The organism is Janthinobacterium sp. GW822-FHT07H11 (assembly GCF_058798615.1).
The window spans coordinates 5,860,747-5,918,417 of record NZ_CM179507.1; the positions used below are offsets into that span (position 1 = coordinate 5,860,747).

At 65.0% G+C, this 57,671-nt stretch carries 45 protein-coding genes and 1 pseudogene (2 of these 46 only partly in view); 19 read left to right on the top strand and 27 right to left on the bottom strand.

The window, feature by feature from the left end; all coding sequences use genetic code 11:
* Window positions 1–1,241 carry the 5' portion of a copper-containing nitrite reductase gene (nirK, locus tag AC3RCJ_RS25890; RefSeq protein WP_492957128.1) on the bottom strand. Its footprint begins 244 nt before the window's first position, so 1,241 of the gene's 1,485 nt are visible here — the first part of the coding sequence; its start codon is at window positions 1,239–1,241; its stop codon lies beyond the left edge, outside the window.
* Window positions 1,242–1,392: 151 nt separating this feature from the next.
* Here nirK and norR point away from each other — a divergent pair, with 151 nt between their 5' ends.
* Complete coding sequence (gene norR / locus AC3RCJ_RS25895; protein WP_492957129.1) at window positions 1,393–2,955, top strand: nitric oxide reductase transcriptional regulator NorR; 1,563 nt, start codon at window positions 1,393–1,395, stop codon at window positions 2,953–2,955.
* A 14-nt stretch (window positions 2,956–2,969) separates the two neighbouring features.
* Here the strand turns inward: norR and AC3RCJ_RS25900 are convergent, their stop codons facing one another.
* Entirely contained in the window at window positions 2,970–3,311 is a 342-nt protein-coding gene (locus AC3RCJ_RS25900) for a c-type cytochrome (protein WP_492957130.1), read from the bottom strand.
* Between the two features lie 11 nt (window positions 3,312–3,322).
* On the bottom strand, window positions 3,323–3,652 hold the full coding sequence (locus AC3RCJ_RS25905; protein WP_492957287.1) for a c-type cytochrome: 330 nt from the start codon (window positions 3,650–3,652) through the stop codon (window positions 3,323–3,325).
* A 219-nt stretch (window positions 3,653–3,871) separates the two neighbouring features.
* On the opposite strand from AC3RCJ_RS25905, the gene AC3RCJ_RS25910 reads away from it, so the two are divergent.
* The 8 genes and pseudogenes from AC3RCJ_RS25910 (at window position 3,872) to AC3RCJ_RS25945 (ending at window position 13,320) form a co-directional block, all read left to right on the top strand.
* Complete coding sequence (locus tag AC3RCJ_RS25910) at window positions 3,872–4,741, top strand: AAA family ATPase (RefSeq protein WP_492957131.1); 870 nt, start codon at window positions 3,872–3,874, stop codon at window positions 4,739–4,741.
* Between the two features lie 9 nt (window positions 4,742–4,750).
* Window positions 4,751–5,389, top strand: a complete 639-nt coding sequence (locus AC3RCJ_RS25915) for a GNAT family N-acetyltransferase (RefSeq protein WP_492957132.1) — start codon at window positions 4,751–4,753, stop codon at window positions 5,387–5,389.
* The gene (locus AC3RCJ_RS25920) at window positions 5,383–6,552 is read left to right on the top strand and encodes a vWA domain-containing protein (RefSeq protein ID WP_492957133.1); all 1,170 of its coding nucleotides are present in this window, start codon (window positions 5,383–5,385) and stop codon (window positions 6,550–6,552) included. The genes AC3RCJ_RS25915 and AC3RCJ_RS25920 overlap by 7 nt, the downstream gene beginning before the upstream one ends.
* 312 nt (window positions 6,553–6,864) lie before the next feature.
* Window positions 6,865–8,052, top strand: coding sequence for a cation:proton antiporter (locus tag AC3RCJ_RS25925; RefSeq protein ID WP_492957134.1), 1,188 nt, complete (start codon window positions 6,865–6,867; stop codon window positions 8,050–8,052).
* Window positions 8,053–9,183 carry a YbdK family carboxylate-amine ligase gene (locus AC3RCJ_RS25930; RefSeq protein ID WP_492957135.1) on the top strand — a complete coding sequence of 377 codons (1,131 nt, stop codon included), beginning with the start codon at window positions 8,053–8,055 and terminating at the stop codon, window positions 9,181–9,183. It begins immediately after the preceding gene.
* Window positions 9,184–9,437: 254 nt separating this feature from the next.
* Window positions 9,438–9,920: pseudogene (locus AC3RCJ_RS25935) on the top strand (sigma-70 family RNA polymerase sigma factor); the annotation flags it as partial.
* A gap of 54 nt (window positions 9,921–9,974) precedes the next feature.
* Window positions 9,975–10,754 carry a FecR family protein gene (locus AC3RCJ_RS25940; RefSeq protein WP_492957288.1) on the top strand — a complete coding sequence of 260 codons (780 nt, stop codon included), beginning with the start codon at window positions 9,975–9,977 and terminating at the stop codon, window positions 10,752–10,754.
* Between the two features lie 94 nt (window positions 10,755–10,848).
* A complete protein-coding gene (locus AC3RCJ_RS25945; RefSeq protein WP_492957136.1) occupies window positions 10,849–13,320 on the top strand; it encodes a TonB-dependent siderophore receptor in 2,472 nt (823 codons plus the stop codon).
* Here the strand turns inward: AC3RCJ_RS25945 and AC3RCJ_RS25950 are convergent, their stop codons facing one another.
* Both AC3RCJ_RS25950 and AC3RCJ_RS25955 read right to left on the bottom strand, forming a co-directional pair.
* Window positions 13,321–14,397: an alginate lyase family protein gene (locus AC3RCJ_RS25950; protein WP_492957137.1), complete on the bottom strand. Its 1,077-nt coding sequence runs from the start codon at window positions 14,395–14,397 to the stop codon at window positions 13,321–13,323. It lies immediately after the preceding gene.
* Window positions 14,397–15,398, bottom strand: a complete 1,002-nt coding sequence (locus AC3RCJ_RS25955; protein ID WP_492957138.1) for a gamma-glutamyl-gamma-aminobutyrate hydrolase family protein — start codon at window positions 15,396–15,398, stop codon at window positions 14,397–14,399. The genes AC3RCJ_RS25950 and AC3RCJ_RS25955 overlap by 1 nt, the downstream gene beginning before the upstream one ends.
* A gap of 220 nt (window positions 15,399–15,618) precedes the next feature.
* Here AC3RCJ_RS25955 and AC3RCJ_RS25960 point away from each other — a divergent pair, with 220 nt between their 5' ends.
* Genes AC3RCJ_RS25960 through AC3RCJ_RS25970 form a run of 3 tightly spaced genes read left to right on the top strand, consistent with a single transcriptional unit; the run spans window position 15,619 to window position 17,484 of the window.
* The gene (locus AC3RCJ_RS25960) at window positions 15,619–15,927 is read left to right on the top strand and encodes a hypothetical protein (protein ID WP_492957139.1); all 309 of its coding nucleotides are present in this window, start codon (window positions 15,619–15,621) and stop codon (window positions 15,925–15,927) included.
* Window positions 15,924–16,955 (top strand): 4-hydroxy-tetrahydrodipicolinate synthase, encoded by a 1,032-nt coding sequence (gene dapA / locus AC3RCJ_RS25965; protein WP_492957140.1) that lies wholly within the window; start codon window positions 15,924–15,926, stop codon window positions 16,953–16,955. The genes AC3RCJ_RS25960 and dapA overlap by 4 nt, the downstream gene beginning before the upstream one ends.
* On the top strand, window positions 16,933–17,484 hold the full coding sequence (locus AC3RCJ_RS25970) for a division plane positioning ATPase MipZ (protein WP_492957141.1): 552 nt from the start codon (window positions 16,933–16,935) through the stop codon (window positions 17,482–17,484). Before dapA ends, AC3RCJ_RS25970 begins: the two co-directional genes overlap by 23 nt.
* 132 nt (window positions 17,485–17,616) lie before the next feature.
* On the opposite strand, the gene AC3RCJ_RS25975 is transcribed toward AC3RCJ_RS25970, so the two are convergent.
* The 7 genes from AC3RCJ_RS25975 to kdpF form a co-directional block, all read right to left on the bottom strand.
* On the bottom strand, window positions 17,617–18,366 hold the full coding sequence (locus tag AC3RCJ_RS25975) for a TorF family putative porin (RefSeq protein ID WP_492957142.1): 750 nt from the start codon (window positions 18,364–18,366) through the stop codon (window positions 17,617–17,619).
* 132 nt (window positions 18,367–18,498) lie between these two features.
* Window positions 18,499–19,197: a two-component system response regulator KdpE gene (gene kdpE, locus AC3RCJ_RS25980; RefSeq protein ID WP_492957143.1), complete on the bottom strand. Its 699-nt coding sequence runs from the start codon at window positions 19,195–19,197 to the stop codon at window positions 18,499–18,501.
* Window positions 19,194–21,947 carry a DUF4118 domain-containing protein gene (locus AC3RCJ_RS25985; RefSeq protein ID WP_492957144.1) on the bottom strand — a complete coding sequence of 918 codons (2,754 nt, stop codon included), beginning with the start codon at window positions 21,945–21,947 and terminating at the stop codon, window positions 19,194–19,196. The genes kdpE and AC3RCJ_RS25985 overlap by 4 nt, the downstream gene beginning before the upstream one ends.
* Before the next feature lie 215 nt (window positions 21,948–22,162).
* The gene (gene kdpC / locus AC3RCJ_RS25990; RefSeq protein WP_492957145.1) at window positions 22,163–22,738 is read right to left on the bottom strand and encodes a potassium-transporting ATPase subunit KdpC; all 576 of its coding nucleotides are present in this window, start codon (window positions 22,736–22,738) and stop codon (window positions 22,163–22,165) included.
* 10 nt (window positions 22,739–22,748) lie between these two features.
* Window positions 22,749–24,827, bottom strand: a complete 2,079-nt coding sequence (kdpB, locus tag AC3RCJ_RS25995) for a potassium-transporting ATPase subunit KdpB (protein ID WP_492957146.1) — start codon at window positions 24,825–24,827, stop codon at window positions 22,749–22,751.
* Window positions 24,828–24,836: 9 nt separating this feature from the next.
* Window positions 24,837–26,642, bottom strand: a complete 1,806-nt coding sequence (gene kdpA, locus AC3RCJ_RS26000; RefSeq protein ID WP_492957147.1) for a potassium-transporting ATPase subunit KdpA — start codon at window positions 26,640–26,642, stop codon at window positions 24,837–24,839.
* On the bottom strand, window positions 26,642–26,731 hold the full coding sequence (kdpF, locus tag AC3RCJ_RS26005) for a K(+)-transporting ATPase subunit F (protein ID WP_300751126.1): 90 nt from the start codon (window positions 26,729–26,731) through the stop codon (window positions 26,642–26,644). The genes kdpA and kdpF overlap by 1 nt, the downstream gene beginning before the upstream one ends.
* A gap of 463 nt (window positions 26,732–27,194) precedes the next feature.
* On the opposite strand from kdpF, the gene AC3RCJ_RS26010 reads away from it, so the two are divergent.
* The 5 genes from AC3RCJ_RS26010 (at window position 27,195) to AC3RCJ_RS26030 (ending at window position 35,522) form a co-directional block, all read left to right on the top strand.
* Window positions 27,195–29,192 carry a DNA topoisomerase IV subunit B gene (locus AC3RCJ_RS26010; RefSeq protein ID WP_492957148.1) on the top strand — a complete coding sequence of 666 codons (1,998 nt, stop codon included), beginning with the start codon at window positions 27,195–27,197 and terminating at the stop codon, window positions 29,190–29,192.
* Window positions 29,192–30,901 carry a molecular chaperone HscC gene (locus AC3RCJ_RS26015; RefSeq protein WP_492957149.1) on the top strand — a complete coding sequence of 570 codons (1,710 nt, stop codon included), beginning with the start codon at window positions 29,192–29,194 and terminating at the stop codon, window positions 30,899–30,901. Before AC3RCJ_RS26010 ends, AC3RCJ_RS26015 begins: the two co-directional genes overlap by 1 nt.
* A 12-nt stretch (window positions 30,902–30,913) precedes the next feature.
* On the top strand, window positions 30,914–32,725 hold the full coding sequence (locus AC3RCJ_RS26020) for a hypothetical protein (protein WP_492957150.1): 1,812 nt from the start codon (window positions 30,914–30,916) through the stop codon (window positions 32,723–32,725).
* 48 nt (window positions 32,726–32,773) lie between these two features.
* Entirely contained in the window at window positions 32,774–35,128 is a 2,355-nt protein-coding gene (gene parC / locus AC3RCJ_RS26025; protein ID WP_492957151.1) for a DNA topoisomerase IV subunit A, read from the top strand.
* A 208-nt stretch (window positions 35,129–35,336) separates the two neighbouring features.
* Entirely contained in the window at window positions 35,337–35,522 is a 186-nt protein-coding gene (locus tag AC3RCJ_RS26030; RefSeq protein WP_492957152.1) for a helix-turn-helix domain-containing protein, read from the top strand.
* A gap of 84 nt (window positions 35,523–35,606) precedes the next feature.
* Here the strand turns inward: AC3RCJ_RS26030 and AC3RCJ_RS26035 are convergent, their stop codons facing one another.
* The 13 genes from AC3RCJ_RS26035 to AC3RCJ_RS26095 form a co-directional block, all read right to left on the bottom strand.
* The gene (locus tag AC3RCJ_RS26035) at window positions 35,607–35,957 is read right to left on the bottom strand and encodes a hypothetical protein (protein WP_492957153.1); all 351 of its coding nucleotides are present in this window, start codon (window positions 35,955–35,957) and stop codon (window positions 35,607–35,609) included.
* Window positions 35,958–35,971: 14 nt separating this feature from the next.
* Window positions 35,972–38,335, bottom strand: coding sequence for a DUF8189 domain-containing protein (locus AC3RCJ_RS26040; protein ID WP_492957154.1), 2,364 nt, complete (start codon window positions 38,333–38,335; stop codon window positions 35,972–35,974).
* A 178-nt stretch (window positions 38,336–38,513) separates the two neighbouring features.
* Entirely contained in the window at window positions 38,514–38,990 is a 477-nt protein-coding gene (locus AC3RCJ_RS26045) for a hypothetical protein (RefSeq protein ID WP_492957155.1), read from the bottom strand.
* A 207-nt stretch (window positions 38,991–39,197) separates the two neighbouring features.
* Window positions 39,198–40,415, bottom strand: a complete 1,218-nt coding sequence (locus AC3RCJ_RS26050) for an acetate/propionate family kinase (RefSeq protein ID WP_492957156.1) — start codon at window positions 40,413–40,415, stop codon at window positions 39,198–39,200.
* Window positions 40,412–41,827 (bottom strand): bifunctional enoyl-CoA hydratase/phosphate acetyltransferase, encoded by a 1,416-nt coding sequence (locus AC3RCJ_RS26055; protein WP_492957157.1) that lies wholly within the window; start codon window positions 41,825–41,827, stop codon window positions 40,412–40,414. Before AC3RCJ_RS26055 ends, AC3RCJ_RS26050 begins: the two co-directional genes overlap by 4 nt.
* Before the next feature lie 9 nt (window positions 41,828–41,836).
* Window positions 41,837–44,113 carry a DUF3141 domain-containing protein gene (locus AC3RCJ_RS26060; protein ID WP_492957158.1) on the bottom strand — a complete coding sequence of 759 codons (2,277 nt, stop codon included), beginning with the start codon at window positions 44,111–44,113 and terminating at the stop codon, window positions 41,837–41,839.
* Window positions 44,114–44,161: 48 nt separating this feature from the next.
* Entirely contained in the window at window positions 44,162–45,286 is a 1,125-nt protein-coding gene (locus AC3RCJ_RS26065; RefSeq protein WP_492957289.1) for an ABC transporter permease, read from the bottom strand.
* 13 nt (window positions 45,287–45,299) lie between these two features.
* A complete protein-coding gene (gene rbbA, locus AC3RCJ_RS26070; protein WP_492957159.1) occupies window positions 45,300–48,041 on the bottom strand; it encodes a ribosome-associated ATPase/putative transporter RbbA in 2,742 nt (913 codons plus the stop codon).
* Window positions 48,042–48,043: 2 nt separating this feature from the next.
* The gene (locus tag AC3RCJ_RS26075) at window positions 48,044–49,117 is read right to left on the bottom strand and encodes an HlyD family secretion protein (RefSeq protein ID WP_492957160.1); all 1,074 of its coding nucleotides are present in this window, start codon (window positions 49,115–49,117) and stop codon (window positions 48,044–48,046) included.
* Between the two features lie 18 nt (window positions 49,118–49,135).
* Window positions 49,136–50,584, bottom strand: coding sequence for an efflux transporter outer membrane subunit (locus tag AC3RCJ_RS26080; protein ID WP_492957161.1), 1,449 nt, complete (start codon window positions 50,582–50,584; stop codon window positions 49,136–49,138).
* A 10-nt stretch (window positions 50,585–50,594) separates the two neighbouring features.
* Window positions 50,595–51,395, bottom strand: a complete 801-nt coding sequence (gene fabI / locus AC3RCJ_RS26085; RefSeq protein WP_492957162.1) for an enoyl-ACP reductase FabI — start codon at window positions 51,393–51,395, stop codon at window positions 50,595–50,597.
* Window positions 51,392–51,577 (bottom strand): hypothetical protein, encoded by a 186-nt coding sequence (locus tag AC3RCJ_RS26090; protein WP_492957163.1) that lies wholly within the window; start codon window positions 51,575–51,577, stop codon window positions 51,392–51,394. The genes fabI and AC3RCJ_RS26090 overlap by 4 nt, the downstream gene beginning before the upstream one ends.
* A gap of 452 nt (window positions 51,578–52,029) precedes the next feature.
* On the bottom strand, window positions 52,030–53,457 hold the full coding sequence (locus AC3RCJ_RS26095; protein ID WP_492957164.1) for an IgA Peptidase M64: 1,428 nt from the start codon (window positions 53,455–53,457) through the stop codon (window positions 52,030–52,032).
* A 208-nt stretch (window positions 53,458–53,665) separates the two neighbouring features.
* Between AC3RCJ_RS26095 and AC3RCJ_RS26100 the strand changes: the two genes are divergently transcribed.
* Together AC3RCJ_RS26100 and AC3RCJ_RS26105 are read left to right on the top strand one after the other, a co-directional pair.
* Window positions 53,666–54,268 carry a TetR/AcrR family transcriptional regulator gene (locus AC3RCJ_RS26100; RefSeq protein ID WP_492957165.1) on the top strand — a complete coding sequence of 201 codons (603 nt, stop codon included), beginning with the start codon at window positions 53,666–53,668 and terminating at the stop codon, window positions 54,266–54,268.
* Window positions 54,269–54,276: 8 nt separating this feature from the next.
* Window positions 54,277–55,491 carry a DUF418 domain-containing protein gene (locus tag AC3RCJ_RS26105; protein WP_492957166.1) on the top strand — a complete coding sequence of 405 codons (1,215 nt, stop codon included), beginning with the start codon at window positions 54,277–54,279 and terminating at the stop codon, window positions 55,489–55,491.
* On the opposite strand, the gene AC3RCJ_RS26110 is transcribed toward AC3RCJ_RS26105, so the two are convergent.
* Entirely contained in the window at window positions 55,482–56,735 is a 1,254-nt protein-coding gene (locus tag AC3RCJ_RS26110) for a cyanophycinase (RefSeq protein ID WP_492957167.1), read from the bottom strand. The genes AC3RCJ_RS26105 and AC3RCJ_RS26110 overlap by 10 nt on opposite strands.
* Window positions 56,736–56,883: 148 nt before the next feature.
* Window positions 56,884–57,671, bottom strand: partial view of a TonB-dependent receptor gene (locus AC3RCJ_RS26115; protein WP_492957168.1) — the final stretch only. Its footprint extends 1,990 nt past the window's final position; the window shows 788 of its 2,778 coding nt (coding positions 1,991–2,778); its start codon lies off the right edge, out of view — the gene reads right to left on this strand; its stop codon occupies window positions 56,884–56,886.

Genomic DNA, 57,671 nt, shown 5'->3' on the forward strand with positions numbered 1-57,671 from the left:
TGGAACGATGAAATCTTGTTCGGGCCGCCCACGCCAAAATAGATGCGCACGGTCTCGCCCACTTTCGCCTGCAATTTATGCGTCTTGCTCAGGGCGCCCACTTCGCCGTTGAAGACGTAGTAGTCAGGCAGCTCATTGGCCATTTTTTCCAGGTTCGCTTCCTGGTGCACGGGGGCGCCGTGCGGACGGCCCGTGTACATCTCGCCCTGCATGACGTAGTACTCGCGGTCCACTTTCGACAGGCCGCCTTCCGGTTCGACCAGGATCATGCCGTACATGCCGGCCGCGATATGCTGCGGCACCAGCGGCGTGGCGCAGTGGTAGACATACAGCCCGGGATTGAGCGCCTTGAAGGCGATGGTTTTTTCCTGCCCCGGTGCGACCTGGGTATGCTGGCCGCCGCCATGGCCGCCCGTCACCGCATGCAGGTCGATCGAGTGGATCATCTTGCTGTCCTTCGCATTGAACAGGGTCAGCTCGACCGTGTCGCCCACGCGGGCGCGCAGCATGGGGCCGGGCACCTGGCGGTTGAAAGTCCAGTAGGTGAAGGTGGTGCCGTCATCGAGCTTGCCGGGCAGTTCCACCGTCTCCATGCGGTACTTCAGCGTCTTCGGCGCGCGTGCGCCGACGGCCGCCGGCACCGAGGCCGGATTGGCCGCCACGCTGACGGCGGACGGATCGGGGCCGCGCATCGGGGCCGGCGCCGGCGTGTACAGGGCCAGCGCAGCCTGGCTCGATTCATTGGCCGCGCTGTCGGCAGCGGGCGCGCCCGTGTCGGCCAGCGCCGGGCCGCTCACCTGCAGACGGCCTTCCATGCCGATCTGGCGATGGCCGGGAATCGAACAATAATAGGTGAACGTGCCGGCCCGCGGTACCTGAAAGCGCACCGTGGTCTGGCCGCTGCTGGCGCTGAACTTGGCCGAGGCCACCTTCAGTTCGGGCAGCACCAGGTCATGCTCGGCGCCCTCGCCGCTTTTCAGCACGATCTCGACCGTGTCGCCGGCATTCGCCGCCAGCGTCGGGTTTACCTGCCCCTGCTCGTCGACGAAGACCATCTTGCCGTCGACGATATTGGTATGCAGCGCATAGCGCCTGGTGGCAGCCGGCGTGGCGGCCGCCTTGCCGGCCGGCGCGGCGGCCATCGGCATCGCATGGGGGGCGGCCTGCGCCTGCACGGACAGTGGCATGGCCAGGACACAGATGGCGGCGGCGATGGCGCCGAGCGGAGGAATCGTTTTCATGGAGCTTTCCTTGGTCTTGTATGCCGGTTCGGCACTACTAGCAAGGCAATCGGCATGCCAGGAGAAAACTTGTTTTAAATCAATGATTTGAAAAATACAGGGTATTTATGACCCACTTTTCATATGGTCCGTTGTACCCTGCATGGTATCCATGACCACGAACCACACCCATCTCTTGCTGCTCACCGACCTGGTCGCCGACCTGCCCGTGGCCGTGCGCCTGCAGCGGCTGGTGGGCTGCCTGCGCGCGCATTTCGGCTGCGAAGCCGTGGCCCTGCTCAAGCTCGATGGCGAGCATTTGCGCCCCGTGGCCATGGATGGCCTGGTCAACGACGCGCTGGGGCGGCGCTTCGCCGTGGCCGACCATCCGCGCCTGTCCGCCATCCTGCAGCGGCGCGGCGTGCTGTGCTTCCATCACGACAGCGTGATGCCCGATCCCTATGACGGCCTGGTGGCCGAACATCCGGGCGAGCCGATGCCCGTGCACGACTGCATGGGCATGGCGCTGGACCTGGAGGGCGAGCGCTGGGGCGTGGTCACGCTCGACGCCATGCAAGTGGGTGCCTTCGATGCGCGGGCGCAGCGCGACCTGGGTGAACTGGCCTGCGCCATCGAGGCGGCCGTGCGCGTCACCCGCCTGGAAGCGGAGATACGCGCACTGCGCCTGTCAAGCGGCGCCGTGCAGGAAAATACGCAGGCGCGACGCGAAGAGAGCGATTTCGTGGGACAGAGCACTGCCATCACGCAATTGCTGCACGAGTTGCAGGTCGTGGCCGATTCCGAACTGCCCGTGCTGCTGCTGGGGGAAACGGGCGTGGGCAAGGAGCTGTGCGCGCACCGGCTGCACCGGCTGTCGCGCCGCGCCGGCAAGCCGCTGGTCCACGTCAATTGCGCGGCCTTGCCGGAATCGCTGGCCGAAAGCGAACTGTTCGGTCACGTGCGCGGCGCGTTTTCCGGCGCCGTCAGCGACCGGCCCGGCCGTTTCGAGGCGGCCGAGGGCGGCACCCTGTTCCTCGATGAAGTGGGGGAATTGCCGCTGTCGATACAGGCCAAGCTGCTGCGCACCTTGCAGAATGGCGAAATCCAGCGCCTGGGCGCGGACCGGCCGCGCCGCGTCAATGTGCGCGTGATCGCCGCCACCAACCGCAGCCTGCGCGAGCATGTGCGCGACGGCACGTTCCGGGCCGACCTGTACCACCGCCTGTCCGTGTATCCGGTGCCGATTCCGCCGCTGCGCGAGCGGGGCAATGACGTGCTGCTGCTGGCCGGGCGCTTCCTGGAACTGAACCGCGCGCGCCTGGGCCTGCGCAGCCTGCGCCTGTCGGCCGCAGCGGAAGACGCGCTGCGCCATTACCGCTGGCCCGGCAATGTGCGCGAACTGGAACACGTGATCAGCCGGGCCGCGCTGAAAGCCGTGATCCGCGGCGCGAACCGCAAGGACATCGTGACGCTGGAAACGGATATGCTCGACCTCGATGCGCTGGACCTGCCCGCTGGCGCCGGGGACGGCGCGCGCCTGCCTGCCGAGACGCCAGGTGCCACGGCCGCCATTGGCCACGCCACCATGCAGCAGATCGTGGAAACAAGCCAGCGCCAGGCGATCCGCCAGGCGCTGGCCCTGCATCAGGACAACTGGGCTGCCGCCGCGCGGCAACTGGGGCTGGACGCCAGCAACCTGCACAAGCTGGCGCGCCGGGTGGGACTGAAAGCCTGACGCGGTAATACAGCTCAGCGGTGAATGACCAGGGTGGTGGGCAGGCTGTGCAAATAGGCCGCCAGGTCCTTGATGTCCTGGTTGCTCAGCGGCTTGACCTGGCCCGTCATGATGGCATTGTTGCGGCCGTTGGCGGCGTCGCCGCGCTTGTACGCGGTCAAGGCGTGCTCCAGGTAATCCTTGTGCTGGCCGGCCAGCTTCGGATACGAAGGGTCGATGGGCGAGCCGTAATCCTTGCCGTGGCAGGTGGCGCAGCTGTATTTTTCGGCCAGCGCCTTGCCCGTGTTGATATTGCCGGCGGCGAGGGCGGAAAACGAAACGGTGGCGCAAGCGAGGGCGGCGAGTAGTTTTTTCATCGGGCTGGTCCTCAGTTCGGCTTGGCTTGTTGCGCATAATACGCGGCGACATCGGCGATGTCCTGGTCCGACAGGCTGGCGGCAATGCCCTTCATGCTGGGATGCTTGCGATCGCCCTTCTGATATGCCTTGAGCGCATTTTCGATATATTTTGCCGACTGTCCGCCTATCATCGGCACCTGGAACACTTCGGGGAAGGTCGCCTTGTAGCCAGGAATGCCGTGGCAACCGATACACATTTCCACCTTGGCAGTGGCTGCCTTGGCGTTTCCTACAATGTCAGCCGCTGTGACGGCATTTGCTATGCCGGCAAGCACGAGAAGTGCAAATATTTTTTTCATAGTGGCAAAGTGAACAGAGGTAATCGGAGAAACGCCAAAGCTGGTTTTTTTGACCTTAAATGTTGACAATTAAACTGTTAATGGCCGATTCTAACCAAGATATTCTTGCAAGTCCACCTACAAAGCCCGCATTGTAGGCCGGCGTGCACAGAGCGCCTGCGTGGCAGTGTGGCATAGTTCTGTTTATACTCACTCTTTCATTTCTTTGGCAGACCGCTCATGCAAGCAAAGCACTCCCAGCAAGGCCACCGCTTCGAAGGTTCCGACAGCTATGTCGCCACCGCCGACCTGAAACTGGCCGTGAATGCGGCGCTGACCCTGCAACGCCCGCTGCTGATCAAGGGCGAGCCGGGCACGGGCAAGACCATGCTGGCCGAGGAAGTGGCGGCCGCGCTGAACATGCCGCTGATGCAATGGCATATCAAATCGACCACCAAGGCCCAGCAGGGCTTGTACGAATACGACGCCGTGTCGCGCCTGCGCGACTCGCAGCTGGGCGACGAGCGCGTGCGCGACATCCAGAACTACATCGTCAAGGGCGTGCTGTGGCAGGCGTTCACGGCGCCCGAGCCGGTGGTGCTGCTGATCGATGAAATCGACAAGGCCGACATCGAATTTCCGAACGACCTGCTGCGCGAACTCGACCGCATGGAATTCTATGTCTACGAGACGCGCGAAATGGTCACGGCGCGCCACCGCCCGCTCGTCATCATCACCTCGAACAACGAGAAGGAATTGCCGGACGCCTTTTTGCGCCGCTGCTTCTTCCATTACATCAAATTCCCGGACAAGGACACGATGGAGCAGATCGTCGCCGTCCACTACCCGCACCTGAAGCAGGAATTGCTGGCGCAGGCGCTGCAAACCTTCTATGAGGTGCGCGACGTGCCGGGCCTGAAGAAAAAGCCGTCGACGTCGGAATTTCTCGACTGGCTCAAGCTCCTGCTGGCCGAAGACATCCCGCTTGACGCGCTGCGCAGCAAGGACAACAAGGCCGTCGTGCCGCCGCTGCATGGCGCGCTGCTGAAAAACGAGCAGGACGTGCACCTGTTCGAGCGCCTGATGTTCATGTCGCGCACCAACCGCTAAGGAGCGCCGGTGAACGACATCAGCACCGACATCGTCCTCGTTCCGCTGGAACTGCACGGCGTGCGCCTCGAGGCGCTGGCGCCGCACCACGCCCCCGGCCTGCGCGCGGCGGCCATGGATGGCGAACTGTGGAATCTGCGCGTCACCTCCGTGCCCGAACCGGACCAGGTCGACCAGTACATCTTCAAGGCCATCGAGATGCGCCCGTCGCGCTTCGCCTTTGCCGTCATCGACGCGGCCAGCGGCGAGGTGCTCGGCACCACCAGCTACCACGACGTGGTGCCCGAGATCAAACGCCTGGAAATCGGCTACACCTGGTACGCGCAGCGCTGCCAGCGCAGCCACGTCAACACCACCTGCAAGTTGCTGCTGCTGGCGCATGCCTTCAACACGCTCGGCTGCGCGCTGGTGGGTTTTCGCACCGATAATTTCAACCATGCCTCGCAGGCGGCCATCGAACGCCTGGGCGCGAAAAAAGATGGCGTGCTGCGCCACCATGGGCTGCGCCGCGACGGCACCGTACGCGACACGGTCATGTACAGCATCACGCGCGGCGAGTGGCCGGAAATTGACGCCCACCTGCGCTACAAGCTGGCGCAGCGCCCCATCGCCGCCCTGCCCCGCGCGGGAGAGCGGGCGCCATGCTGATCGATTTCTTCTTCACGCTCAAGGATGCGAAGATTCCCGTCTCCATCAAGGAGTTTCTGACGCTGCTCGAGGCGCTGCAAAAGAACGTCATCGACGCCTCGATGGACGATTTCTACTATCTGGCGCGTTTGACCCTGGTCAAGGATGAAGCCCATTTCGACAAGTTCGACCGCGCCTTTGCCCAGTACTTCAAGGGCGTCAGCGCGGCCTTCGAGACGAATGCGGCGATTCCCCTCGACTGGCTGCTGAAACGCATGCAGCGCGAGCTGTCCGAGGAACAGAAGGCGCAGCTGGAAAAATTCGGCTACGACAAGCTGATGGACCGCCTGAGCGAGCTGCTGAAGGAGCAGAAGGAGCGCCACGAAGGCGGCAGCAAGTGGATAGGCACGGGCGGTACTTCACCGTTCGGCAATGGCGGCACGAACCCGGAAGGCATCCGCATCGGCGGCAAGGGCGGCAACCGCACGGCCGTCAAGGTATGGGAGGCGCGCAGCTACCAGGATTACGACGGCGAGCGCGAACTGGGCACGCGCAACATCAAGGTGGCCTTGCGCCGCCTGCGCAAGTTCGCGCGCGAAGGCGCGGAAGACGAACTGGCGCTCGACGCCACCATCGCCGCCACGGCCAACAACGCGGGCTACCTCGATATCAGGATGCGGCCCGAGCGCAAGAACCGCATCAAGGTGCTGATGCTGTTCGACGTGGGCGGCAGCATGGACGACCATATCGAGCGCACGGAAGAACTGTTTTCGGCGGCGAAGACGGAATTCAAGAACATGGAATTCTTTTACTTCCACAACTGCGTCTACGACACCCTGTGGAAGAACAACCGGCGCCGCAATGCCGAGCGTTTTCCCACCTGGGACGTGCTGCGCAAATACCCGCCCGATACCAAGCTCATTTTCGTCGGCGACGCCACCATGAGCCCCTATGAAATCCTGCAGCCGGGCGGCAGCGTCGAATACAACAACGAGGAAGCTGGCGCCGTCTGGCTGGCGCGCTTCACGGCCGCCTTCCCGAAATTCATCTGGCTCAATCCCGAAGCGGAAGGATTGTGGCAGTACCGCCAGTCGATCGGCGTGATGCGACAACTGATGAACAACCGCATGTTCCCGCTGTCGATCGACGGGCTGGAACGGGGCATGCGTCTGCTCAGTAAATAAAGACGCGCGACAAAAAGTCCATGGCGGCATGCGGCCGCCATGTCGTACACTGCGGTACAAAACTACCGTGCGGAGCTTCTCCGCTGCGGGCGGGTACCATACGCTGATACCAGCCCCGCCCCACCCTGCTGCATCCCGTGCGCGGCCGCCATGACCGTGACACTGTTCGATTGCGCACATCGTGCTCGCCTTCTGCTCCGGTAGAATCGGCGCATCGCTCTGCGCAAACTATGCACCATCGCTGCACCATGTCATTGCCGCGCCAGCTCCCATGCTGCCGGCCGGTGCCAGCGCTATTTCAAAGGAATGAGCATGCAAAGTCTCCTCTCGATCGCCGCCGACCTGTCCTGGCCCTTCGCCATTACCCTGGCCTGGGTCGTCGGCGAATTCGGCCACCGCTGGACGGGCCTGCCGCGCATCAGCTTTTATGGCGTGATCGGCTTCATCCTGGCGCAGACCCAGGTAGGCGTGTTGCCGCAGACGGACGCCGGCCCCATGCTGGTGCTGGCTGACGTGGCCTTCGGCCTGATCCTGTTCGAGGTCGGCTACCGCATCAACCTGCGCTGGCTGAAGAACAACCCGTGGATCGCCGTCACGGGCCTGGTCGAATCGCTGTTCACGTTTGCCGTCGTGTATTTCATCGGCATCGAATTCGGCACCACTTCGATGACGGCGCTGCTGCTGGCATCGCTGGCCATGTCCACCTCGCCGGCCACCATCATGCGCGTGATTAACGAGGAACGCAGCTCGGGCCAGGTCACGGAGCGCATCGTCCACCTCACCGCCCTCAATTGCGTGCTGGCCGTCTTCACCTTCAACATCATCATCGGCTTCTGGATGTTCCAGAGTTCCACCGACCTGATCGAGGCGACCAGCAGCAGCGCCGCCGTGCTGGCCGCCTCCGTGGCCGCCGGCACCGTCTTCGGCATCGTCGTGCCGGCCATGCTGCGCCGCCTGGGCAACATGGCGCAGGATGCCACGGTGGCGTTCGCGCTGTCGGTGATGCTGCTTGTCGCCCTGACCTATACCACCAGCCTGTCGCCGCTGCTGGCGACCCTGACGTTCGGCCTGGTGGCACGCCATCGCCGCGTCGCCTTCAGCCAGGCGCAGCGCAATTTCGGCGCGCTGGGCGAACTGCTGACGGTGCTGCTGTTCGTGTATGCCGCCTCGACACTGGAATGGGCCAGCGTGACGGCCGGCGCGGCCCTGGCCCTGGCCGTCGTCGGCGGGCGCCTGCTGACGAAAGTCGTCGGCGTGGCCGCGTTTTCGCACGTCAGCGGCATTTCCTGGCGCAAGGGCGTGCTCACGGGCGTAGCGCTCACGCCCGTTTCCGTCTTCATCATCCTGCTGCTCGAACATGCGCGCCAGCACGGCGTGAACTTCGGCGACGAATTGAATGCCCTGGCCGCCGTTACCCTGGGCCTGGAACTGGTCGGCCCGGTGCTGGTGCAGCGCGTGCTGATGCTGGCAAAAGAAACCCACGAAATCAAGGAGCGCTAAATGCCGCTGGAACCCTTTGGCCAATCAGCCGCGCTGACCTTCGGCGTCGAACTCGAACTGCAATTGGTGAACCTGTCGGATTACGACCTGACTGCCGCCAGCCCCGACCTGCTGCATCTGCTGGGCAAGAAGCCGTTTCCCGGTAACGTCACGCCGGAAATCACCGAGAGCATGATCGAGATTAATTCGAGCGTGCACACCCACCATGCGCCGCTGCTGGCGCAGTTGCAGGAAATCCGCGATACCCTCGTGACGGCGGGCGACAAGCTCAATATCGGCATCGCCGGCGGCGGCACCCACCCGTTCCAGCAATGGTCGTCGCAAAAGATCTTTTCCAAGCCCCGCTTCCAGGAGATTTCGGAACTGTACGGCTACCTGGCCAAGCAGTTCACCATCTTCGGCCAGCACGTGCATATCGGCTGCGCCTCGGGCGACGACGCCATGTTCCTGCTGCATTCGCTGAACCGCTATATCCCCCACTTCATCGCCCTGTCGGCCTCCTCGCCCTACGTGCAGGGCCGCGACACCCTGTTCGATTCTGCCCGTCTGAACTCCGTATTCGCCTTCCCCATGAGCGGGCGCGCGCCGTTCACCCTCAGCTGGGACCAGTTCTCCAACGAGTATTTCGCCAAGATGGAAAACACCGGCATCATCAAGAGCATGAAGGATTTTTACTGGGACATCCGGCCCAAGCCGGAATTCGGCACCATCGAACTGCGCGTGTGCGACACGCCGCTGACGGTGGAACGGGCCGCCGCGCTGGCCGCCTACCTGCAAGCCCTGTGCCGTTATCTGCTCGAACGGCGCGAAACCCCGCCGGTGGAAGACGATTACCTCGTATATAACTACAACCGCTTCCAGGCCTGCCGCTTCGGCCTCGATGGCGCCATCACGCATCCGAAAACCTACGAGACGATGTCGCTGCGCGAAGACATCATGACCACCCTGCGCAAGATGGAACCGCACGCGGAGGCGCTGGGCAGCACGCCAGCCCTGAAACACCTGTCGGACGTGGCCAAGCAGTGGAGCGATGCGCAATACCTGCGCAAGCAGCACAGCCTGCAGGGCAGCGCCGAGGGCATGGTCGATTCGGCGATCCGCTGCTTCCGTGGCGAGCCGATGAACTATTGACGCTGCACAGCATGAAAACGTAGGTCGGATTAGCGGCGTAGCCGCGTAATCCGACAACATCGTTAGCGCCGGTGGTGGCGTCGGATTACGCGCTTGCGCGCCTCGGCGGCCCCGCTAATCCGACCTATGCCGCTGCCGTAGCAAGGCGCCAAAAAACCACACCGCGCCATCCCGTCATTTACAGCCACCTCCCCCGCTTGTTACAATAAGTGAGAATGATTCTTATTATTGTTTAAAAATGCAAAGGGAACGCGATGCCGCTGGCAGAGCCGCTACAACGCCAGGACATCGCGACACTGTATGCCGACCACCACGGCTGGCTGCAAGGCTGGCTGCGCAAAAAGCTGGGCAGCACGGCCTGCGCGGCCGATGTGGCGCAGGACACCTTCATGCGCCTGCTCGACCGCGAGGACGCCGTCGCCGCGCGCGAGCCGCGCGCCTTTCTTGCCACTGTGGCGCAGCGCGTGCTGTTCAACCATTACCGCCGCCAGAAACTCGAACAAGCTTACCTGGACGTGCTGGCGCAGCTGCCGCCCCGGCATGCGCCGTCGCCCGAGGAACGCGCGCTGCTGCTGGCCACCGTGTTTGAACTGGACCGCATGCTCGACGGCTTGCCGCCGCCCGTCAAACGGGCTTTCCTGCTGCGCCAGCTCGACGAACTGCCGCAGGAAGACATCGCGCGCCAGCTCGGCATCTCGCTGGCGACAGTCAAACGTCATCTGCAGCGGGCCGGCAGCGCCACGCAAGCGTGGCAGCAGCTGCAAAGGCAGCATGAACACCTGCCGCCCGCCATGCACGCGACCCTGCTGCGCGCCTGCGTGCAGGCGAATGCGCCGCGCCGCCATGCCGTCAAGACGCTGGCCCTGCTGCTGTCCTGCGGCGCCTCGCTGTATGCATTCGAGCGCCGCGGCCCATGGCGCAGCTGGACGGCCGACTACCGCACGGGCATCAACCAGCGTCGCGTCGTGACCCTCGATGACGGCACGCAGCTCACGCTCAACACCAGCAGCGCCGTGAATATCGTTTACGACGGCGCGCAGCGTCGCATCGACCTGCTGGCCGGTGAAATCTTCATCGCCACCGCCAAGGATGCAGTACAACGCCCGTTCTTCGTCGACACGCCGCGTGGCAAGCTGCAGGCGCTGGGCACGCGTTTCACCGTGCGCCTGCACGAACGATACGCCAGCGCCGGCGTGCTCGAAGGCGCCGTCGCCGTGCTGGCCGATGATGGCGCACAGCGCCTGGTACTGCGTCCCGGCGAAGGCGCGCATTTCGACAGCACGAGCTGCTACCGCCAGGCGCTGGCGCCGTATGGCGGCGCCTGGCTGAATGGCATGCTGGTGGCGCGCGCCATGCGCCTGGCCGATTTCCTCGCCGAGCTGTCGCGCTACAGCGACCATCCGCTGGCCTGCGCGCCGGCCATCGCCGGCTTGCGCGTCTCCGGCTCCTACCCGCTGGCCGACATCGGTGCCATCGTCGACGCCGTCTGCGCCAGCCTGCAATTGCGGCGCAATACCGTCACGCGCTTCTGGGGCCGGCAAGTCGTCAGGATCGAACTGGCGCAGCGCTAAGAATATTTTCTGCAAAGTGAGCTGTTTCAGCGTGCTCGCGTGACTTGGTAGACAGGTAGTCTCCATCTTGCGCATCCACGAAAGGTTTTATTCCATGCACCACGCTTCGCGTTCCCTCCTTACCCGCACCGTTTTGGCTTGCGCCCTGGCGCAGATCGGCATGACCCTGGCCCTGCCGGCGCTGGCCCAGGCACAAAGCCGGCAAGTGCGCGTCTATGCCATCCCGGCCGGCACGCTCGGCGACGTGTTGACCCGCTTCGGCAGCGACAGCGCCATTTTATTGTCGTTCTCCGGCGAGGCCACGCAAGGCTTGCGCAGCGCCGGCCTGCAAGGCAGCTATGGCGTGCAAGACGGTTTCCGCGTGCTGCTGGCCGGCAGCGGCCTGCAAGCCGTGCCGCAGCCGAATGGCGGCTACCTGCTGCAGAAGATCCCCGCCAGCGCGACTACTCCGACGGCGGACAGCCGCGGCGTGGCCGTCATGAGCGGCGTCACCGTGGTGGCGGCGGCAGAGCGCAGCGCCGCCACCAGCGGCACGGCAAGTTATACCGGCGGCCCCGCCAGCGGCGCCACGGGCCTGGCCCTGACGCAGCGCGAAACGCCGCAGTCGCTGACCATCGTCACGCGCCAGCAGATGGATGACCAGAACAGCAATGCCGTCTCCGACGTCATGAAGAACGTCAATGGCGTGAGCGTGCAAAACTATGACAGCGACCGCTGGAGCTTCCAGGCGCGCGGCTTTGCCGTCACCAATTTCCAGTACGACGGTGTGTCGGCCATCTATGACGGCGTCTACGACTGGGGCACGACCAACAGCGACATGGCCATCTACGACCGCATCGAAGTGCTGAAAGGCGCGACGGGCCTGATGAGCGGTTCGGGCGACCCGTCCGCCACCGTCAACATGGTGCGCAAGCGCCCCACCGCCAGCTTCGAAGGCTCGGCGACCTTGGGTGCGGGATCGTGGGACAACTACCGCGGCGAAGCCGATGTCTCCGGCCCCCTGAACGACAGCCGCACGGTGCGCGGCCGCCTGGTGGCCGCCTACCAGGACAAGCACTCCTACCTGGACCGCTACACGCAGCAGAAATCCGTCGCCTACGGCATCATCGAGGCGGACCTGACACCCGTCACCCTGCTGACGGCCGGCTTCACGTACCAGGACTACAAGCCGCGCGGCTCGACCTGGACGGGCTTCCCCGTGCTGCTGGCCGACGGCACGCGCACGGATTTCCCCACCGCGTGGAACCCGGCCACGGACTGGAGCCGCCGCGACATGCAGAACACCACGCTGTTCACCTCTGTCGAGCATAGTTTCACCAACGAGTGGAAGGTGAAACTGAGCGCCAACCAGCTGCGCAGCAAGCATGACAGCGTGCTCGGTTCGGCCAGCGGCGGCAATCCCGATCCCGTCACGGGCGAAGGCGCCTACTTCTTCATGGGCAAATACAAGGGCGACCGCCGCCAGAGCACCGTCAACGTGGACGCCAGCGGGCCGTTTACCGCCTTCGGCCGCCGGCACGAAGCCATGCTCGGCTACTCCCATTCCAGCGCAAAGCAGGATGGTCCCGTCTACGAATCGGTCTACCCACCCGTCGAAGGCAGCTACTTCGACTGGCGCGGCCGGTATGCGGAACCCGCATTTACCCGCCTGGGCAACGACAACGACAGCACGCGCCAGAGCGGCCTGTATGGCGCCGTGCGCCTGCATCCGGCCGACGCACTGTCCGTCATCGTCGGCGCGCGCGTGAGCAACTACAAGCAGGAGCAGGACCGCAGCTTCTTCGACCCCAAGACTGCGCGCATCACCTCGCGCATCGAGGAAAGCAACGTCATCACGCCATACGCGGGCGTCGTGTATGACCTCGACAAGACGTATTCCCTCTTCGGCAGCTATACCAGCATCTTCGCTCCGCAAAGCAACCGCGACGTGAACCGCAACTTTCTGTCGCCCGTGCGCGGCAAGGGTGTTGAAGCGGGCGTGAAGGCCGAATACCTCGATGGCAAGGTCAATGCCAGCGCGTCCCTGTTCCAGATCCGCCAGAGCAATGTGGCCAGCTCCGTGGGTGAAGTCAACGGCGAGGAAGCGTATCAAGCCATCGACGGCGTCACCAGCCGCGGCGTGGAAATGGAAGTGACGGGCGAAGTGATGCAGGATGTGAAGCTGAGCGCCGGCTATACCTACACCCACGTGCGCGACGCGGATGGCAAGGACGTGTTTTCCACCATGCTGCAAACCACGCAGCCAGCCCACCTGGTACGCGTGCAAGGCAGCTGGCGCCTGCCGGCCAGCCTGGACAAACTGACCGTCGGTGGCGGCATCAACTGGCAAAGCAGCTACTACGGCAATATCTGGAATCCCGCCATCGAGGATTATTCACGCATCAAGCAGGGCGGCTACGCGCTGGTCAACCTGATGGCGCGCTACGAGATCAGCAAGAACGTCACGGCCAGCCTCAACGTGAACAACCTGCTGGACAAGAAATACTTCACGGGACTGGGCCTGTTCCAGACGGGCTTTTACGGCGAACCGCGCAATGTGATGTTCACCGTGCGCACGAAGTTCTAACTAACTGCCATACAGCGCCAGCGCCCAGGCTGGCGGGCGCAATTCCAGCGCCAGGGGCAGGTAAGCGGGATCGAAGCGCGCCGCCAGCAAGTACACATTGGCGGCGCCCTTCGGCTCCCAGTTCCCCGTAAAGCCCTTTTCACTGGCGGCCACGCGCTTGCGGTCGAAGGGCACGGCGCTTTTCGCGAATTCCTCGTGCGTCTTTTGGCCCTGCGCATATGGCGCCAGCCAGGCCAGCGCCTCGGCCAGGCGCCGCGCTTGCGGCGCGCCATACCAGTCGTCGCCATGCGCCTGCGCCATCAGGGCCGTCGTCAGCAGCGGCTCCAGGCTGTAGGTGGCGTAATGCAGGGCATCGCGCTGCTCGAAGTCGAAGGGCACGCCGCCGGCGCCGATATTGCGCGGCACGTGCGCCAGGAAGCGTTCCTTCGCCCGCGCGACCAGCAGGGCGTCGCCCGTGACGTACGCGGCGGCCGTGCCGATCTTGATGCGGTGGCTGTGCCAGTTGTTGCGCGCCGTGGATGGGCCGCCCACCTTGACGGGATCGCTCAGATACCCGTGCGACAGGGTGCGGCAAAACGCCTGCACCTGTTCGCGCTCGACGCCGCTCAAGCGTTCCTGTACCAGGTCAAAGCCCATCAGCAGGCTGGCCAGCTCCGTCTCGTCGACGGGGCTGAACGATGGCTGATAGGTGCCGCTCCAGGCCAGCAGCAGCTGGCGCGCGCTGTCGAAATGTACGGTGTCGTCAGACAGACGCCACGCCAGCGCCTGCAAGCGCGCCTGGCGCCAGTCTGCCTGCGCCTGCTGGCTGGTCTCGCGCCCGCCCTCTCCCTTCAGCAAGCCGCCCGTGCGCACCTGTGCCATCAGGTGCACGGGCCGCGCAGCGTCCTTGCGCGCCGCCTTGAGCACCTGTTCCGCGACGGCCGGCGCCACCCGCGCCTTGAGCGTGCGGGCGCGCGCGGCGGATGTCAGCGCAAACGGCAGCGCGTCATTGCCGGCGCGCGGCGCCGCGCGCAAGCCCGCCAGCGGCAGCGCCAGCAGGCCGGCCAGCACGACACGCCGGCGCATCGGGTGCGCCATCAAAAGCGCGTCTCCCGCGCCGCGCGCAAAAAGTTATCGAGGATGGGCGTGCAATCGAGCAGTTCGACACCGCCCGCCGAATGGAATTCCGGGTGCCACTGCAAGCCCATGACGAAGCGGGCACGCTGGTAGCGGATGGCTTCGACGATATTATCCCCTTGCGAATAGGCTTCCACGGTGACGTCGCGCCCCAGGTCCTTGACCGACTGGTGGTGGATGGAATTGACGAGCGCCTCGCCCGTCTTCGGAAACATGCCCGCCAAAGACGAACCTTTCGGGAAGACGATGGTGTGGCGGTGGCGGTCGTACAGGTCGTTGACGTGGGAAGTGGCGCCCTCCACATCCGAGGCGATGTCCTGGTACAGGGTGCCGCCAAAGCCCACGTTGATCAGTTGGCAGCCACGGCAAATACCCAGCACGGGTTTGCCCGCGTCGACGAATTCGTGCAACAGTTCGAGTTCGTACAGGTCGCGCGCGCGGTCGCCGTTCCATTCGGGCCGCGTGGCCGCCTCGGAATACGTCTGCGGCGAGACGTCGGCGCCGCCCTGCAGCACCAGGCCGTCCAGGTGGCGCGCATAGTGGCGCAGGGTGATATTGCTCGGGTGTAGCTGGCCACTGGTATTGACGGTCGGGATCATGAACACCAGTACATCGCGCGACATGACCCACTGCGCAATCGACTCTTCCAGGTATTGCAGGTTCTTGCTGCGCAGGCCAGTGGCGCCCGGCTCCGGGTGGAAAATGCGCGCCGAGATGCCGATGCGCAGGGTACGGCGCATGAAATCGCGGCTGGCCTTGTCGCGCATGGAACGGTAGCGCGACGAGATCACCCGCCAGGCCAGCGCCAGCGGCGTGTCGTTATCCTTCAGGTAGCGGGGGGCGGCGTCGCGCGCGCGGTGCTCCTCATCGGGTGCCCGGCGGCCCACCCGGTCGGGCCTTGACGGCGCTGGCGCCGCGGCATCGGTGGATGGGGGCTGCTGGGGATCTTTTTCGTCTGACATGGCAAGGCTGACTGAAAGCGGAGACGTTTTCAATATAAACCCCAGCCTCCCAAAGCACGATTCAATTTTGTAACAAAAGCACATGTGCGGCGCATCCACGCAACACGCCGGCAGTAACACTGCATACAGTCCGTTTACGCTGGCAGCCCCGCTTTTTAGAGAATCTTTACGCCCCCGCTGCTAATCTTGAACGTACCTCAACCACCGCTGCAAAGCCACCATGGAACCCCATTCACGCCTGCAAACGCATCAAGCGCATCAAGCACTGCCCCACCGCCATCCCCGCCGGCCCACTTTCCTCATGCATATCACGGTCGACAAGTCCTGCCTGGCCGAGCTGCGCCAGCTGGTCGTCAAGACCTGCGGCGGCATGCTGTCATTCATGCGCGTCGAGGCGGTCGACCATGCCGAACGCATGAAGGTATGGCTGTGCGTGACGGAGCCAGCCCTGCGCCTGACCATGGATGCCGTCATGCGCCTGCTGCCGGCCGCCGAATTTGGCCGTATCAGCCAGGGGAAATCGCTATGAACCAGTACGCGTGCGACCAGGCGATGTCTTCATCGCGCATCACCACCCACTTCCAGGGCATCTGGGTGCCGATGGTCACGCCATTCCGTGATGGCGAAATCGATTTCGACGCCGCCCAGCAGCTCGCATGCGAACTGGCCACCAGCGGCATCGACGGCCTGGTGGTGTGCGGCACCACGGGCGAAGCGGCCATGCTGAGTGCCACGGAACAGACCATGTTGCTCGACAGCGTGCTCGAAGCCGTCGGCCCCCGCTTCCCCGTCGTGATGGGTATCGGCGGCAGCGATACGCGCGGCGTCGTCGCCGCCGTGCAGCGCTATAACGACCACCCGCTGGCTGGCCTGCTGATTTCCGCGCCCGCCTATGTGCGCCCCTCGCAGGACGGCATCGCGCGCCATTTCCAGGCCATCGCCGCCGCCACCGACCAGTCCATCGTGCTGTACAACGTGCCGGCGCGCACCGGCGTCAATATCGAGCCGCAGACAGCCGCCCTGCTGGCGCGCGACTCGCACTTCGTCGCCATCAAGGAGGCGGGCGGCAAGCTGCAGCAGCTGGGCGAGTTGCTGCTCGAGACGCGCCTGGACGTGCTGTGCGGCGACGATGCGCTGCTGCTGGCCAGCCTCACCATGGGTGGCCACGGCGCCATGTCGGCCGCCGCCCAGGTCCGCCCCGACCTGTACGCGCAATTGTTCGACCTCGTCAAATCAGGGCGCCACGGTGCCGCCAGCGCCCTGTTCAAGACCATGCTGCCCGTCATCCGGCTGCTGTTTGCCGAACCGAACCCGGGCCCCGTCAAGGCGGCCCTGGCCATGCAGGGCAAGGTGCGCGACGAACTGCGCCTGCCGCTGACAGCCATGTCGCCCGCCGGCCAGGCCGCCCTGGCCGCGGCACTGGAGCTGCTGATGGAGCTGCCCCGGTGGACGCCCGGCGACAAGGAGGAAGCTCGCGCCGGCTGCTTGCTGCAGCTGGTCTCCGCCACCAACATCATGCCAGCCGTGCGCCAAGATGATCATCGCCATCACGGATGAACGCGGGGGCCTGGAGAAATCCATCGTGGCCGGTCGGCTGGCCGCCTCGCGCGCGCTGGCCGGACGCAAGGTATTGCTGCTTGATGCAGACCCGCGCCAGGGAGCGCTGGCGCAGGCCAGGAACATGCGCGACGGTGCCCTGCACGACAGCGTGCAGCGCCCGCGCCTGATGGCGCGCGCCATCAGCGCCAAGGGCTTGCAGCCGGAACTGGAACACCTGGTGCACTGCTACCACGACATCGTCATCGACAGCGAAGGCCGCGATTCCATGGGCAGCCGCTCGGCCCTGATCGCCGCGCGTGTACTGGTGGTGCCGCTCGACGGCATCGTGGACGGCGCCGCGCAGGCGGGCCTGGCGCGCCGCATCGCGCATGCGCGCAGCTTCAATCCGGGGCTGCGCGTGCTGCTGGTCGCGGAGACGCAAGCCGCCGCCGCCCATGCGCTGGCCACGCAGATTCCGGCTGCCCGCGTGGTTGGCCTGGGACAGCTGTATTGTGCCGTCTTCGACAACCATCACCGCGCGGCATAACTCTCGACAGCAGGGGGCAGACCCGTCGGGAAGCGCCCCCCCCAATGGGACGCGCCCTGATGACGCAGTGACTGCCCCCGCTCTCGGCACGTAAAAAAAGGCGGCGCATGCGCCGCCTCTCCTCCCTGTCAATTAAAACGTCTTGCTGAGCGTCAGCTGCAGCGCCGTCTTGCCCATGAACTTGCCGTTCACGGGAGAAGCGTAGGCCGACTTGTCCGCGTTCGTGCCGATCACGGCCAGCGCCCCCGAAACAAAGCCGAAATCGCGCGTCACGCCCACTTTCCAGTCCGTGTAGCTGGCCGCGTCATTGTTTTTCACCTTCTGGTGGCCCGCATGCAGGTTGCCGGTCCAGCCGTGCGTCAGGTCGATATTCGCGCCGATGTCCAGGTAGCCGCTATTCTTGCTGTTGACGATGCCGAACAGGTTCGAGACGGCGTGCGAATACTTGATATAGGCAGGGCCATACGACAGCTGGCCGTAGACTTCCTGCGTGTCGGCATTGGCCAGGCCGGCGACGTGCTTCAAGCCGTTGTCAGCGTACACATACGCCAGCACGCCGACGTCATAGCCGACATCGGTCGTCAGCTGGCCGCGCTTGCCCGCATACAGGTCCACTTCCACGTCGCCGCTGCCGCCCGCATCCTTGGTCCACTTGATGGTGGAAGCCCAGGCGCCCGCATACAGGCCGGTCGGATTGTTGACGTAGTCGACGCCGCCCTGCAGCGCGGGTTTCAAGCGCGTCTGCGAAATGCCGCGGTAGCGGTAGTCGGACACGCCGGCCACATTGAAACTGACTTCATTGTCCGGCTTGGCCTCTTCCGCGTGGGCCAGGCTGCCCGTAAAGGCGGTCGCGACGGCAAGTGCAAGTAGCATTTTATTCATGGTTTTTTCTTCTTCATGGGTGGTATGGGCCTTTGCCAACATGGCGCAGCTGGCCCGCCGCTGCAAAATTTTGGGTAAAGCGTCCCCCTGGCGCGCGCGGCGCCTGTTTGCAAACGGGGGAAAATAAAGGTGTTAGAGCGGCAGCAGCAGCCGGTAGCCGACGGCCGTTTCCGTCAGCAGATACTGCGGCTGGGCCGGATCGGCTTCCAGCTTCTGGCGCAGATGCCCCATGTAGATGCGCAGGTAGTGGCCATTCTCGCTGTTCGACGGCCCCCACACTTCGCGCAGCAGTTGCGGATTGGTGACGACCCTGCCCGCATTCTTCACGAGTACCGACAGCAGGCGGAACTCCGTCGGCGTCATGTGCACCAGTTGCTTGTTGCGCGTCACCAGGCGGTCCTTCAAGTCGACGCGCACGTCGCCGAACTGCACCACGCCATCGTCGCTGGCCGTGGGCTGGCGCTGGCGGCGCAGGGTGGCGCGCACGCGGGCCAGCAGCTCGCCCACGCCAAACGGCTTGGTCAGGTAGTCGTCGGCGCCCGCGTCCAGCGCGCGTATCTTGTCCTGCTCGTCGACCCGCGCCGACAGCACGATGATGGGCACGGCCGACCATTTGCGGATGTCAGCGATGAAATCGATGCCATCGCCATCGGGCAAGCCCAGGTCCAGCACGATCAGGTCGGGCCTTCGCGTGCCGGCGTCGATCAAGCCCCGCTGCATGGTGGCGGACTCGAAAATCTGCCAGCCCTCCTCTTCCAGCGCGGAGCGCACGAAACGGCGGATTTGCGGTTCATCCTCGACCAGCAGGGCCGTGGCGGAAGGTTCATTCATGATGGTTTTCCTGTGTCATTTACGTTGGCGTCGTCCAGCTCCGCTTCCGGCAAGGCTGGCGGCGTACCCAGGGGCAGGCTGAAGACGATGGCAGCGCCCTGTCCCGGCGCCTGCGGCTGTGCGTGGATGGTGCCGCCATGCGCTTCGACAATGGCGCGGCAGATGGCCAGCCCCAGGCCGACGCCCGGCTTGTTCGATTCGCGTTCGCCGCGCGTGAATTTTTCAAAGATGGCTTCTTCGCGGCCGGGCGGCAGGCCCGGACCATCATCGAATACCCTCACCTGCAGGAACTGGCCGTGCACTCCGGCCGCGACGGTGATGGTGCTGCCGGGCGGCGTATACTTGGCCGCGTTTTCCAGCAGGTTGCACAGCACGCGCTCGATCAGCACGGCGTCGTAGCGCACCAGCGGCAGCTCCGGCGCCAGCTGCGTCTGCACGCGATGGGCCTGCAATTGCGGGCCGCTGGCGCGCAGCGCGCTGCCCACCACCTCTTCCAGCGCCTGCCACTGCAGGTTCAGGCGCACCTGGCCGCTCTCGATGCGCGCCATGTCCAGCAGGTTCGCCACCAGGGCGCTCATGCGCACGGTTTCGGACTGCAGCGCGCGCGCCATGTCCAGCTGTGCGGGCGACAGCGCAGGCCTGGACAGGGCCAGCGATTCCGCCAGGCCCACCAGCGATGTCAATGGCGTGCGCAAGTCGTGCGACAGGGCGGCCAGCAGCGAATTGCGCAGCCGTTCGGATTCCATCTGCACCAGCGCACCCTGGGCCACGTCGATGTAGTGCACGCGCTCGAGCGCGATGGCCGCCAGCGCGGCAAAGGTATCGAGGTGCTGGCGCTGTTCCGGCACCAGCAGCCAGCGTCCATGCGTTGGCGCCTCCAGCGGCAGCAGCGCCAGCAAGCCGCGCGTACGCATGGGCGCGATCAGCGGCAGGTAGAAAATGTTCGAGCCGGGCAGGGTATCGGTGCCCGTGCCGGCCGCCTGGGCGTGGTCGAAAGCCCACTGCGCGATTCCCATGTCCAGCTGCTCCGCCTCCATGGCCGCACCTTGCTGCGTCTGCAGGCGGCCTTCATCATCGGGCAAGAGCAAGGTGGCGCGCGCGCGGAAAGCCCGTTCGATGGCGTTTTTCGTGATATCGAAAATCTGCTCGGTCTGCAGCACGCCGGACAATTCACGGGAAAATTCGTACAGGGCGCGGGCGCGCGCCTCGCGGTGCGACGCTACCCGCGCCTGGAAGCGCAGGCCTGCCGTCAGGTGTCCCGTGATCAGGCCGACGGCCAGCATCACGCCAAAGGTGATCACATACTGGAAGTCGCCCACGGCAAAGGAAAAGCGCGGCGGCACGAAGACGAAATCGAAGCAGGCCACGCCCACCAGGCTGGCCAGCGCCGCCGGCCCCCGCCCCAGGCGCACGGCCACCAGCACCACCGTCAGCAGCGACAGCATGGCGATATTCGCCAGGTCCAGGTAAGGCTGCAACGGTACCGACGCCAGGGCCGTGGCCAGGCTGGCACCGGCAGCCGACAGGTAGCGCCAGTGGCGTGATGGCCTGCGCGGCGCCTCCGCGTCTTCGCCGGCAGCGCGCCGGGGCGCCGCATCGGCTGGCGGCAAGCCCACCTCGATCAAATCGATATCGGGCGCCAGGCTGGCCATGCGCGCGGCCGGCGGCGCATGCCACAGGCGCGCCAGCGGACCGCCAAGGCCACGGCCGACGATGACCTTCGAGATATTCCCATTGCGCGCATACTCGACCACGGCGGCGGCGATGTCGGCGGATGGCACGATGGCCGTGCGCGCGCCCAGGTCCTGCGCCAGTTTCAGGGTTTTCAGGATGCGCTCGCGCTCGTGCGCCGGCAGGCGCTGCAGGCGCGGCGTTTCGACGTACAGCGCGTGCCATTCGGCGTTCAGCTGGCTGGCCAGGCGCGCCGTGCTGCGGATGACATGTTCACCGCCCGCGCGCGGCCCCACGCAGGCCAGCAGCGCGGCGCCCGTCTTCCACACGGGATTGATGGATTTTTCGACGCGGTAGGCCTGGACGTCGTCCTGCACCCGGTCCGCCGTGCGGCGCAAGGCCAGTTCGCGCAGGGCGATCAGGTTGCCCTTGCGGAAAAAGTGCTGCGATGCGCGTTCGGCCTGCTGCGGCTGGTACACCTTGCCCAGCTTCAGGCGGCGCAGCAATTCGTCGGCGGGAATATCGACCAGCACCACTTCGTCGGCGCCGTCGAACACCGTGTCGGGCAAGGTTTCGGCCACGCGCACGCCCGTGATGCCGCCTACCACGTCGTTCAGGCTTTCCAGGTGCTGCACATTCACGGTCGACAGCACGTCGATGCCGGCCGCCAGCAATTCCTCGACATCCTGCCAGCGCTTCGGATGGCGCGAACCGGGCACGTTCGAATGCGCCAGTTCATCCATCAGTATCAGGGACGGCGCGCGCCGCAGCGCCTCGTCCAGGTCGAACTCGAACAGGGTCTTGCCACGGTACTCGACCGCCTTGCGGGCCAGCAGCGGCAGGCCGTCCAGCAGCGCGGCCGTATCCTGGCGTCCATGCGTCTCCACCACGCCCACCAGCAAGTCCTGGCCATCGGCCAGCAATTTGCGGGCGGCCGCCAGCATCGCATAGGTCTTGCCGACGCCGGCCGAGGCGCCAAAGTAAATGCGCAGCCGACCGCGCGCGGCTTTCTTTTCCTGTGCCTGCACTTGCGCCAGCAGGGCATCAGGGTCGGGGCGTTGGCTGTCGTTGGGGAGCATGTTGTATTTTAATCTTCTTGCGTAATGCTATCTTGTTATTTTGCCGTGGCGTCAAGCGGCGACGTAAGCACGTAGGTCGGATTAGCGCTTGCGCGTAATCCGACGACATTGTTGGCCTGGCTGGTGGTGGTGTCGGCTTACGCTGCGCTAAGCCGACCTACGCCAACCTACGCCGATCCAGGCCAACGTTTGCCCACCTGCGCATCGTTGCCAGCTTACTTTGCCATGGCATCCAACGCCAGATTCAGTTCCAGCACATTCACGCGCGGTTCGCCAAAAAAGCCGATGTACGCGGTTTTCTGCACCTTGGCGATGGCGTTTTCCACCTGCGCCAGCGGCACGGCGCGCACGCGCGCCACGCGCGGCGCCTGGTACAGGGCGGCCGCCAGGCTGATTTCCGGGTCCAGGCCGCTGCTCGACGCCGTCACCAGGTCGACGGGGATGGCGCGCGTGTTGCCGGGATCGACTTCCTTCAGGGCGGCGATGCGCGCCTTGACGGCGTCCACCAGGGCCGGATTGGTCGGTCCCAGGTTCGAACCGCCCGAACCGGCGCCGTTATTCGCCATCGGCGCCGTGGCCGATGGACGGCCCCAGAAATACTTGGGCGAGGTGAAGGACTGGCCGATCAGGGTCGAGCCGACGGGCTTGCCATCACGCTCGACGATGCTGCCGTTGACTTCATCGCTGAAGGCCAGCTGGCCGATGCCGGCCGTGGCAAACGGATAGACGACGCCGCAGATCACGGTCAGTGCGGCAAACAGGACCAGGGCGGGACGTACGATAGTGCTCATGATGGTTCCTTTAGACGAGATTGAGGGCAGACAGCAGCATGTCGATCAGCTTGATCCCGATGAAGGGCAAAATAATCCCGCCCAGGCCGTAGATCAGCAGGTTGCGGCGCAACAGGCTGGCCGCGCCGATGGCCCGGTACTGCACGCCTTTCAGCGCCAGCGGAATCAGCACGACAATGATCAAGGCATTGAAGATCACGGCCGACATGATGGCCGAGGCGGGACTCGCCAAATGCATGATGTCGAGCGCCTTCAACTGCGGATAGGTGCCCACGAAAGCGGCCGGGATGATGGCGAAGTACTTGGCGATGTCGTTCGAGATCGAGAACGTCGTCAGCGAGCCGCGCGTCATCAGCATCTGCTTGCCGATTTCGACGATTTCCAGCAGCTTGGTCGGGTTCGAATCGAGATCGACCATATTGCCCGCCTCCTTTGCCGCCTGCGTGCCCGAGTTCATGGCCACGGCCACATCGGCCTGGGCCAGCGCGGGCGCATCGTTGGTGCCGTCGCCCGTCATCGCCACCAGGCGGCCTTCGGCCTGGTAGCTGCGGATGAGTTTCAGCTTGTCTTCCGGCGTCGCTTCGGCGAGGAAATCATCGACGCCCGCTTCTGCGGCAATCGCCGCCGCAGTCAGCTTGTTGTCACCCGTGATCATGACCGTCTTGATGCCCATGCGGCGCAATTCCGCGAAGCGCTCCTTGATGCCGCCCTTGACGATATCCTTCAGTTCCACGGCACCCATGATGCGGCCGTCGTCGACCACCACCAGCGGCGTGCTGCCGCGGCGGGCGATATCGTCGACGGCGCGCGCCACCTCGTCCGGATACGGCTGGCCCAGCGCTTCCACGTATTTCTTCATGGAGTCGGCCGCGCCCTTGCGCAGCTGGCGCACATGCTCCCCGGCGGGGATATCCACGCCGCTCATGCGCGTCTGCGCCGTGAACGGGACAAACGTGGCATGCAGGCTGGCCATCTCGCGTTCGCGGATATTGAACTTCTGCTTGGCCAGCACGACGATGCTGCGCCCTTCCGGCGTTTCATCGGCCAGCGAGGCCAGTTGCGCCGCGTCGGCCAGCTGCTGTTCCGTCACGCCGGGCGCCGGCACGAAGCTTGACGCCTGGCGGTTACCCAGGGTGATGGTGCCCGTTTTATCGAGCAGCAGCACGTCCACGTCGCCGGCAGCTTCCACGGCGCGGCCCGAGGTGGCGATCACATTGGCCTGCATCATGCGGCTCATGCCAGCCACGCCGATGGCGGACAGCAAACCGCCGATGGTGGTCGGGATCAGGCATACGAGCAGCGCGATCAGTACCGTGATGCTGACGGGAGTGCCGCTGCCGGCCGCCGCCACGGAAAACAGCGAGTACGGCAGCAATGTCACGGTGACGATCAGGAAGACGATGGACAGGGCGACCAATAAAATCGTCAGGGCGATCTCGTTCGGCGTCTTCTGGCGCTTGGCGCCTTCGACCATGGCGATCATGCGGTCGATGAAGGCTTCGCCGGGATTGACGGACACGCGCACCAGCAGCCAGTCCGACAGCACGCGGGTGCCGCCCGTGACGGCGGAAAAGTCGCCGCCCGATTCGCGGATGACGGGCGCCGATTCGCCCGTGATGGCGCTTTCGTCGACGGATGCCACGCCTGCCGTCACTTCGCCGTCGGCGGGAATCACGTCGCCCGCCTCGACCAGCACCGTCATGCCCTTGCGCAGGTCGGTGGCAGGCGTGGGCAGCCAGGAAGTGCCGTATTTCGGCGTCTGCATTTTTTTTGCCATCACCGTCTGCTTCAAGGCGCGCAGGGAGGCCGCCTGGGCCTTGCTGCGGCCTTCGGCCAGCGCTTCGGCGAAGTTCGCAAACAGCACGGTAAACCACAGCCACACGGCGACGGCGACGATGAAACCGAACGGCGCCTCGCCCTGGCCATTCAGGGCCTGGATGGCGAGCAAGGTCGTGATGATGCTGCCCACATAAACGACGAACATCACGGGGCTGCGCCACTGCGTGCGGGGGTCGAGTTTTTTGAACGCATCGACGATGGCGGGGCCAATCAGTGCGGAATCGAACAAAGTCAGGCTTGTGCGTGACATGGTAGCCTCTTATTTGATGAAAAGTTGCAGGTGTTCGACGATCGGGCCCAGGGCCAGCGCGGGAACGTAATTAAGCACGCCGACGAGCACGACGACACCGATCAGCAAGCCGATGAACATGGGACCGTGCGTAGGCATGGTGCCGGCATTGGCCGACAGGCGCTGCTTGCCGGCGAGCGAGCCGGCCACCGCCAGCACGGGAACGATCACGCCGAAACGGCCGAACCACATGGCGATCGCCAGCATCACGTTATAGAACGGGGTGTTGGCGGACAGGCCGGCAAACGCGCTGCCGTTGTTGTTGGCCGCCGACGTGAAGGCGTACAGGATCTCCGAGAAACCGTGCGCACCCGGATTGGCCACGCCGATCTTGCCCGGTTCCACCATCACGGCGATCGCCGTACCCGTCAATACAAGGGCTGGCGTAATCAGGATGGCCAGCGACACCATCTTCATTTCATAGGCCTGGATTTTCTTGCCCAGGTATTCAGGCGTGCGGCCTATCATCAGGCCGGCAATGAAGACAGCCAGGATGGCGAACATCAGCATGCCATACAGGCCCGTGCCCACGCCGCCGAACACCACTTCGCCGAATTGCATCAGCAGCAGCGGCACCATGCCGCCCAGGGGCATGTAGGAATCGTGCATGGAGTTGACGGCGCCGCACGATGCGGCCGTCGTCACCGCCGCGAACAGGGTCGAGGAGCTGATGCCGAAGCGCGTTTCCTTGCCTTCCATATTGCCGCCCGATTGCAGGCTGCTGGCCTGCTGGTCCACGCCCAGCGCTTGCAAGGCGGGATTGGCTTGCTGCTCGGCGCTCATCACGCCGGCCGTCATGACGACAAAGATCAGGGTCATCGCGGCCAGCACGGCCCAGCCCTGGCGCAGGTCGCCCACCATGCGGCCAAAGGTGAAGCACAGGCCGGCGGGAATGATGAAGATGGCCAGCATCTGCAGGAAGTTCGACAGCACGGTCGGGTTTTCATACGGATGCGAGGAATTGGCATTGAAGAAACCGCCGCCATTCGTGCCCAGCAGCTTGATCGACTCCTGCGACGCGACGGGGCCCATGGCGATCGTCTGCGTCGTCGCCACTTGCGCTTCCATCACGGGTTTGCCGGCCGTATCCAGCACGGGCTGGCCGTCGGCCGTCATTTTCGGCGTTTCATACGCCACCTGGTCGAGCAGGGTCACTTCCTTGTAGGCGGAAAAATTCTGGATCATGCCTTCGCCCATGAAGACAACGGACAGGGCCAGCGCCAGCGGCAGCAGGATGTACAGCGTGGAGCGCACCAGGTCGACCCAGAAATTGCCGATCGACTTGCCCGAACGCGAGGCGAAACCGCGCACCAGGGCGAAGATCACGGCGATGCCGGTGGCCGCCGAAAAGAAGTTCTGGCAGGCCATGCCCAGCATCTGGGTCAGGTAGCTCATGGTCTGTTCGCCGCCGTAGCCCTGCCAGTTGGTATTGGCGACGAAGCTGACGGTGGTATTGAACGAGGAATCGGGGCTGACAGCGCCCAGGCCCTGGGGATTCAGGGGCAGGAAGCCCTGCAGGCGCTGCAGGCCGTAGACGAAGACGGCGCCCACGGTATTGAAGACGATCAGGGCGATGGCATAGCTTTTCCAGCCCATGGCCTTGTCGGCGGGAAGGCCGGACCAGCGGTACAGCAGGTTTTCCAGCTTTTGCAGCCATCCCAGGCCGCGCACGGGGCCATCGCCGGCCACCTTGGCCATGTACAGGCCCAGCGGATAGCCGGCGGCCAGCAGCACGGCCAGGAAAGCCACCAATAACAGTATCGATTGCGTCGTCATCACAGATCCTCCGCTTTCAGCAGCGCCACCAGCAGGTACACCAGCAGGCCAGCCGAGACGACGGCGCCCAGCACATAAAACGCGTTCATTTGACGCTCCCTAGTTTGTCGCAGGCGACGGCAAAGCCGGCTGCCACGACAAAAAAAACGGCAATCAAGCCGAGATACACGATATCCATTCCCACCCTCATTCAGGTTTGTTTTGATAGTGAGCAGATTAGCCAAAAGGGTCTAAAAAATTCGTAAAGACTGGGGAGGCGGCTGTAAACAAAATGTAAAAACACGGGCTTTACCGCATAAAATCGTCCACGCTCGGCGAGAATCGATGTGCTTTGGCGCACCGTTGTTGCCAAGGAGTAGCGCTATTGCCCGCCGATCAAGATAGAATGCGCGAGCGTCCGCACAAGGACGCCATGCCTGCCGCGCTGCCCTCCCCCAGTGACGCTGGACGGGATATACTGTATATTCGTACAGTTATCGCCGCCGCCTCCCTGCGCCGCGCAGTGCTCCGGCCTGGCGTTCCAACCACTGTCTTTACTTAGCTTGAACACGTATGGCCACTAAAAAACCAGCATCCGACTACAGCGAATCATCCATCCGTGTCCTGAAGGGACTGGAACCCGTCAAGCAGCGCCCGGGGATGTACACCCGCACTGAAAATCCGCTGCACATCATCCAGGAAGTGATCGACAATGCCTCCGACGAGGCGCTGGGCGGTCATTGCACGCATATCGCCGTCACGCAAAACACGGACGGCAGCATCACCGTCGAAGACAACGGCCGCGGCATTCCCGTCGGCCTGCACCCGGAAGAAGGCGTGCCGACGGTGGAAATCGTGTTTACAAGGCTGCACGCGGGCGGCAAGTTCGACAAGGGATCGGGCGGCGCCTACGCGTTCTCGGGCGGCCTGCACGGCGTCGGCGTATCCGTCACCAATGCGCTGTCATCGCGCCTGGAAATCACCGTCTGGCGCAAGGAAAGCGACGGCAACGGCCTGCATCACATGGTATTTGCCGATGGCGACGTGATCGAGCCACTGCATTCCCGCCCCGCCCCGCGCGACGGCAAGAAATCCGGCACGCGCGTGACGGCCTGGCCCAATGCCAAGTATTTTGATTCGCCCAATATCTCGCAGCCAGAGCTGCAACGCCTGCTGCGCTCTAAGGCGGTGCTGCTGCCGGGCGTGACTGTCACCCTGACCAACGCGAAAACCGGCGATACGCAAACCTGGCTGTACGCGGAAGGCTTGCGCGGCTACCTGACCGAATCGCTGGCGCAGGTATCGAATGGCGAAACCCTGATTCCCCTGTTCGAAGGCGCGCAATACGCGGGGCCGGACTCGGAAGGCTTTGCCGAAGGCGAAGGCGCAGCCTGGGTGGTGGCATGGACGGAAGAAGGCGCCATCGTGCGCGAATCGTATGTCAACCTGATTCCCACCTCGAATGGCGGCACGCACGAATCGGGCTTGCGCGACGGCCTGTTCGGCGCCGTGAAGAACTTCGTCGAAATGCACTCGCTGCTGCCAAAAGGCGTGAAACTGCTGCCGGAGGACGTGTTTGCGCGCGCCTCCTTCGTGCTGTCGGCCAAGGTGCTGGACCCGCAATTCCAGGGCCAGATCAAGGAACGCCTCAATTCACGCGACGCCGTGCGCCTGGTCTCGACCTTCACCAAGCCGCCGCTGGAACTGTGGCTGAACCAGCACGTCGACTATGGCAAAAAGCTGGCCGAGCTGGTGATCAAGCAGGCGCAGTCGCGCCAGCGCTCGCTGCAAAAAGTGGAAAAGAAAAAATCCTCGGGCGTGGCCGTGTTGCCGGGCAAGCTGACCGACTGCGAATCGTCGGACATCACGCGCAATGAACTGTTCCTCGTCGAGGGCGACTCGGCGGGCGGTTCGGCCAAGATGGGCCGCGACAAGGAATTCCAGGCGATCCTGCCCCTGCGCGGCAAGGTCCTGAACTCGTGGGAGACGGACCGCGACCGCCTGTTCGCCAATAACGAGATCCACGACATCGCGGTGGCCATCGGCGTCGATCCGCACAGCGTGGGCGATTCGCCCGACCTGTCGGGCCTGCGCTACGGCAAGATCTGCATCCTGTCGGACGCCGACGTGGACGGCTCGCACATCCAGGTACTGCTGCTCACGCTGTTCTTCAAGCACTTCCCGGCCCTGATTTCGCGCGGCCATATCTGCATCGCCCGCCCGCCGTTGTACCGCGTGGATGCGCCGGCGCGCGGCAAGAAGCCGATCCAGAAAATCTATGCGCTCGACGACGGCGAACTGGTCGCCATCGAGGACAAGCTGCGCAAGGAAGGCGTGAAACAGGGCGCCTGGTCGATCTCGCGCTTCAAGGGCCTGGGCGAGATGAACGCCGAGCAGCTGTGGGAAACGACGATGAATCCGGACACGCGCCGCCTGCTGCCGGTGACCCTGGGCGAAATCGATCACATGGCATCGGCCGCGCGCTTCAACATGTTGATGGGTAAAGGCGAAGCGGCCGGACGCCGCGCCTGGATCGAGGAACACGGCAATGAGGCGGAGGCGGATATCTGATGATCATCGGTATCGACCTGGGCACCACCAACAGCCTGGTCGCCATCTGGCGCGACGGCAAGGCGTCCATCATCCCGAATGCGCTCGGTGAACACCTGACGCCGTCGTGCGTCAGCATCGACGACGACGGCAGCGTGCTGGTGGGCCGCGCCGCGCGCGAGCGCCTGCAGACGCATCCGCAGCTGACGGCGGCCGTCTTCAAGCGCTACATGGGCAGCGAAAAGAAGATCACCCTCGGCATGCAGCAATTCCGCCCGGAAGAACTGTCGTCGATGGTGCTGCGCGCGCTGAAGGAAGATGCCGAAGCCTTTTTGGGCCACAAGGTCGAGGAAGCCATCATCACCGTGCCCGCGTATTTCAGCGATGCGCAGCGCAAGGCCACGCGCATTGCCGGCCAGCTGGCGGGCTTGCGCGTGGAGCGCCTGCTGAACGAGCCGACGGCCGCCGCGCTGGCCTACGGCATCCGCGACAAGGAACAGGAAAGCAAATTCCTCGTCTTCGACCTGGGCGGCGGCACCTTCGACGTGTCGATCCTGGAGCTGTTCGAGGGCGTGATGGAAGTGCGCGCCTCGGCCGGCGACAATTTTTTGGGCGGCGAAGACTTCGTCACCGTGCTGGTCGACGCTTTCATGGAAGGCAGCGGCCTGCGCGACGCCGTCGGCAGCCGCCTGCTCGACCCGCGCCAGCAGCAGCTGCTGCGCGACGAAGCCGAGCGCGTCAAGCGATTGCTGTCGGACCAGCCGTCCGTGCACATGGCCACGCGCTACCAGGACAAGGAATACAGCTGGGAGATCGGCGAAGACAAACTGGCGCAGCTGTGCGAACCGCTGCTGGCCCGTTTGCGCCTGCCCGTGGAACGCGCGCTGCGCGACGCCACCATCCGCGCCGCGGAACTCGATGAAGTGGTGCTGGCTGGCGGTGCCACGCGCATGCCGCTGGTGCGTAAACTCGTCTCGCGCATGTTCGGCCGCTTCCCCGCCATCCACCTGGACCCGGACGAAGCCGTGGCGCTGGGCGCCGCCGTGCAGGCGGGCCTGAAGATGCGCGACGCGGCCCTCGACGAAGTGGTCATGACGGACGTGGCGCCGTATTCGCTGGGCATTTCGATTTCGCGCCAGGTCGGCGCAAACCAGTATGAGGGCGGGCACTACCTGCCCATCATCGAGCGCAATTCCGTGGTGCCCGTCTCGCGCACGGAAAACATCACCACCATCTACGACAACCAGAAGGAAATCAACGTGGCGATCTTCCAGGGCGAGTCGCGCCTGGTGGCCGACAACGTCTTCCTCGGCAAGATCAGCTTCCCGATTCCCGCCAAAAAGGCGGGCGAGATCGGCATCGACGTGCGCTTCACCTATGACATCAGCGGCGTGCTGGAAGCCGAAGTGACGGTGCTGGCCACGCAGGAGCGCCACAAGATGATCATCAGCGATAACGCCGGCGTGATGACGCCGGAGCAGATCGAGCAGCGTTTTGCGGAACTGGCCGACCTGAAGATCCACCCGCGCGAGCAGCTGGAAAACCGCACCCTCGTCACGCGCGCCGACCGGCTGTACGAGCAGTCGCTGGGTGACGTGCGCCAGTACCTGGCCGCGCATACGGCCAACTTCCAGGCCGCGCTGGAAACGCAGGACCCGAACACCATCCGCAAGGCACGCCTGGCGCTCGACGAGGTGCTGCGCCAGGTCGAGAGCGAAAGCTTCCTGTAGATGGACGGCGGCATGCACAACGGACAGCGCGGCCTGTGGCAGATCCTGGGCACGGAGCCGACGGGCGACGAACGCGCCCTCAAGCGCGCGTACGCGAAGCGCCTGAAGGCGACGCGTCCCGAAGACGATCCTGCCGCCTTCCAGGAGCTGCGCGAAGCGTACGAATACGCGCTGCGCCATGCGCACCTGTTTGCCGAGGAACTGCCGGAACCGCAAGCGGCCGAAGCCGAAGCGGCAGCGGCGGAAACGCCAGAAGCGCCCCCCATGGAACCGGCCGATCTGTGGGGCGTCATCGACGAGTCCGCGCAACACGCACCTGCGGAACTGTGGGGCGTCATCGCCCAGGAACCCGCAGCGCCGCCGGAACTATGGGGCGTGCTCGCCACCGATCCGGCGCAGGAAGCGGCCAATCTGTGGCTAGGCTGCCTGGCATGGATGCGGCACACGGATGCGGGCGACGCGCTGGCCCGCATGCTGCAGGACGACGCCATGCTCAATCTTGACGTGCGCGAGGAGTTCGAGCTGTGCGCGCTGCGCTATTGCGCCAGCGCCGGCTATGACCTGGCGCTGCGCCAGGCCCTGTTCGAGCAGCTGGGCTGGGACCACGATTTTTCCTACCTGGCGCGCAGCCATGCTGACCTGGTGCGCGCCGCCGTGCAGCGCTACCGGGCGGACCGCTCGTTCGCCCATTTCAGCGACAACCGCGACAGCTACCCCGGCCTGGACTGCATCATGTCGCAACAGCCACCCGGCGCCTACGCGCGCCAGCTGTTCGATGAAAAATTTACGCTGCAGCTGCGCGAGCTGCTGCACACGATACGCTGGCAGCACGGCGAGATGCTGGCCTACAAGCTCGATACGGACCTGTTCGAGCAGTGGGAGCAGGCCGTCCATGCCAAGCGCTACTTCAAGCAGACGGCACTCGCGTCGTGCGGCCTGGGTTTCGTGCTGCACTTCATGCTCGCGGGCGTGCTCGATGCGGCCGGCTTCACGCTCGGCGACACGGCCGCCTATGCCAGCCTGCTCGGTTTCCAGGCGCTCGCCTTTGCCCTGCTGGCCATGCATGCCTTGCGCTGGCCGGCGTCCCTGTTCGCGCGCCGGGACTCGCTGCAGGAAGCGCTGCAGGAGCGCCTGCCCGTGCTGTGGCAGCGGCCCGGCTTGCGGCAACTGGGCTGGATCGTCCCCTATCTGCTGCTGGCGTTAGTGCTGTTCCTGCCAGAACGCAGCGCCACCATGCACATCGTTAGCGCAGCCGGTTTGTGCGCGTCGGCCCTGCTCGCGTATGCCATGAATCGCAAGTTATTGCGCGGCATGCTGCTGCTCCTTGCCTTGGGCCTGTCGCTGTTCGCCGCCATGTTCATGAGCGGCAAAGGCCAGTCGGCGCTGGCCATCGGCGATGCCATGCCACTGATGTTTTGCCTGGCGGCGCTGGCCCTGCGCAGCGCCACCGGCCTGTATGGCGATTGCGGCTTCGCCGAGGCGCTCTTGCCCCGCCTGCGCGCGGCATGGCTGATCGGCTGTGCGGGCTTGCTGGCCTTGCTGTATGTGCAGCCGTTGCCGGCCGCCCTCGTCGGCGCCGCGCTGTATGCCTGGTCCTGCGCCGGCTTGCTGTTTTCCCCCAGCGATTTTAAATGGAAGACGATGTGGCCGCTGGTGCTGGTGCCGTCCCTTGCCAGCTTCGTGCTGGCCAGCCACGCGCCGGCCATCCGCGCCATGCCGATGATGGATAACAGCGTCGAGCTGGCCATGGCAGTGCTGTATCTGACCTTGCGCTACATGTATCTGGCGTACCGCACGTCCATCTCCAAACCCGGGCTGTCATAATCGGCTCCACGAATTCAACCGCAACCACTTAATACTGAAACAAGCGCCATGTCCACACAAACGAATTTATTTGACGATGCCCAGCCTGAGCCGACCCTGCCAGATGAACCGGTATTCGACGGCGAAGCGCTGACCCTGTCCACCTTCGCCGAGCGCGCCTATCTCGATTACGCCATCTCGGTGGTCAAGGGCCGCGCCCTGCCCGACGTGTGCGACGGCCAGAAGCCCGTGCAGCGCCGCATCCTGTATGCGATGAATGAGCTGGGCTTGAATTCCACGGCGAAGCCGCGCAAGTCGGCGGCCGTGGTCGGCGACGTGCTCGGTAAATTGCATCCGCACGGCGACCAGTCCGTGTACGACGCGCTGGTGCGCATGGCGCAGGATTTTTCCTTGCGCTACCCGCTGATCGATGGCCAGGGCAACTTCGGCTCGCGCGACGGCGACGGTGCCGCCGCGATGCGCTACACGGAAGCGCGCCTGACGCCGATCGCCAAGCTGCTGATGGATGAAATCGGCATGGGCACGGTGGATTTCCAGCCCAACTACGACGGTTCGACGGAAGAACCGAAGCTGCTGCCGGCGCGCCTGCCGATGGTGCTGCTGAACGGCGCCTCCGGCATCGCCGTGGGCCTGGCCACGGAAATTCCGTCGCACAACCTGACGGAAGTGGCGAAAGCGGCCGTGGCCATGATCCGCGACCCGAAAATCACGCACGCAGAACTGATGGCCATCATTCCCGGTCCGGACTTCCCCGGCGGCGGCCAGATCATCACGCCGCCATCGCAGATCGCCGACATGTACGCGAGCGGCCGTGGCAGCATGAAGGTACGCGCGCGCTGGAAGATCGAAGAGCTGGCGCGCGGCCAGTGGCAAGCCGTCGTGACGGAACTGCCGCCGGGTACCTCGTCGCAAAAGGTGCTCGAAGAAATCGAGGAACTGACGAATCCAAAGATCAAGCTGGGCAAGAAGGCGCTGTCGCCGGAACAGGTGGCCCTGAAGGCGCTGATCCTCAATTCGCTCGACACCATCCGCGACGAATCGGGACGCGCCGCGCCGGTGCGCCTGGTGTTCGAGCCGAAATCGAAGAACCAGGACCAGACGGAATTCATGCTGATGCTGCTGGCGCACACCTCGCTGGAGTCGTCGACCTCGATCAATCTGGTGATGATAGGCGGCGATGGCCGTCCGCGCCAGAAAGGGTTGGGCGACATCCTGCGCGAATGGATCGATTTCCGCTTCGAGACCGTGACCCGCCGCACCGGCTACAAGCTGGGCAAGGTCAAGGACCGCATCCACATCCTGGAAGGGCGTGAAGCGATCCTGCTCAATATCGACAAGGTAATCCACATCATCCGCAATTCGGATGAACCGAAATCGGCCCTGATCGAAGCCTTCAAACTGTCGGAGCGCCAGGCGGACGATATCCTGGAAATCCGCTTGCGCCAGCTGGCGCGCCTGGAAACGCTCAAGATCCAGCAGGAACTGGCCGAGCTGCGCAAGGAAGAAAAATCGCTGCAGGACCTGCTCGACAACCCGGGTTCCATGAAGCGCGCCATCATCCGCGAAATCGAAGCGGACGCCAAGCAGTTCGGCGACGCGCGCCGCACCCTGATCGAGGAAGCGCAAAAGGCCGTGGCGGAACAAAAAGTGGTCGATGAGCCAGTCACCGTCATCATTTCGGAAAAAGGCTGGGTGCGTGCGCGTACCGGCATCGGCCACGATGCGGCACAGTTCACGTTCAAGGCCGGCGACGCGCTGCATGGCGCCTTCGAATGCCGCACGGTCGACACCTTGTTAGGCTTCGGCAACAACGGCAAGATTTACTCGGTTCCCGTCTCCGCGCTGCCCAACGCGCGCGGCGATGGCGTGCCGATCACCACCTTGTGCGACCTGAGCGGCGGCACGCCCGGCAACGCCGTGCGCATCCTGCATTATTTCGCGGGCAATGGCGCCACCAGCCTGCTGCTGGCCACCAGTGCCGGCTATGGCTTTGTGGCAAAGGCGGGCGACATGGCCAGCCGTCTGAAAGGCGGCAAGGCCTTCATCACCCTGGACGACGGCGATGTGCCGCTCGAACCGAAGGTCATCCCGGATACGGCCAGCGCCGTGGCCTGCCTGACGGAGGGCGCGCGCCTGCTGGTATTTGGCCTGCTTGAAATGAAAACCCTGTCCAAGGGCGGTACGGGCGTCAAGCTGATCGAACTGGAAGGCAAGGACAAGCTGCTGGCCGTCCAGCCGATCAGCCAGCGCGGCGTGCTTGTTTCCGGCATCGGCCGGGCGGCGAAGCCGCAGGATGCCTCTCTCGGAGCAACCGCCCTGGCCGATCACATCGGCAAGCGCGCGAAGAAGGGCAAGCCGCTGGCGGCCAAGCTGAAACCGGTCTCGATGACAGCGATAGGCTGATAGCGGCACAGGCAACAAAAAGACAGGTTCGGAACTGAACCTGTCTTTTTTTTTCGCGTGTCGCCAGCCAAACGCCGTAGCAAGGCAGCGAGCAAAATAGTTTTGCACAATCGCCGCCCGCCTTCGTTATCCCTGCAGGCATGCCACCGGCATGCTCGTTAGAAGACAGGAGAACAGGCATGACAACAGACTTTACAGGCACCGTGCGATGCAGCGCCTGACCCCGGCAGAACGGCTGGTGGCGGCCATGGCCATGCAGGGATTGCCCTACAAAACCATCGCCCGGAAGCTCGACAAATCGCCCGCTACCGTGCGCAACCAGCTGCATGCGATTTACCAGAAACTGGGCGTGCCCAACCGCACTGCACTGGCCAGCACCTTGCGGTGCGAATAGGGAAGCGCCTTCTTTCGCTGACTTGCCGCCCCGCCCCCCTTTCGCTGCGCCCCGTTCCACGCTTGCGCCCGACTATTCGCCCGATCAGTGCCGCGCCAGCCTGAGGATGTCCGGTGCCGCCTCGATAATTTCAATCACGCCCTGCGGTGCCGCCGCCGTGCCGCCCAAGGCATAGCGGTTCATACCCAAAGGAACAAGCCTGGCTGCAGGTCCCGCGCGTGGCCGATCGTCGGGACCGGGCGCCATGGCCGTCACGCTGACAGCGCCACCCTCCATGCCATTGTCAGCCGCGGCGAAATCAAGCACGGCCCTTCCCTTGCGGCTGGGTGGAAAGGCAAATGATCGCGTGGGCCGGTACACCTCGATACCGTTGGCATCTTCCTCGAACGAGTGCGTCCAGCTCCCACTGGGCAATTCCATCTTCATGCCATGCATGCCCGATTCCTCCCTCAGAAGCACGATACCACGCCGCCCAGGCTTTCATAGCCGCTCACGGATGGAGACCAGGCCGTGCCGTTCCACGCCTTGTGGAACAGGGCGCCGTTCGTGCCCGTGACAAACACGTCGAGGCGATTCGCCGCCCAGGCCGTGGCACGCGGACGCGAAGTGCACACGCCGCCCAGGCTTTCAAAGCCCGTCAGCGATGGCGACCAGGCCGTGCCATTCCAGGCCTTGTGGTACAAGGCACTGTCCGTGCCGATGACGAACAGGTCGAGCCGGTCCGGCGCCCACGATACGGCTTCCACCTCGCCCACGCAAATACCGCCCAGGCGCTCGAAACCATCTGCCGACGGCCCCCATTTTGTGCCATCCCACCATTTGTGATACAGCGCGCCATCGGTGCCGGTGACAAAGACGTCCAGGCGGTTCGGCCCCCACGCCACAGCTTTCGGCGACGAGGTACAGATGCCGCCCAGGCGCTCATACCCTGTCAGGGACGGCCCCCATGCCACGCCATTCCACCACTTGTGATACAGCGCGTGATCGGTGCCGATGACGAAGATGTCGAGGCGGTTCGGCCCCCAGGCCACGGCCTCCGGTTGGCCCAGGCACAGACCGCCCATGGCTTCGTAGCCCGTCAGCGAGGGACCCCAGGCGGAACCATTCCACCATTTGTGATACAGGGCACGGTCGGTGCCGACGACAAATACGTCGAGGCGGTTCGGCCCCCAGGCCACGGCACGCGGGTCTCCCACGCACAGGCCGCCCATGGCTTCGTAGCCCGTCAGCGACGGCCCCCAGGCCGAGCCATTCCACCACTTGTGGAACAGGCCGCTGTCAGTGCCCGTAACAAACACATCGAGCCGGTTCGGCGCCCAGGATACGACTTGCGGCGCACTGGTAGCGATACCGCCCTGTCCTTCATAACCCGTGAGGGATGGCGCCCAGGCCGTGCCGTTCCAGGCCTTGTGGTAGAGCGCGCGGTCCGTGCCCAGCACGAAGACGTCGAGGCGGTTCGCGCCCCAGGCCACCACGGGAGAGGAACTCTGGCGCGGCGTGGCACCGCCTGCCGTGCCTGTGCCGATGCTGGCGCGCGGGCCATCGAGGCACGCCTGCATGCGCGCCACCTGGCCGGTGGTGAACATGAACATGGCCGGGTCGTCCACGTAATCCATGTAGTTCATGAACATGTCGCCATTCGGCCCGTTATTGCACGACACATGGGGAAATGAAGGCTGGCCCGTGTTCGGGCCACCCTGGTTCGGCGTGTCTGCCACGTTGTCCGTGCCGGAACAGCCGGTACCGTCGTCGCCCCATATATGGTTCAGGTTCAGCCAGTGACCGATTTCGTGCGTGGCCGTGCGGCCCAGGTGGAAGGGCGGCGCCGCCGTACCCGTGGTACCGAAAGCCGATTGCAGGATCACCACGCCGTCGGTGGCAGCCGGGCCGCCCGGAAACTGCGCGTAACCCAGCAGGCCCCCGCCCAGCTGGCACACCCATATATTGAGGTAGGTATCGGCCGGCCAGGCATTCATGCCGCCCGTCGCCTGCGACTTGACGGCATCGTCCGCACCGAACGAGGCCACCGTCGTCTGACGCCGCTCGATGCCACTGGTGGCCGCGCCATGCGGGTCGCGCGTAGCCAGCGCGAACTCCACGCGCGCATCGGCCGTCAGCGGCAGGAATGGCGCCGGCGTGCTGCCCACGTCGGTATTGGCGTGGCGGAAATCGCGGTTCAGCACGTCGATCTGGCTGGCGATCTGCGCATCCGAGATATTCTGCGCGGCCGTATTCCACACCACGTGCACCACCACCGGTATCTGCGTCACGCCGGAGCGCGCGGCGATGCCGCTGTCGCCTTCATACAGGCCGGCCAGGTTTTCGATATCGTCGCGCACGCGCGCATACGACGGGTCTTCGCTCAGCAGGCGGCGGTGCACGTCCATCGTGGCGCAGGTGCGCACCTGCGGCGTGGCGCCTTGTCCATCCCCGCCATTCCCGCCGCCGCCCATGCCGCCGCCATCCCCGCCACCACTGCCACCACTGCCACCACTGCCGGCGCCCATGCCGCCGCCATCGCCCACGTGCATGCAGCTGGCGCCAGCCATGCCCTGCGATGCCTCCTGCATGCCGCCGGACGGCATGTGTGCCGCGCCGCCTGCCGCCGCGGCATGGCTGGCGCCCTGGCCGGCCTGCTGGTCGGCATACGACATTCCCGGACGCTGCCCTGACATGGCGGAACCGGCGCCGCCGTCAGCCATCGCATCGCGCTCCGATGCGCCGATATCGCCCTCGACGGGCATGCTGTGCGTGACCGGCATGCCTTCGGCCGATCCCGTAGCCGGCATTCTTTGCGTTTTTGTGCTGCTCATGATGTCTCCCTCGTCTGTCCGCCAGCTCACTATGGCATGGCGCAAACGGGAGCACTTGAGGCATATCAAGGCTGACAAACGGCACAGAGAAAAAGCACGCGACGAAAAAAAAGACAGCCGAAGCTGTCTTTCTGGCTGCAGGCACAGGCCTGCAGGCACGCTGCGATAGCGTGGCTTCTTACTTGGCGGCGGCGGCCTTCACTTCAGCGTCGGCCTTGGCCTTCGCTTCCGCGGTCTTGGTGGCGGCGATGGCCTTGTCGGCATTCGCTTCCACTTTTTCCTTGGCGACCTTGGCGTCCGCTTTCACGGCAGCCTTGCCGGCCTTGGCATCGGCCTTGGCGTCGGTCTTGTCGGCCTTGGCTTCCGCTTTCATCTTGTCTTCGGCATCGGCCTTGACGACTTTGTCATGCGCCTTGGCCTTGGTTTTATTCGCCTTGTGATGGGCGTCGGCTTTCTTTTCGTCCGCTTTCATTTCCGCCTTGGCGACATTGGCGTCAGCCTTGGCATCGACCTTGGCTTCCGAAGCGGCGGCCTTGTTGACGTCTTTTTGCGCGGAAGCCTGGGCTTTCACGACAGCTTCCGTGGCCGGCGCCGTTTGAGCGAAGGCGGCGGTGGCAAACAGGGTGGCGATCAGTGCGGCGAGTAATTTGTTCATGATGAGACCTTTCAATATGGTTTAATTTTATTCTTACTAAAGGCGGGCAAAATGTTCAAAATTTGCCAGGCATCGCGCTGTTTCTTGATGTAGCGCAATGGCATGACTGCATAGTAAAGACAAAGCTAAAACCAGACTGTGCGGTATCGCACTCAATGGGAAATATGTTCACTTCAGCAAACTTCCCACTGAGCAAAGTACATCGTGTTACCCAGCCACGGCCAGCGCCGCATGGCGCGCCGCCACCCATTCTTCGTTGGCCGGCTCGACACCCACGACGATGCGGCTGCCCCCGGTCGAAATCAGGCTGGCGTTGCGCGCATTGGCCTGCGCGTCGAGCACGGGTCCAAGAAAACCGAGCTCGGCGCAGATGCGCTGGCGCAGCTCGGCACTGTGCTCGCCAATGCCGGCAGTAAACACCAGCATGTCCAGCCCGCCCAGCACGGCCGTCAGCGCGCCGATCTCGCGCACGATGCGGCGGATATACAGCGCCAGCGCCGCGCGGATGCGCTCTCCCGTGGCATCCTGCCGGTCCTGCTGCGCCAGCAGCACCGGCGGGTCGGCCGACACGCCCGACACGCCCAGCAAGCCCGACTCGTGGTACAGCACATGCGCCACTTTTTCCAGCGACAGCTTTTCGATTTCCATCAGGTAGATCACCGCGCCCGGATCGAGCGAACCGCAGCGCGTGCCCATCATCAGGCCATCAAGCGCGGAAAAGCCCATGGTGGTGGCCACGCTGTGCAAATTCTCCATGGCGCACAGGCTGGCGCCGCTGCCCAGGTGCGCCACGATGACCTTGCCGCGCGCGACAGCCCCAAAGCGCTGCTCCAGCACCAGCGACTGGTATTCATACGACAGGCCGTGGAAACCGTAGCGGCGCAAGCCCCGCTCCCACGCATCGTACGGCAGGGCCAGCATCTGCTCGACCTGCGGCACCGTGTGGTGGAAGGCCGTGTCGAAGCACGCCACCTGGGCGATATCGGGACGCGATTCCAGCAGCACCTCGATCGCCTCCAAGGCGAACGGCTGGTGCAGCGGCGCCAGCGGAACATAGCTTTTCAGGTCCGCCAAAACCTTGAAATCGATGCGCACGGGGGCGAAATACTTGCTGCCCCCGTGCACCACGCGGTGCGCCACGGCGCGCAAAGGGCGCCCGGCCAGCTGCGCCACGACTTGCGCGCGGATGTACTCGAGGGCCGCGTGATGCGGTTGCTCCGGGTCCAGCGGCAAGGCGACTGCCGGCAGGCCGCCGGCGCGGTAGCTGGCGCTCTCGCGGCCAATGCCTTCGACCTTGCCGCTCCATTCGGCCTGCTGCGGCAGCGCGCCGCCGCTTTCTTCGAAGAGGGCGAACTTGATGCTCGATGAGCCGCAATTGAGCACCAGGATCAGGGCTCCTACGGGCTGGTGGTCTGGCGTGTTCATGGGGGCGTGCTCCGGTAGTGATTCGCCAGCATCACGGCCAGCGCGCACGAGGCGATGCGGCTGGCGCGCGAATCGGCGCGGCTGGTGAGAATGACAGGGATCTTCGCGCCCAGCACGATGCCGGCGCTGTCCGCATCGCCCATGTATTCGAGCTGCTTGGCCAGCATGTTGCCGCTTTCCAAGTCGGGCACCAGCAGGATGTCGGCGCGCCCGGCCACCTCGGAGACAATGCCCTTGACGGTGGCCGCCGCGATCGAGACGGCATTATCGAAGGCCAGCGGGCCGTCGAGGATGGCGCCGGTGATCTGGCCGCGGTCGGCCATCTTGCACAGGGCGGCCGCGTCCACCGTGGCCGGCATTCCGGGGTTCACCGTTTCCACGGCGGCCAGGATGGCCACGCGCGGCTGCGCCACGCCGATCACGTGCGCCAGGTCGATCGCGTTGCGCACGATGTCGGCCTTGATTTCCAGTGTGGGCGCAATATTGATGGCGGCATCCGTGATGATGAAAGGACGCGGATACGCGGGCGTCTGCATCAGGAAGCAGTGGCTGATGCGGCGCTTGGTGCGCAGCCCGGCGCTGGCGGACAGCACGGCCGACATCAGCTCGTCCGTGTGCAGGCTGCCCTTCATCAGCGCTTCCACCTCGCCCTTGCCCGCCAGTTCGGCACCGCGCGCGGCGGCGGCATGGCTATGCTCGACGTCTTCGATGGCGATGCCTTCCAGGCTCAATCCGGCCGCCGCCGCCACCGCTTCCAGGCGCGCGCGCGGCGCCACCAGCACCGGCGTGATCAGCCCGGCCGCGTGCGCGTCGAGCGCGCCCGACAGGCTCAGCTCATCGCAGGGGTGGATCACGGCGACCCGGATCGGACCCAGCGTGCGCGCGTGCTCCAGCAGGCGCCGCGTGCCGTCGCCATTGTGCAGGCGCACCTCGGGCAGGGTGGCGCGCGCGCGCTCGATCTGCTCGGCAGGCGCGATCACCTGCGCCTCGCCGTCGAGCACCACCTCGCCATGCTGGTTGACGCAGCGGCAGGCCAGGGTGACATGGCGGTTGCGCGGCTCGCGTGCCGTGACGGTAACGCTGATGTCCAGCGTGTCGCCCACGCGCACCGGCTTCAGGAAACGCAGGGTCTGGCCCGTATACACGGTGCCGGCGCCGGGCAGGCGCGTTCCCAGTACCGCCGAGATCAGCGAAGCGCCCCACATGCCGTGCGCAATCACGCCCTGAAAGCGGCTCGACGCGGCAAACTCGGCGTCCAGGTGCTGCGGATTGTCGTCGCCCGACATCACCGCGAACAGCGCGATGTCGTCCATGCTCAGGGTGCGTGTGATGCTGGCGCTGTCGCCAATGGCGATCTGGTCGAACGTGCGGTTGCGCACGATATTCAAGTCATCGATTCTGGTGGTAGTCATCTGGGTCTTCTAGGCTGGGGTAATGTTTTTGGCCGGCTTGGCTTTGGGCCTGGCCTCGGGGATGGCTTGGGATTCCCGCACAGCCGGCGGCTGTGCCTTTTCCTGTGCCATGGCGACGCGGTCGAAAACCTCCAGCATCTGCTGCAGGCTCGCTTCCTCGTCCGGCGTCGGCGCTTCGGGCACCTGCAAGACCTGCTGCAGCCATTCGGCCAGGGCGCGGATGTCGTCCGGGTCGGCGCGCGACAACAGGGCCGGCAAGGCGGCGATGGCGGTGTCGAAATCATGCAGCATCAAACGCGCCTGCTGGCGTACGATGCCGCGGAACTCCTCCATGCTGAAATCCTGCCGGTATTGCGGCTTGATCAGTTTCAGGGCCAGGTTGACCCTGCGCTCGTCGGCGATCATGCGGAAGCGGTAGATATAGAACAGCGCGCGCACGGCCGCCTCCACCAGGCCGCCCCGCTGCATGTCCTCGTCCATCTTGCGCGTTTCGCAGCGCACGTATTCGCAATGCTCGGGCGAGATGCCGGGATGCGGACGCGGCGGCGTGGCATCGCTGGCACTTTGTCCCGTCAATGCCTGTACCAGCGGCGAACCATACACCAGGTCGAAGGTCGTTTCCTGCAGCATGTCGCGCCAGTCGCGCCAGCTGTTCAGGCCTGCCGTCACGGCACCGGAAAACGCCTCCTGCATGGCCAGCAGCGGATTGTCAGGCGCCACCGGCTGGCGCTGCGCGCGCACTTTTTCCGCTTCCCTGGCTACCAGCCTGGCCAGCGGATTGTGGTCCGTCCAGCGCTCGTACGACACGCGCAGCGGATGCGCAAGCTGCAGGAAGCGCGCGGTCTGCGGCGTGACCATGGCGCGCACCAACGGTTGCGCGAACGTGCGGTACAAGGCCAGGTTCACCTCGGAGACCCGGGCGGCGGCGGCGAACTTGCGGTCGTTTTCCACGCTAGGCTGCACGATGGCGCGCACGTCCTCGATGCCGCGATGCTCGACCAGCAGCACATAGTCGCCGCTGGCCAGGTCGGCGTTCGGCGTGTCGGGCGTCTTGTCGACGATCCGGGCTTCGTAAATACCGGCCGGCAGCAGGTTGATCAAGTCGATATTGCTGGCGAATTTCTGGTGCTCCTTGTGCCCCACCTTGGCCGACACAAAAATGCCCAGGTGGCCGATGCTGTCATGCACGGCATACACGATGGTCTGGTCGTGCATCAGCACGTCGTTGTCGTCGCGGTACAGGTCCGTGATCCAGCCCAGCGCCTGCGGCGGCGGCGTGATGTTGTCGCCGTTCGAGCAGAACACGACGATGGGCGAGCGGATATTGCGCAAGTCCAGGCGCACGCCGTCGGAGGTGATCAATTCGGCCGTGGCCAGGCGGTTGCCGATGAACAGGTTGTCGACGATGTACTGCATCTCGACGTCGTTGAGGAACACGTGGCCGCCCCAGTACTTTTCAAATTCCAGGTAGCGCGGCGCTTCCGTGTCGATGTTCGCGTACAGGTTGTACTGCTTGCTCCACAGCGTGTTGGCCGGGTTCAGTTTTTCGAAATTCTGCACCAGGCTGGCGCCGTCGAAGCGGCCGTTGCCCAGGTCGCCCGCCAGCGCCGTGGCCCAGCTGCCGCCCATCAGGCCGCCCGCGTAGCGCATCGGGTTGCGGCCATGCCAGCCGGCCCAGTAGGACACGGGCGCGCCGGCCACGATGATGGGGCCGAACAGTTCTGGGCGCATGGCGGCCGTCATGAGGATTTGCCAGCCCGCCTGGCAATTGCCGATGACGACGGGCTTGCCCTCGCTGTGCGGATGCAGGGCGATGACTTTTTCCAGGAAGGCCGCTTCGGCATGCATCACGTCTTCCACCGTCTGTCCCGGCACGGGATCGGGCAGGAAGCCGATGAAATAGCAGGGGTGGCCGGCGCGCAGGGCCACGCCGATCTCGCTCTCGGCCTTGAAGCCGCCGATGCCGGGACCATGGCCGGCGCGCGGGTCGACGACAACGAACGGGCGCTTCGATGGATCGGGTTCCGGCGCATCGGGCGTGAGGATGCGCGCCAGGCCGTAGTTGACGGGACGCGCCAGGTCCAGACCCGACATCACCACCTCGGCCGGGAAATCGAGCACGTTCGGCACCTCCTCGGCCAAATGTTCCTGGTACTGGTTGCCGCGCCGGCGCATCACGTCCGCGTACAGCACGATGCGCTGCCACGAGTCGCGCGCATAGTCGCCCAGCATGCCCAGGGACGGCAAGCCGCCGGTGGAGAAAAATGGTGCGGGTTCGATCTTCATGGCTATCCTTTTCATGCAATTAGGCGCCGGGACAGTCCGGCGCCGGGCCTACGCCATCTGGCTGATGGTCTTGCGAAAACGGGCCAGCGCAAAGCTGAACAGCGCCGTGCCGATCACCAGCAGGGCCAGGAACGGCTTCCATACCACGTCGATGCCGGCGCCGCGGTACAGGATCGCCTGGCTCAGCTCGACGAAGTGCGTGGTGGGCGCGATCAGCATGATGTTCTGTACCAGTTCCGGCATGCTTTCACGCGGCGTGCTGCCGCCCGAGAGCATCTGCAGCGGCAGCAGCACCAGGATCAGCAGCATGCCGAACTGCGGCATGCTGCGCGCCAGCGTGGCCATGAAGATGCCCATCGAGGTGGTGGCGAACAGGTGCAGCGCGGCGCCGCACAGAAACAGCGCGATCGAGCCTTCGATGGGCACGTGCAGCAAGCCGCGCACCACCAGGTTCAGCGACAGCGCGGCGGCGACCAGCACCACCAGCCCCATCGACCACACCTTGCCCAGCATGATCTCGGCCGGCGTCACCGGCATCACCAGCAAATGCTCGATGGTGCCGTGCTCGCGCTCGCGGATCAGCGCAGCGCCCGTCAAGATGATCGACAGCATGGTCACCTGGTTGATGATTTCCATCAGCGAACCGAACCAGGCCTGGCTCAGCGACGGGTTGAAGCGCGCGCGCATCACCAGGTCCACCGGCAGGCTGGTGGCGGCGCGGTAGCGCTTGCCGAACTCCGCCACCTCGCCGGCGACGATCTGCTGGATGTAGCCGCTGCCGCTGAAGGCCTGGCTCATGCGCGTGGCGTCCACGTTCAGCTGCAGTTTCGCCGACCGCCCGGCCAGCACGTCGGCCTGCAGCTTGGAGGGAATCGTCAGTACGAACGTGTACTTGCCCGCGTCCAGCGCGGCATCCACCTCGCCCTGGCTCAGCATGGCCGGCGGCGTGAACTGGGGCGGGAAGAAGGCCGAGGCAATGCGCGCCGACAGGGGCGAGCCGTCCTCGTCAACGATGGCGATGGCCGCCATGTGCAGGGTTTCCGGCTTGGCCGTGGCGGCCACGTAGATCGCCAGCGTGAACGTATAGGCGATCAGGACCAGCATCATCGGGTCGCGGATCAGGCTCCAGATCTCCTTCACGCCCAGGCGGTAGATATTTTCGAGGTGGCGCATGAATTGGTGCATGTCAGCTCTCCTGTTTCTTCAACAGCGCCACCGTCACGCCGAGGATCACGGGGATGGCGACGAGCAGGGGCCAGAACGAGGCATGCAGGTCCGAGAAGCCCAGCGCCTTGTTGAAAATGCCGCGGCTGATATTGAGCATGTGCGTAGCCGGATAAATCATGCCGATGGCCTTGCCCGTGCCTTCCATCGACGAGACGGGATTGAGCAGGCCGGAAAACTGGATGGCCGGGATCATGGTGCCGATCATGGTCACGAACAGGGCGGCGATCTGGCTGCGCGTGAACGTCGAGGCGAACAGGCCGATGCCGGTGGCGCAGATATTGAAGATGAACGTGGCGCCGATCAGGGCCAGCAGGCTGCCCTTGATCGGTACGTCGAAGGCCGTCACCGCCAGCAGCGCCATCAGCACGAAGTTCAGCATGGCCAGCACCACGTACGGCACCTGCTTGCCGAGCAAGAATTCCAGCCGCGTGACAGGCGTCACGTACAGGTTGATGATGGAGCCAAGCTCCTTTTCGCGCACCACAGACAGCGCGGCCAGCATGGCCGGCAGCATCAGCAGCAGCAGCGGGATCACGGCCGGCACCATGGCAGGCAGGCTTTTCACGTCAGGGTTGTAGCGAAAGCGCGTCTCGATGGCGACGGGACTGCTCATGGTCAGCCCATAGCGGTGCAGCGCCTGGTCGGCCAGCCAGCCCTGGTGCATGCCCTGCACATAGCCTTGCACGGTTTCGGCGCGCATCGGCATGGCGCCGTCGATCCAGGCAGCCACCTGCGCCGGCGCGCCGCGCTGCACGTCGCGCGCGAAGCCGGGCGGGATCTCGATGGCCAGCGCCAGCTCGCCGCTGCGCATGCGCCTGTCGATATCGGCGTAGTCGCGCAGCGGCGCCTTTTCGATGAAGTAGCGCGAGCCGGCCAGGTTGTTCGTGTAGTTCTGGCTCAGGGTCGTCTGGTCATGGTCGAGCACCGCGTAGGTCAGGTCTTCCACGTCCAGGCTGATGCCGAAGCCGATCACGAACAGCAGCAGCACGGAACCGCCCAGGGCCAGCGTCAGGCGCACGGGATCGCGGCGCAGTTCCAGCGTCTCGCGCCACATGTAGCTGAGCATGCGGCCCAGGCTGAAGCGGCTGCGCCGGTACTTCCCCTGTGGCGCCTGCGCTTCCTGCTGGCGTGGCGCCTCTTCGGCCTCCTGCGCCGGGGCCGTGCCGCCGCCCGCCTCTTCCAGGTAGGCGATGAAGGCCGCTTCCAGGGTCGGTGCGCCCTTCTTGCGCACCAGCTCGGCCGGTGCGTCGCTGACCAGCACGCGCCCCGCATGCATCAGCGAGATGCGGTCGCAGCGCTCAGCCTCGTTCATGAAGTGGGTGGAGATGAAAATCGTCACGTGGTCGCGCCGCGCCAGCTCGATCATGAGGCGCCAGAAATTGTCGCGCGCGATCGGATCGACGCCGGACGTCGGCTCGTCGAGGATCAGCATTTCCGGCTTGTGCACCATGGCCACGGCCAGCGACAGGCGCTGGCGTATGCCCAGCGGCAGGCTGTCGGGCAGGTTGTCGAGCACCTCGGCCAGATCGAAGCGCCGCACCATCTCGTCCACGCGGGCGGCAATGTCCGGTTCCGGCACGTGGAACAGGCGCGCATGCAGCACCAGGTTCTGGCGCACCGTCAGTTCGCTGTACAGCGAAAATGCCTGCGACATGTAGCCAACGCGACGGCGCGTGTCGATGTCGCTGGAATCGACTTCATGTCCGAACAGCCAAGCCTTGCCCTCGCTGGCCGGCAGCAGGCCCGTGAGCATCTTCATGGTGGTCGACTTGCCGCAGCCGTTGGACCCCAGGAAGCCGAAGATCTCGCCGCGGCCGATACGGAAATTCACATGGTCGACGGCGGTGAAGTCGCCAAAGCGCATGGTGAGGTCTTTCGCCTCGATGGCGATGTCGGCCGCGCTGGCCGCGTCCAGCGGCGTGATGACGACAGGCTGGTGCCCGGCGCGCTTGGCTTCCGGCAGCAGCTTGATGAACGCCGCTTCCAGGTTGTCGCTCTGCGTGCGCGCCAGCAGTTCGGCTGGCGTACCCGTGTCGAGCACCTTGCCGTCGTCCATGGCCACTAACCAGTCGAAGCGTTGCGCCTCGTCCATGTAGGCGGTGGCGACCATCACGCTCATCTGCGGGCGCTGCACGCGAATGCCGGCGATCAGGTCCCAGAACTGGGCCCGCGCCAGCGGATCGACGCCGGTGGTCGGTTCATCGAGAATGAGCAGGTCGGGATCGTGGATCAGCGCACAGCACAGCCCCAGCTTCTGCTTCATGCCGCCCGACAGCTTGCCGGCCGGGCGCTCCAGGAACGATTGCAGGCCCGTGCTGCGCGTGAGCTGGTCGATGCGGCGGCGGCGCTCGGCCGCATCGTGGCCGAACAGGCGCGCGAAAAACTGCAGGTTTTCCTCGACCGAGAGGGTCGGATACAGGTTCTTGCCCAGGCCCTGCGGCATGTAGGCGATGCGCGGGCAGACGTCGTCGCGATGGCGCGCGTCGCGCATGTCGCCGCCCAGCGCCAGCACGCTGCCTTCCTGCACCGCGCGCGCGCCGGCCACCAGCGACAACAGGCTCGATTTGCCCACGCCGTCAGGACCAATCAGGCCCACCATGCAGCCGGCCGGCACGTCCAGATCGATGGCGTCGAGCGCCAGCGTGGCGCCGTAGCGCTGGCTGACGCCCTGGATGCGGGCGACAAAATTGCTCACGTCCATGCTCACTGCGGAACCTTGGCCGTCAGTTCAGCGGGCCACGGCTGCTTCGGATCGAGGCGCACCCAGGCCACGCCAGGCAGGCCCACCTTCACCAGCGCCAGGTGCTTTTGCAGCAGTTCGCGGCTGATCTGCGCCTTCACGCGGAACATCAGTTTTTGCCGTTCGCTGGCCGTTTCCACCGTCTTCGGCGTGAATTGCGCGCTGGCCGCGACAAAGGAAATCGTCGCCGGAATCACATAATTGGGCGCCGCGTCGAGGATCAGGCGCACCTCGCCGCCCAGCGCCACCTTGCCGGCCGCCGTTTCGGGCAGGAAGAAGGTCATGTACACGTCCGACAAGTCAACCAGGTTGAGCACCTTGCCGCCCGCGCCCAGCACCTCGCCCTGCTGCGCCACCAGGTATTGCACGCGGCCGTCGCGCGGCGCCGTCAGCTGGCCGTCGGCCAGGTCGGCGTCGATGCGGGCGGTGGTCGCCTCGGCGGCCGTCACGGCCGAGCGCGAACCGACCACTTGCGCTTTTGCCGCATCGATGGCCGCCTGCGCCGCCGTCACTTGTGCCTTGGCCGCATTCAGGGCCGCCGCCACGCTGCGCACGCGGGCGCGGTCGTCATCGAGTTCCTGCACCGACGAGGCACCCTCCTTCGACAGGGTTTCGGAACGCGCCAGGCGGCGCCTGGCGGCATCGAGTTCGCTCTCGCGCTGCGCCACCACGGCCAGCGCGGCCGCCTTGTCGCTTTCGCGCACGGCCACCTGCGCCTGCGCGCCGACCACCGTGTCGCGCGCCTGCTGCTGGCGCGCGCGCGCCTCGTCGCGCTGGGCCGTCAGGGAATCGACCTGCATGGTAGCGAGCGCCTGGCCGGCCTTGACGAAGTCGCCCTCGCGCACGCTGATCGTGCTGACGCGGCCGGCCAGCTTGGTGGCCACGTCGATTTCTGTCGCCTCGATGCGGCCATTGCCGCTGACGAAACCGTCGCCAGGACCGGTGGGGCGTATTTTCTGCCAGGCGGCATAGCCAAGCACGACGGCCGCCACGAGCAGCGCCGCGGGGATGAGTTTTTTCTTCAGTTGTACATTCATGGTATCGGGGCGATCAAATTAGTGGGTGGAAGCGGCGTCGGAGGCGGCAGGCGCGCCGCCGCCCAGCGCCGCATACAGGCTGACCTGGCTGGAGAGCAGCGCGCGGCGCGTCTGCACCAGTTGCTGCTCCACCGTCAGCAGGTCGCGCTGGGCGTCGAGCACCTCCAGGTAGGGTGCGGCGCCATTGTCGTAGCGCAGCTTGGCCAGGCGCGCGCGTTCGCTCTGTGCGGCCAGCGTGGTCTTGCCGATGTCGACCTGCAGCGCCAGCCAGCGCCGGTTCGACAGCGCATCGGCCACTTCGCGGAAGGCGCCCTGCACGCTCTTTTCATAGTTGGCCACTGCCACGTCGCGGCGCACTTCGGCCAGGTCCATGTTGGCGCGCAAGCGGCCGGCATCGAAGATGGGCAGCGCCAGGCGCGGCGCGAAGTTCCAGGCGCCGCTGCCGGCGTCGAACAGGCCGCTCAATTCCGCGCTGGCGGTGCCATACGATGCCGTCAGCGAGATGCTGGGGAAGAAGGCGGCGCGCGCGGCGCCGATATTCGCCTGCGCCGCGCGCAGTTGATGTTCGGCGGCCACCACGTCGGGCCGCTGCGCAAGCAGCGCCGATGGCAAGCCGGCATGCAGCGGCTGCAGCACGCCGGCATCGTCGAAACGGCGCGTGTCCGGGCTCAGGTCGACAGGGCCGCCCACCAGTTGCGCCAGCGCATGCGCCTGCACGGCGCGCGCCTGCTCCAGCTGGGCCGACAGCGACAGCGCCTGGCTGAGCAGGGTTTCCACCTGCGTCAGGTCCAGCTTGGAAATCGAACCGACTTCGAAGCGACGCGTAAAAATGCGCAGCGACTCGGCGCGGCTGTCGACGGTGGCCCGCGCCAGTTCCACGCGTTCGTCCAGTTCGCGCAAGCCCAGATAGCCGTTGGCCACCTGCGCCACCAGGGCCACGCCGACGGCGCGGCGCGCCTCGTCGCTGGCCAGCAGGGTTTGTAGCGCGCTGTCCTTCAGGCTGCGCACGCGGCCCCAGAAATCGAGTTCCCAGGCGCTCACGTTCAGGCCAGCCTGGTACTGCGCCGACGTCATGGCGCGCCCGGTCAGGTTCAGGTCACCCGGTACGCGCGCGCGGCTGCCGGACGCGCCGACTGCGATCGTCGGGAACTGCTCGGCACGGGCGATGCCATAGGCGGCGCGCGCCTCTTCCACGCGCAGCGCGGCGATGCGGATGTCGCGGTTGTTCGCCAGCGCCTGCGCGATCATCGCCTGCAGGCGCGCATCGGCAAAATAGCCTTGCCACGCGATGTCCGGCGCATGCGCGCCGGCGGGATCGGCTTCCGGATACTGCGCCGCCACGGGCAGCGGCGGCGGCGCATACGGCGGCGCCATCGAGGCGCAGCCGGCCAGGGCCACGGTGGCCAGCAGCGCCAGCAAGGCCGCCGGTCTGGCACGGGAGGAGAAATCGGGTACTAGCTTGGTCATCGTCTTCCAGTCAATTCAGGATGTTGTAGCCGCCGTCGACATACAGGGTGCCGCCCGTGATGGCGCGCGCGCCATCGCCGGCCAGGAAGGCGCACAGGGCGCCCACGTCGTCGATGGTGGCCAGGCGGCGCAACGGCGAGCGCTCTTGCGCATCGGCCAGCAGGCGGTCGAAATGGGCGATGCCGGAAGCGGCCCGCGTGGCCAGCGGGCCGGGAGAAATCGCATTGACGCGGATGCCGGCCGGACCCAGTTCGGCGGCCAGGTAGCGCACCGACGCTTCCAGCGCCGCCTTCACGGGGCCCATCAGGCCATAGTCGGCGATCACTTCCTCGGCGCCCAGGTAGGTCATGGCCATCAGGCTGCCGCCGCGCCCCATCAGCGGCTCCGCCAGTTTCGCCATGCGCATGAAGGAGTGGCATGAGATATCCATGGCCTGCGCGAAACCGGCCGCCGAACTGTCCGTTACGCGCCCGTGCAAATCCTGCAACGGCGCATAGGCGATCGAGTGGACGAGGAAATCGAGGCTGCCCCACTGCTGCGTTATCTGCGCGAACAGCGCTTCGAGCTGGCCCGGCATGCCAACGTCGAGCGGCGCCGTGATGGCCGCCTGCAGCTGCTGCGCCAGCGGCGCGACATGGGCGCGCGCCTTGTCGTTCAGCCAGGTCAGGGCCAGTTCGGCGCCGGCCGCGCGCAAGGAGCGCGCACAGCCCCAGGCGATGCTCTGGTCGTTGGCGATGCCCACCACCAGGCCCCGCTTGCCCTGCAGGCCGCCGATCGGCGCAAACAGCGGCGGCACGACGGGGGCGCTCATGCGCGCCGCGGCAGCAGGGCCGGCCACGGCGTGGCAGCGCTGATGCAGCGCACGCTGCCCGCCGACATCGCGGAGGCGCACGTGGCCAGGGTCACGCCGCCGGCACGCGCATACGGCAGCACGATGGGACTGTGGGGATTGAGGTTCTCTGCCGCGTCAGGCGCGCTGTGCTGCATCTTCATATCTCGGGCTTTCCGTCGCTGAAATTCAGGGCCGACGACGCACGTGGCAACACCTGCCGATCGCAGCAGGTTCGAGCACATGCCCGGTCGGGCGAAAATTACTTTACAGCATCTCGAAACACGGTTCGTGAAGACATGAGCCCGCTTTTCAGACACCTTGAGATAGGTCAACTATAAGTGCGATTGCGGCGATGCAACATTGATTTAAATCAAATTCTACAGCAATATTATTTAAATGTAATATTTTGCAAGCAAGCGTGCGGTGCTATTTATTTGATAATTCGAGGAGGACTTCAAGAAGGGACGCTGCTGCCACGAGCTGGATTGGTATGGTCGGGTATGATAACGAAAGGCAATTAATTGCCTATGCATAATATTATCAAAAATAACAAACAGGGGCCATGGCATTGCAATGCAACATGGCTCCCCATCGGTGTTTTTCTACCCATTCACTACTGTGCAGGCGCCGCGCGCGAGTACAGATCGATGATGGTGCCGATACCATCGCGGCACACGGAACAGAAGGTCTCGCTGCGGTCGAACATGATGCATTGCATCTCGGGCCGGTAGTAGCCGGACGATTCATAGTTCGCGCCCTCGAACGCGCCCACCGCATGGCGCTGCGGCGCCCTGGAGAACAGTTGCTGTGTGTAGGCCAGGTCGGCCTTGAACAAGGCGCTCATCTCGCTTTCCGGACGGTTGGCCGCGCGCAGGGCCGCGCGCTGCTGCTGGTACTCGCGCGCATGGCTGTCGTACGCCTCCTTCGGCCATGGCGTCGGCAGCGGCGTGCCCGCCTTCACGTGGTTCTGCCATTTCAGTTTGGCCGGATCGCGCAGCGCCGTGGCGTTCGGCTCCCACGGTTCCTGGCGCTCGCCATTCGACTGGTAGGCCACGGGCGAGGTGTAGTACTCGTCGGCCAGGCCGGCGAAATGGTGGCCGAATTCATGCACGAACAGATAGTCGGCCCAGTCGCTGTTCGCCGCCGCCGTGCTGAACTGGCCGAAGATGCCGCCGCCGCCATAGGTATCATTGTTGACGAGGATTTCGATGAATTCATACGGCGCGTACTGCGCCAGGTCGCGCAGCGCGCGGTTGTCCGTGGTCAGCACATAACGCTCGCTGCCGAAGATATCGTAGCGCGTGCCCAGCGGCGACGCATGGTGCACGCCCGTCGACGGACGCGACACGCCCGATTCCTCGGTCGGCACGGCCATGGCCCATACGTTGAAGTCATTGGCGCGCTCGCGGAAAGGCGAGACGGTAAACAAATGCCCGGCCAGCTTGCGCGCGGTGGCTTCGAACTTGCCCATTTCCGCTGCCGTATAGCCGTCGCCCATGATCAGCAGGTCGACCTTGTCCGGCGACGGGCCCGTCACATGGATCGGTATCGGCTTGACCGGCGCCGGCGGCTGCTTGCGGATCACATCCTGCGCGGCGGGGTCGACATCGGTGCTCCACACAATGGAAAACAGGCCGCGCTCGTCGCGCTTGAGGATGCGCACGCGCACCGGATGCTCCGGCTGCGGGAAGCGCACGGATTCCTGGAACGCGCGCGTGGTGGTTTTCGCTTCGTCAGTGCTGGCCCACTCGCCGAAAATAGTGGAGAAACCGCGCGAATACAGCAGCCTACCCGACTTGATGTCGACCACTTCCAGCATGTTGTTGCCGCGGTTGCTGTCGTCGATGGCGCGCGCCAGATTACCCGGCCACGGCAGCGGCTCGACCAGCACGCGCTCGACCGCATAATGCTCGCCCAGGGCATTGCCGCTGTGCTGGTAATCGAGGCGCATGGTGGCCGGCTGGGCCGCCTGCGCGGCAGGAGCAATGCCGGTAGCCAGCGCCAGCGCGCACAGGAGGGATCGGATCGGGGTCGGCAGCATCTCATTCCTAACACGGTAGAAAAACGGATAAAAGAGGGGATTTTCCGAACAAACGGCGGCGCCAGCGGCGGGCACTGGAAAATCCGGTGCGGCACATTGTAGCGACCGGGATGGTCCATGCAAAGCACGTATTTCACGCGCGCTTGACCGCGCCGCGCAATCCGATTATATTAGATTGACTAGTCGATTAATAAAAAGGACCAGCATCATGCGCACCATCGATCCAGACAAGCATGCGGCCCGCCGCGACGCCATCCTCGCGGCGGCGCGCAGCTGCTTCGCCCGCAAGGGTTTCCACCAGACCAGCACCGCCGCCATCTGCGCGCAGGCGGGCATGAGTCCCGGCAACCTGTTTCATTATTTCCCCACCAAGCAAGCCATCATTGCCGCCATCGTCGACCAGGAAGGCAGCGAAACGGCCGCCTATTTCAACGCCATCCAGGGCAGTGCCGATGCCTATGGCGCGCTGCGCGACTTCATGGACCTGGTGCTGGCGCTGGCGGCCGACGCGGGCTTTGCGGGACTGGCGCTGGAGATTTCCGCCGAGGCGATGCGCGACCAGGACATCGCGGCCAGGGTCGCCCGCAACGATGCCCAGTTGCGCGCCAGCGTGCAGGCGCTGCTCGAAACAGCGGCCGCGCAAGGCCAGATCGACGGCACGCTCGACCCGGCGCAGACGGCCGGCTGGATCGCCGCGCTGATCGACGGCATCTTCAACCGCATCGCTGTCGATCCGCACTATGCGCCGCTGGCGCAGCGCGCCGGCCTGCATCAACTGCTGGCGCGCTTCCTGCGCCCGGCCCTGGCATGACCGCCGCCATGCCAGGCTCACTGACCACCCCATCGGTGCGCATCGCCGATGTCGACGCCCTGCGCGGCTGCGCGCTGTTCGGCATTTTGGCGGTCAATATCGGCGCATTCGCCACGCCGTGGTTCGGCCTGGGCCTGCCCGATCCCGCTTTCCACGGCCCCCTGGAGCGCGCCACGCATTTTCTCGTCGCGCTGCTGTTCGAAACCAAGTTCTACCTGCTGTTTTCCTTCCTGTTCGGCTACAGCTTCACCTTGCAGATGCAGGCGGCCGCGCGCGCCGGTGCGCCGTTCGTGCCGCGCATGCTGCGCCGGCAGGCGGGCCTGTGGCTGATCGGGGCACTGCACGCGGTGCTCCTGTTTCATGGCGACATACTCACCACCTACGCTCTGCTGGGCATCGTGCTGCTGGCGCTGCACCGCTGCGGCGAACGCCAGGCACTGTCCCTGGCCCTCATCCTCGTCGCCGTCTGCGCGGCATTCTGGGGATCGATGGCCTGGCTGCAAAGCCTGCAGCCGGCGGGTGACGCGGCGGACAACGCCATGGCCATGGCGCAAAAGGCGGCAACGGCGCTGGCCGCCTACCGCGCCACGCCAGCCGCCGTCGTCAATCAGCACCTGCGCGAACTGAGCGACATCTGGATCGTCCTGCTGCTGGTGCAGGCGCCCTGCGCGCTGGCCATGTTCCTGTGCGGCCTGGCCGCCGGCAAGCGCGAGATGCTGCTGCACGCAGGCGATTATCTGCCGCTGCGCCGCCGCCTGCTGTGGGCCGGCGCGCTGGCGGGCCTGCCCGGCGCGGCCTTCTATGCGTGGACCTCCGTGTATGGCGACAGCCAGGCGTGGCAGGTGGCGGGACTGGCCGTGGGCCTGGCGAGCGCGCCGCTGCTGGCCGGCGCCTACCTGGCAGTGGCGCTGGCCCTGTTCGAGCGCCTGCGCGACGGCACGCTGTTTTCCCTGCTGGCCGATACGGGCCGCATGGCCCTGTCGAACTACCTGCTGCAGTCGGCCGTCTGCGCCTGGCTGTTCCTCGCCTACGGCGCGCGGCTGATGGGCAGCGTCTCGCCGCAGGGGGCGCTGGCGCTGGCAGCCATCATCTTCGTCCTGCAACTACCGCTGAGCCGCTGGTGGCTGCGCGGCCACGCGTATGGCCCCGTCGAGTGGCTGCTGCGGGCAGTGACGATCGCTGCGTGGCCGCGCTGGCGGCGCACCGGCGCAAGCTACTTGTAGCGGTACAGCGGCTGGCGCAGCTGGATCGGGCGGATGTCGAGGCGCAGCTTCAGCACCGAATACGCTTCCGCTTCGGTCGAGCTGTAGCCGACGCTGTTGACGGTCTTGCTGAAGCGGAACTCAAACCCGAGGTCCGGGTAGGGATCGCGCGGGTTGCCGAAGGCGATACCGATCGCTTCCTGCTGCGCGTTGTCGATCAAGTTGCCCATCAGGTCGAGCACGGCGTTATTGCCGAGGATATCGTTGGTAAACACAGGTTCGCGCATGTCGGGCTGGTTCGGATCGAGCTTGTTGTCGGCCTTGTCCGGCGACGGCGTGAAGACGCGCGTGACGAGGTTGAACTTGTCGCCCCGGTCCAGGTAGCTGATGGCCGCGTTGCTGATATTGAAATTTTTCACGCCGCGGTCGCTGATGGCGCCCGACAGGTCGATCAGCAAGGCGCCGCTGTAGCCGATGACTTCCACGTCGCGCATGGCGTCGACCACCATGGCGCTGTTTTCATCGATGCCCAGGCCCAGGTGATAGCCTTTTTTCAGCATCACGGGAATCATGCGCGCAAAGCGCCCGCGCACCAGCAAATGCTGGTCGACGAAGACGTCGCTGCCGATGAAGCCCAGGCCGGGCGCGATTTCGCGGCCGTCCGTGACGCCCATTTTGAGCATGTCGAGCACCGGCTTGGCGTCGTAGAACATGGTGGTGCTCATGATGGCGGCGCCGGCGCTGGAACCGGCGATCACGCCGCCATTGCGGTAGACCGACCAGATGGCTTCCAGTGCGGCAGTGCGGCTGCCGTCCGCGCGCAGCAAGGCTTGCGTGATGCGGCCCTGGTCGCCGCCGGCGAAATAGATGCCGGTGGCCGATTTGATCTGCGTGACGATGGCAGGGTCCTCGGCCGCCTTGCGGTAGTCGCTATTCGGCAGTTTTACGCCCAGCGGCACGAAAAACGCATCCGCGCCGTATTGATTCAGCTTGCCGATGATGCTCTGGCCCGATTTTTCGGGGTTGATCGAGGCCGAGGCCAGCACCGCGATGCGGGCGCCCTTGCCACCCGCCAGCGCGACGATGCGCTGCCACACTTCGGCATTATCGGCGCGCAAGCCGCCGCCGATGATGACCAGCGTGCCTTGCGGCGCGCTGCCGATGCTGCTGCCAGACGGCGCCGCGGCGGCCTGGGAGCCACAAAATGCCAGCGCGAACAGCAGCGCGGCGGCCAACTTCTGATACAGGGTTGCGTATGATTTCATGGTGCCTTTCGAATGCAAAGAAAGTGGCGCGCGCCTGGCACGCGCCACATACCGCCGATTCTGCTGCCTGCTGCCCAACTCCATCGAACTACATGCTACCCGCCGCACATGACAGCGGTGTTGCGTCATTTCCTGTTGCATCCACTATTTACTTGAAGCTGTAGCTGGCCGTGACATAAAAACGACGCCCGCGCGGGTCCGTATAGGTGGGGTCATAGCCGGACAGGAAATAATAGGCCTGGTTCGAGTACGGCGGACTGGTATTGAACAGGTTCTGGATGCCCGCGCGCAGCTTGAACTGCTTGCTGACCGCATATGCGCCCGACATGTCCCACAGCGAGTACGCCTTCACCCGGTTCGCCTTGACCACGCTGCCGTCGTCCGTATTGATGGCCGAGTTCTGGTCATCGTAGCCGCTCGAATAGGTGTTCGACAGGCTGGCCGAATACGGCCCGCTGTCCCAGTCCAGCGTCACTGTATGGCGCCAGCGCTGCACCACGCCATCCGTGACGAAGGCATTGAGGTTGCTGATGTAGGCATCGCCAGGGCTGGTCTGGATTTTCGAATCGAGCACCCAGGTGCCGCTCAGGTGGCCGCCGAAACGTCCCCACGCCGTCTTCACGCCATGCAGGTCGGCCGTGAGGTCGAGGCCGGAGGCCTTTTGCGCGCCGCGGTTCTCCTTGCGCAGCTCGATGTAGTCGATTTCATTGTCCTCGTCCCTGTGCACCAGATCGCCGTACTTGGACAGGTTCGCCAGGATGACGTCGTCGCCGATTTCACTGATCAGGTCCGTGCGCTTGATATTCCAGTAATCCAGGCTGAAGGTCCAGTGCTGGCTGGGCTCAAGCACCAGGCCGGCCGAGAACTGGCGGCTGCGCTCCGGCTTCAGCTTGTCGTTGCTGTAGCGGCGTGTATTCCAGTTGTCGGCGCAGATCG

What these genes read in the sequence shown, in the direction of transcription:
- norR (WP_492957129.1), top strand. Translation starts at nt 1,393, where the DNA reads ATGACCACGAACCACACCCATCTCTTGCTGCTCACCGACCTGGTCGCC.
- AC3RCJ_RS25900 (WP_492957130.1), bottom strand. Translation starts at nt 3,311, where the DNA reads ATGAAAAAACTACTCGCCGCCCTCGCTTGCGCCACCGTTTCGTTTTCC.
- AC3RCJ_RS25905 (WP_492957287.1), bottom strand. Translation starts at nt 3,652, where the DNA reads ATGAAAAAAATATTTGCACTTCTCGTGCTTGCCGGCATAGCAAATGCC.
- AC3RCJ_RS25910 (WP_492957131.1), top strand. Translation starts at nt 3,872, where the DNA reads ATGCAAGCAAAGCACTCCCAGCAAGGCCACCGCTTCGAAGGTTCCGAC.
- AC3RCJ_RS25920 (WP_492957133.1), top strand. Translation starts at nt 5,383, where the DNA reads ATGCTGATCGATTTCTTCTTCACGCTCAAGGATGCGAAGATTCCCGTC.
- AC3RCJ_RS25925 (WP_492957134.1), top strand. Translation starts at nt 6,865, where the DNA reads ATGCAAAGTCTCCTCTCGATCGCCGCCGACCTGTCCTGGCCCTTCGCC.
- AC3RCJ_RS25930 (WP_492957135.1), top strand. Translation starts at nt 8,053, where the DNA reads ATGCCGCTGGAACCCTTTGGCCAATCAGCCGCGCTGACCTTCGGCGTC.
- AC3RCJ_RS25940 (WP_492957288.1), top strand. Translation starts at nt 9,975, where the DNA reads ATGCACGCGACCCTGCTGCGCGCCTGCGTGCAGGCGAATGCGCCGCGC.
- AC3RCJ_RS25945 (WP_492957136.1), top strand. Translation starts at nt 10,849, where the DNA reads ATGCACCACGCTTCGCGTTCCCTCCTTACCCGCACCGTTTTGGCTTGC.
- AC3RCJ_RS25950 (WP_492957137.1), bottom strand. Translation starts at nt 14,397, where the DNA reads ATGGCGCACCCGATGCGCCGGCGTGTCGTGCTGGCCGGCCTGCTGGCG.
- AC3RCJ_RS25955 (WP_492957138.1), bottom strand. Translation starts at nt 15,398, where the DNA reads ATGTCAGACGAAAAAGATCCCCAGCAGCCCCCATCCACCGATGCCGCG.
- AC3RCJ_RS25960 (WP_492957139.1), top strand. Translation starts at nt 15,619, where the DNA reads ATGGAACCCCATTCACGCCTGCAAACGCATCAAGCGCATCAAGCACTG.
- dapA (WP_492957140.1), top strand. Translation starts at nt 15,924, where the DNA reads ATGAACCAGTACGCGTGCGACCAGGCGATGTCTTCATCGCGCATCACC.
- AC3RCJ_RS25970 (WP_492957141.1), top strand. Translation starts at nt 16,933, where the DNA reads ATGATCATCGCCATCACGGATGAACGCGGGGGCCTGGAGAAATCCATC.
- AC3RCJ_RS25975 (WP_492957142.1), bottom strand. Translation starts at nt 18,366, where the DNA reads ATGAATAAAATGCTACTTGCACTTGCCGTCGCGACCGCCTTTACGGGC.
- kdpE (WP_492957143.1), bottom strand. Translation starts at nt 19,197, where the DNA reads ATGAATGAACCTTCCGCCACGGCCCTGCTGGTCGAGGATGAACCGCAA.
- AC3RCJ_RS25985 (WP_492957144.1), bottom strand. Translation starts at nt 21,947, where the DNA reads ATGCTCCCCAACGACAGCCAACGCCCCGACCCTGATGCCCTGCTGGCG.
- kdpC (WP_492957145.1), bottom strand. Translation starts at nt 22,738, where the DNA reads ATGAGCACTATCGTACGTCCCGCCCTGGTCCTGTTTGCCGCACTGACC.
- kdpB (WP_492957146.1), bottom strand. Translation starts at nt 24,827, where the DNA reads ATGTCACGCACAAGCCTGACTTTGTTCGATTCCGCACTGATTGGCCCC.
- kdpA (WP_492957147.1), bottom strand. Translation starts at nt 26,642, where the DNA reads ATGACGACGCAATCGATACTGTTATTGGTGGCTTTCCTGGCCGTGCTG.
- kdpF (WP_300751126.1), bottom strand. Translation starts at nt 26,731, where the DNA reads ATGAACGCGTTTTATGTGCTGGGCGCCGTCGTCTCGGCTGGCCTGCTG.
- AC3RCJ_RS26010 (WP_492957148.1), top strand. Translation starts at nt 27,195, where the DNA reads ATGGCCACTAAAAAACCAGCATCCGACTACAGCGAATCATCCATCCGT.
- AC3RCJ_RS26015 (WP_492957149.1), top strand. Translation starts at nt 29,192, where the DNA reads ATGATCATCGGTATCGACCTGGGCACCACCAACAGCCTGGTCGCCATC.
- AC3RCJ_RS26020 (WP_492957150.1), top strand. Translation starts at nt 30,914, where the DNA reads ATGCACAACGGACAGCGCGGCCTGTGGCAGATCCTGGGCACGGAGCCG.
- parC (WP_492957151.1), top strand. Translation starts at nt 32,774, where the DNA reads ATGTCCACACAAACGAATTTATTTGACGATGCCCAGCCTGAGCCGACC.
- AC3RCJ_RS26030 (WP_492957152.1), top strand. Translation starts at nt 35,337, where the DNA reads ATGCAGCGCCTGACCCCGGCAGAACGGCTGGTGGCGGCCATGGCCATG.
- AC3RCJ_RS26035 (WP_492957153.1), bottom strand. Translation starts at nt 35,957, where the DNA reads ATGCATGGCATGAAGATGGAATTGCCCAGTGGGAGCTGGACGCACTCG.
- AC3RCJ_RS26040 (WP_492957154.1), bottom strand. Translation starts at nt 38,335, where the DNA reads ATGAGCAGCACAAAAACGCAAAGAATGCCGGCTACGGGATCGGCCGAA.
- AC3RCJ_RS26045 (WP_492957155.1), bottom strand. Translation starts at nt 38,990, where the DNA reads ATGAACAAATTACTCGCCGCACTGATCGCCACCCTGTTTGCCACCGCC.
- AC3RCJ_RS26050 (WP_492957156.1), bottom strand. Translation starts at nt 40,415, where the DNA reads ATGAACACGCCAGACCACCAGCCCGTAGGAGCCCTGATCCTGGTGCTC.
- AC3RCJ_RS26055 (WP_492957157.1), bottom strand. Translation starts at nt 41,827, where the DNA reads ATGACTACCACCAGAATCGATGACTTGAATATCGTGCGCAACCGCACG.
- AC3RCJ_RS26060 (WP_492957158.1), bottom strand. Translation starts at nt 44,113, where the DNA reads ATGAAGATCGAACCCGCACCATTTTTCTCCACCGGCGGCTTGCCGTCC.
- AC3RCJ_RS26065 (WP_492957289.1), bottom strand. Translation starts at nt 45,286, where the DNA reads ATGCGCCACCTCGAAAATATCTACCGCCTGGGCGTGAAGGAGATCTGG.
- rbbA (WP_492957159.1), bottom strand. Translation starts at nt 48,041, where the DNA reads ATGGACGTGAGCAATTTTGTCGCCCGCATCCAGGGCGTCAGCCAGCGC.
- AC3RCJ_RS26075 (WP_492957160.1), bottom strand. Translation starts at nt 49,117, where the DNA reads ATGAATGTACAACTGAAGAAAAAACTCATCCCCGCGGCGCTGCTCGTG.
- AC3RCJ_RS26080 (WP_492957161.1), bottom strand. Translation starts at nt 50,584, where the DNA reads ATGACCAAGCTAGTACCCGATTTCTCCTCCCGTGCCAGACCGGCGGCC.
- fabI (WP_492957162.1), bottom strand. Translation starts at nt 51,395, where the DNA reads ATGAGCGCCCCCGTCGTGCCGCCGCTGTTTGCGCCGATCGGCGGCCTG.
- AC3RCJ_RS26090 (WP_492957163.1), bottom strand. Translation starts at nt 51,577, where the DNA reads ATGAAGATGCAGCACAGCGCGCCTGACGCGGCAGAGAACCTCAATCCC.
- AC3RCJ_RS26095 (WP_492957164.1), bottom strand. Translation starts at nt 53,457, where the DNA reads ATGCTGCCGACCCCGATCCGATCCCTCCTGTGCGCGCTGGCGCTGGCT.
- AC3RCJ_RS26100 (WP_492957165.1), top strand. Translation starts at nt 53,666, where the DNA reads ATGCGCACCATCGATCCAGACAAGCATGCGGCCCGCCGCGACGCCATC.
- AC3RCJ_RS26105 (WP_492957166.1), top strand. Translation starts at nt 54,277, where the DNA reads ATGCCAGGCTCACTGACCACCCCATCGGTGCGCATCGCCGATGTCGAC.
- AC3RCJ_RS26110 (WP_492957167.1), bottom strand. Translation starts at nt 56,735, where the DNA reads ATGAAATCATACGCAACCCTGTATCAGAAGTTGGCCGCCGCGCTGCTG.